This is a genomic window from Nesterenkonia sandarakina, assembly GCF_003003175.1.
Classification (GTDB): domain Bacteria; phylum Actinomycetota; class Actinomycetes; order Actinomycetales; family Micrococcaceae; genus Nesterenkonia; species Nesterenkonia sandarakina_A.
On record NZ_PVTY01000010.1, the window covers coordinates 57,672 to 113,799 of the forward strand.

Annotated in this window: 51 protein-coding genes and 1 pseudogene (2 of these 52 only partly in view); 37 read left to right on the forward strand and 15 right to left on the reverse strand. The window is 69.5% G+C overall.

Annotated features, from left to right (window positions below; all coding sequences use genetic code 11):
• Together BCL67_RS09665 and BCL67_RS09670 are read left to right on the forward strand one after the other, a co-directional pair.
• Positions 1-749, forward strand: partial view of a GMC family oxidoreductase gene (locus BCL67_RS09665; protein ID WP_106123239.1) — the 3' portion only. Its footprint begins 871 nt before the window's first position; 749 of the gene's 1,620 nt are visible here — the last part of the coding sequence; the start codon falls outside the window, past its left edge; the stop codon is at positions 747-749.
• Positions 749-1,297 carry a flavin reductase family protein gene (locus BCL67_RS09670; RefSeq protein WP_106123240.1) on the forward strand — a complete coding sequence of 183 codons (549 nt, stop codon included), beginning with the start codon at positions 749-751 and terminating at the stop codon, positions 1,295-1,297. Before BCL67_RS09665 ends, BCL67_RS09670 begins: the two co-directional genes overlap by 1 nt.
• A 46-nt stretch (positions 1,298-1,343) precedes the next feature.
• Here the strand turns inward: BCL67_RS09670 and BCL67_RS09675 are convergent, their stop codons facing one another.
• The gene (locus tag BCL67_RS09675) at positions 1,344-2,237 is read right to left on the reverse strand and encodes an SGNH/GDSL hydrolase family protein (protein ID WP_374955640.1); all 894 of its coding nucleotides are present in this window, start codon (positions 2,235-2,237) and stop codon (positions 1,344-1,346) included.
• A gap of 110 nt (positions 2,238-2,347) precedes the next feature.
• Between BCL67_RS09675 and BCL67_RS09680 the strand changes: the two genes are divergently transcribed.
• On the forward strand, positions 2,348-3,007 hold the full coding sequence (locus tag BCL67_RS09680) for an alpha/beta hydrolase (RefSeq protein WP_106123242.1): 660 nt from the start codon (positions 2,348-2,350) through the stop codon (positions 3,005-3,007).
• On the opposite strand, the gene BCL67_RS09685 is transcribed toward BCL67_RS09680, so the two are convergent.
• The 4 genes from BCL67_RS09685 to BCL67_RS09700 all read right to left on the reverse strand — a co-directional run bounded on the left by BCL67_RS09685 (position 2,994) and on the right by BCL67_RS09700 (position 7,589).
• A complete protein-coding gene (locus BCL67_RS09685; RefSeq protein ID WP_258174936.1) occupies positions 2,994-4,169 on the reverse strand; it encodes a glycosyltransferase in 1,176 nt (391 codons plus the stop codon). The two genes, BCL67_RS09680 and BCL67_RS09685, sit on opposite strands and share 14 nt — an antisense overlap.
• Positions 4,166-6,106 (reverse strand): glycosyltransferase family 2 protein, encoded by a 1,941-nt coding sequence (locus BCL67_RS15635; protein ID WP_219886482.1) that lies wholly within the window; start codon positions 6,104-6,106, stop codon positions 4,166-4,168. Before BCL67_RS15635 ends, BCL67_RS09685 begins: the two co-directional genes overlap by 4 nt.
• Positions 6,106-7,188, reverse strand: a complete 1,083-nt coding sequence (locus BCL67_RS09695) for a glycosyltransferase family 4 protein (protein WP_258174937.1) — start codon at positions 7,186-7,188, stop codon at positions 6,106-6,108. Before BCL67_RS09695 ends, BCL67_RS15635 begins: the two co-directional genes overlap by 1 nt.
• A 155-nt stretch (positions 7,189-7,343) precedes the next feature.
• Complete coding sequence (locus BCL67_RS09700; protein ID WP_106123243.1) at positions 7,344-7,589, reverse strand: RNA-binding S4 domain-containing protein; 246 nt, start codon at positions 7,587-7,589, stop codon at positions 7,344-7,346.
• A 128-nt stretch (positions 7,590-7,717) separates the two neighbouring features.
• Between BCL67_RS09700 and BCL67_RS09705 the strand changes: the two genes are divergently transcribed.
• The 5 genes from BCL67_RS09705 to BCL67_RS09725 all read left to right on the forward strand — a co-directional run bounded on the left by BCL67_RS09705 (position 7,718) and on the right by BCL67_RS09725 (position 13,921).
• Positions 7,718-8,719, forward strand: a complete 1,002-nt coding sequence (locus tag BCL67_RS09705; RefSeq protein ID WP_106123244.1) for a DMT family transporter — start codon at positions 7,718-7,720, stop codon at positions 8,717-8,719.
• 103 nt (positions 8,720-8,822) lie between these two features.
• Positions 8,823-10,205, forward strand: coding sequence for a glycine--tRNA ligase (locus BCL67_RS09710; RefSeq protein ID WP_106123245.1), 1,383 nt, complete (start codon positions 8,823-8,825; stop codon positions 10,203-10,205).
• Positions 10,206-10,421: 216 nt separating this feature from the next.
• Positions 10,422-11,387 (forward strand): GNAT family N-acetyltransferase, encoded by a 966-nt coding sequence (locus BCL67_RS09715; protein WP_146131127.1) that lies wholly within the window; start codon positions 10,422-10,424, stop codon positions 11,385-11,387.
• A gap of 11 nt (positions 11,388-11,398) precedes the next feature.
• Positions 11,399-12,589, forward strand: a complete 1,191-nt coding sequence (gene dusB / locus BCL67_RS09720) for a tRNA dihydrouridine synthase DusB (protein ID WP_106123246.1) — start codon at positions 11,399-11,401, stop codon at positions 12,587-12,589.
• Positions 12,590-12,598: 9 nt separating this feature from the next.
• On the forward strand, positions 12,599-13,921 hold the full coding sequence (locus tag BCL67_RS09725; RefSeq protein WP_106123247.1) for a deoxyguanosinetriphosphate triphosphohydrolase: 1,323 nt from the start codon (positions 12,599-12,601) through the stop codon (positions 13,919-13,921).
• Positions 13,922-13,951: 30 nt separating this feature from the next.
• On the opposite strand, the gene BCL67_RS09730 is transcribed toward BCL67_RS09725, so the two are convergent.
• Positions 13,952-14,449, reverse strand: coding sequence for an aminoacyl-tRNA deacylase (locus BCL67_RS09730; RefSeq protein WP_106123248.1), 498 nt, complete (start codon positions 14,447-14,449; stop codon positions 13,952-13,954).
• 99 nt (positions 14,450-14,548) lie between these two features.
• Here BCL67_RS09730 and dnaG point away from each other — a divergent pair, with 99 nt between their 5' ends.
• The 5 genes from dnaG (at position 14,549) to BCL67_RS09755 (ending at position 23,655) form a co-directional block, all read left to right on the forward strand.
• On the forward strand, positions 14,549-16,498 hold the full coding sequence (gene dnaG, locus BCL67_RS09735; RefSeq protein WP_106123249.1) for a DNA primase: 1,950 nt from the start codon (positions 14,549-14,551) through the stop codon (positions 16,496-16,498).
• 223 nt (positions 16,499-16,721) lie between these two features.
• Positions 16,722-19,427, forward strand: a complete 2,706-nt coding sequence (locus tag BCL67_RS09740) for a phosphoenolpyruvate carboxylase (RefSeq protein WP_106123250.1) — start codon at positions 16,722-16,724, stop codon at positions 19,425-19,427.
• A gap of 45 nt (positions 19,428-19,472) precedes the next feature.
• A complete protein-coding gene (locus BCL67_RS09745; protein ID WP_106123251.1) occupies positions 19,473-21,671 on the forward strand; it encodes a prolyl oligopeptidase family serine peptidase in 2,199 nt (732 codons plus the stop codon).
• 167 nt (positions 21,672-21,838) lie between these two features.
• Entirely contained in the window at positions 21,839-22,828 is a 990-nt protein-coding gene (locus tag BCL67_RS09750) for an ATP-binding cassette domain-containing protein (protein ID WP_106123252.1), read from the forward strand.
• Complete coding sequence (locus tag BCL67_RS09755) at positions 22,825-23,655, forward strand: ABC transporter permease (protein WP_106123253.1); 831 nt, start codon at positions 22,825-22,827, stop codon at positions 23,653-23,655. The genes BCL67_RS09750 and BCL67_RS09755 overlap by 4 nt, the downstream gene beginning before the upstream one ends.
• 48 nt (positions 23,656-23,703) lie before the next feature.
• Here the strand turns inward: BCL67_RS09755 and BCL67_RS09760 are convergent, their stop codons facing one another.
• The gene (locus BCL67_RS09760; RefSeq protein WP_181255966.1) at positions 23,704-24,159 is read right to left on the reverse strand and encodes a DUF4870 domain-containing protein; all 456 of its coding nucleotides are present in this window, start codon (positions 24,157-24,159) and stop codon (positions 23,704-23,706) included.
• 104 nt (positions 24,160-24,263) lie between these two features.
• On the opposite strand from BCL67_RS09760, the gene BCL67_RS09765 reads away from it, so the two are divergent.
• The 3 genes from BCL67_RS09765 to BCL67_RS09775 all read left to right on the forward strand — a co-directional run bounded on the left by BCL67_RS09765 (position 24,264) and on the right by BCL67_RS09775 (position 25,844).
• Positions 24,264-25,082 (forward strand): SIR2 family NAD-dependent protein deacylase, encoded by an 819-nt coding sequence (locus tag BCL67_RS09765; protein WP_106123255.1) that lies wholly within the window; start codon positions 24,264-24,266, stop codon positions 25,080-25,082.
• A gap of 41 nt (positions 25,083-25,123) precedes the next feature.
• Positions 25,124-25,573: a DivIVA domain-containing protein gene (locus BCL67_RS09770; protein WP_219886483.1), complete on the forward strand. Its 450-nt coding sequence runs from the start codon at positions 25,124-25,126 to the stop codon at positions 25,571-25,573.
• Positions 25,574-25,673: 100 nt separating this feature from the next.
• A complete protein-coding gene (locus tag BCL67_RS09775) occupies positions 25,674-25,844 on the forward strand; it encodes a DUF3117 domain-containing protein (RefSeq protein WP_084479395.1) in 171 nt (56 codons plus the stop codon).
• Between the two features lie 127 nt (positions 25,845-25,971).
• Here the strand turns inward: BCL67_RS09775 and BCL67_RS09780 are convergent, their stop codons facing one another.
• Positions 25,972-26,622 carry an O-methyltransferase gene (locus tag BCL67_RS09780; RefSeq protein WP_106123256.1) on the reverse strand — a complete coding sequence of 217 codons (651 nt, stop codon included), beginning with the start codon at positions 26,620-26,622 and terminating at the stop codon, positions 25,972-25,974.
• Between the two features lie 271 nt (positions 26,623-26,893).
• On the opposite strand from BCL67_RS09780, the gene BCL67_RS09785 reads away from it, so the two are divergent.
• Together BCL67_RS09785 and BCL67_RS15485 are read left to right on the forward strand one after the other, a co-directional pair.
• Entirely contained in the window at positions 26,894-27,667 is a 774-nt protein-coding gene (locus BCL67_RS09785; protein ID WP_146131128.1) for a hypothetical protein, read from the forward strand.
• Positions 27,668-27,693: 26 nt separating this feature from the next.
• Complete coding sequence (locus BCL67_RS15485) at positions 27,694-28,308, forward strand: twin-arginine translocase TatA/TatE family subunit (protein WP_181255967.1); 615 nt, start codon at positions 27,694-27,696, stop codon at positions 28,306-28,308.
• A gap of 71 nt (positions 28,309-28,379) precedes the next feature.
• On the opposite strand, the gene BCL67_RS09795 is transcribed toward BCL67_RS15485, so the two are convergent.
• Positions 28,380-29,510, reverse strand: a complete 1,131-nt coding sequence (locus BCL67_RS09795; RefSeq protein ID WP_106123258.1) for an Mrp/NBP35 family ATP-binding protein — start codon at positions 29,508-29,510, stop codon at positions 28,380-28,382.
• A gap of 93 nt (positions 29,511-29,603) precedes the next feature.
• Here BCL67_RS09795 and BCL67_RS09800 point away from each other — a divergent pair, with 93 nt between their 5' ends.
• Positions 29,604-30,542, forward strand: coding sequence for a general stress protein (locus BCL67_RS09800; protein ID WP_146131129.1), 939 nt, complete (start codon positions 29,604-29,606; stop codon positions 30,540-30,542).
• Positions 30,543-30,708: 166 nt separating this feature from the next.
• Here the strand turns inward: BCL67_RS09800 and BCL67_RS09805 are convergent, their stop codons facing one another.
• Together BCL67_RS09805 and BCL67_RS09810 are read right to left on the reverse strand one after the other, a co-directional pair.
• Positions 30,709-30,984, reverse strand: a complete 276-nt coding sequence (locus BCL67_RS09805; RefSeq protein ID WP_106123260.1) for a GlsB/YeaQ/YmgE family stress response membrane protein — start codon at positions 30,982-30,984, stop codon at positions 30,709-30,711.
• 161 nt (positions 30,985-31,145) lie between these two features.
• Positions 31,146-32,768: an aminopeptidase P family protein gene (locus BCL67_RS09810; RefSeq protein WP_106123261.1), complete on the reverse strand. Its 1,623-nt coding sequence runs from the start codon at positions 32,766-32,768 to the stop codon at positions 31,146-31,148.
• An 83-nt stretch (positions 32,769-32,851) separates the two neighbouring features.
• Between BCL67_RS09810 and BCL67_RS09815 the strand changes: the two genes are divergently transcribed.
• The 9 genes from BCL67_RS09815 to BCL67_RS09855 all read left to right on the forward strand — a co-directional run bounded on the left by BCL67_RS09815 (position 32,852) and on the right by BCL67_RS09855 (position 40,599).
• Positions 32,852-33,703, forward strand: coding sequence for a PHP domain-containing protein (locus BCL67_RS09815; RefSeq protein WP_106123262.1), 852 nt, complete (start codon positions 32,852-32,854; stop codon positions 33,701-33,703).
• Positions 33,704-33,712: 9 nt separating this feature from the next.
• Positions 33,713-34,363 (forward strand): TetR/AcrR family transcriptional regulator, encoded by a 651-nt coding sequence (locus BCL67_RS09820; protein ID WP_106123263.1) that lies wholly within the window; start codon positions 33,713-33,715, stop codon positions 34,361-34,363.
• 107 nt (positions 34,364-34,470) lie between these two features.
• On the forward strand, positions 34,471-34,704 hold the full coding sequence (locus BCL67_RS09825; protein WP_106123264.1) for a DUF3107 domain-containing protein: 234 nt from the start codon (positions 34,471-34,473) through the stop codon (positions 34,702-34,704).
• Between the two features lie 11 nt (positions 34,705-34,715).
• Positions 34,716-36,491, forward strand: a complete 1,776-nt coding sequence (locus BCL67_RS09830; RefSeq protein WP_106123265.1) for a DEAD/DEAH box helicase — start codon at positions 34,716-34,718, stop codon at positions 36,489-36,491.
• A gap of 11 nt (positions 36,492-36,502) precedes the next feature.
• Positions 36,503-37,408 carry a DNA-methyltransferase gene (locus BCL67_RS09835; protein WP_106123266.1) on the forward strand — a complete coding sequence of 302 codons (906 nt, stop codon included), beginning with the start codon at positions 36,503-36,505 and terminating at the stop codon, positions 37,406-37,408.
• Entirely contained in the window at positions 37,405-38,238 is an 834-nt protein-coding gene (locus BCL67_RS09840) for an ABC transporter ATP-binding protein (RefSeq protein ID WP_106123267.1), read from the forward strand. Before BCL67_RS09835 ends, BCL67_RS09840 begins: the two co-directional genes overlap by 4 nt.
• The gene (locus BCL67_RS09845; protein ID WP_106123268.1) at positions 38,235-38,915 is read left to right on the forward strand and encodes an ABC transporter permease; all 681 of its coding nucleotides are present in this window, start codon (positions 38,235-38,237) and stop codon (positions 38,913-38,915) included. Before BCL67_RS09840 ends, BCL67_RS09845 begins: the two co-directional genes overlap by 4 nt.
• Positions 38,912-39,583 carry an ABC transporter permease gene (locus BCL67_RS09850; protein ID WP_106123269.1) on the forward strand — a complete coding sequence of 224 codons (672 nt, stop codon included), beginning with the start codon at positions 38,912-38,914 and terminating at the stop codon, positions 39,581-39,583. Before BCL67_RS09845 ends, BCL67_RS09850 begins: the two co-directional genes overlap by 4 nt.
• Before the next feature lie 110 nt (positions 39,584-39,693).
• Entirely contained in the window at positions 39,694-40,599 is a 906-nt protein-coding gene (locus tag BCL67_RS09855; protein ID WP_106123270.1) for an ABC transporter substrate-binding protein, read from the forward strand.
• A gap of 132 nt (positions 40,600-40,731) precedes the next feature.
• Here the strand turns inward: BCL67_RS09855 and BCL67_RS09860 are convergent, their stop codons facing one another.
• On the reverse strand, positions 40,732-42,195 hold the full coding sequence (locus BCL67_RS09860; protein WP_106123271.1) for a glutamyl-tRNA reductase: 1,464 nt from the start codon (positions 42,193-42,195) through the stop codon (positions 40,732-40,734).
• Between the two features lie 59 nt (positions 42,196-42,254).
• Here BCL67_RS09860 and hemE point away from each other — a divergent pair, with 59 nt between their 5' ends.
• The 5 genes from hemE (at position 42,255) to hemC (ending at position 48,394) form a co-directional block, all read left to right on the forward strand.
• Positions 42,255-43,475 (forward strand): uroporphyrinogen decarboxylase, encoded by a 1,221-nt coding sequence (hemE, locus tag BCL67_RS09865; protein WP_106123272.1) that lies wholly within the window; start codon positions 42,255-42,257, stop codon positions 43,473-43,475.
• An 11-nt stretch (positions 43,476-43,486) separates the two neighbouring features.
• Positions 43,487-45,190, forward strand: coding sequence for a protoporphyrinogen/coproporphyrinogen oxidase (locus BCL67_RS09870; RefSeq protein ID WP_106123273.1), 1,704 nt, complete (start codon positions 43,487-43,489; stop codon positions 45,188-45,190).
• Positions 45,191-45,311: 121 nt separating this feature from the next.
• Complete coding sequence (gene hemQ / locus BCL67_RS09875; RefSeq protein WP_374955641.1) at positions 45,312-46,034, forward strand: hydrogen peroxide-dependent heme synthase; 723 nt, start codon at positions 45,312-45,314, stop codon at positions 46,032-46,034.
• A complete protein-coding gene (locus tag BCL67_RS09880; protein WP_374955642.1) occupies positions 46,031-47,374 on the forward strand; it encodes a ferrochelatase in 1,344 nt (447 codons plus the stop codon). Before hemQ ends, BCL67_RS09880 begins: the two co-directional genes overlap by 4 nt.
• A complete protein-coding gene (gene hemC / locus BCL67_RS09885; RefSeq protein WP_106123275.1) occupies positions 47,375-48,394 on the forward strand; it encodes a hydroxymethylbilane synthase in 1,020 nt (339 codons plus the stop codon).
• 83 nt (positions 48,395-48,477) lie between these two features.
• Here the strand turns inward: hemC and BCL67_RS09890 are convergent, their stop codons facing one another.
• Positions 48,478-48,996, reverse strand: a complete 519-nt coding sequence (locus tag BCL67_RS09890) for a hypothetical protein (protein WP_106123276.1) — start codon at positions 48,994-48,996, stop codon at positions 48,478-48,480.
• A 40-nt stretch (positions 48,997-49,036) separates the two neighbouring features.
• On the opposite strand from BCL67_RS09890, the gene BCL67_RS09895 reads away from it, so the two are divergent.
• The 3 genes and pseudogenes from BCL67_RS09895 (at position 49,037) to hemL (ending at position 52,474) form a co-directional block, all read left to right on the forward strand.
• Positions 49,037-49,849 (forward strand): uroporphyrinogen-III synthase, encoded by an 813-nt coding sequence (locus BCL67_RS09895; protein ID WP_106123277.1) that lies wholly within the window; start codon positions 49,037-49,039, stop codon positions 49,847-49,849.
• Between the two features lie 100 nt (positions 49,850-49,949).
• Positions 49,950-50,924: pseudogene (gene hemB / locus BCL67_RS09900) on the forward strand (porphobilinogen synthase); the annotation flags it as partial.
• Positions 50,925-51,166: 242 nt separating this feature from the next.
• Positions 51,167-52,474: a glutamate-1-semialdehyde 2,1-aminomutase gene (gene hemL / locus BCL67_RS09905; protein WP_106123278.1), complete on the forward strand. Its 1,308-nt coding sequence runs from the start codon at positions 51,167-51,169 to the stop codon at positions 52,472-52,474.
• A gap of 86 nt (positions 52,475-52,560) precedes the next feature.
• Here the strand turns inward: hemL and BCL67_RS09910 are convergent, their stop codons facing one another.
• The gene (locus BCL67_RS09910) at positions 52,561-53,601 is read right to left on the reverse strand and encodes a zinc-binding dehydrogenase (RefSeq protein WP_106123279.1); all 1,041 of its coding nucleotides are present in this window, start codon (positions 53,599-53,601) and stop codon (positions 52,561-52,563) included.
• 172 nt (positions 53,602-53,773) lie between these two features.
• Positions 53,774-55,381: a choline-sulfatase gene (gene betC, locus BCL67_RS09915; protein ID WP_106123280.1), complete on the reverse strand. Its 1,608-nt coding sequence runs from the start codon at positions 55,379-55,381 to the stop codon at positions 53,774-53,776.
• Positions 55,382-55,534: 153 nt separating this feature from the next.
• Here betC and BCL67_RS09920 point away from each other — a divergent pair, with 153 nt between their 5' ends.
• Positions 55,535-56,128, forward strand: the 5' portion of a protein-coding gene (locus tag BCL67_RS09920; protein ID WP_181255968.1) for an SUMF1/EgtB/PvdO family nonheme iron enzyme. Its footprint extends 450 nt past the window's final position; the window shows 594 of its 1,044 coding nt (coding positions 1-594); the start codon lies at positions 55,535-55,537; the stop codon falls past the right edge of the window.

Here is a 56,128-nt window from a genome sequence, read left to right on the forward strand (position 1 = left end):
CGGGGATCGTTCCAAAAGTCGACCTACCCGGCGTAGGGGCCAACTTCCAAGATCATCCGCTGCTTCGGGGGATGAACTTTCGTATGAGGCAGCCGCTCGGCCCTGTCCGCGACAACGGCGGCGGCGCGATGCTGAACTGGCGTTCCTCTCAGGCTGACCATCGCCCCGATTTGCACGTTTTTGTCGTACAGGGCGTTCATGCGGGTCCAGAGGTGGTCCGTCGCTACGGAATCGATCCCTCCGACGAATCGATCTGCGCTATATCCCCGGGTCTGATGCGAAGTCGCAGCATAGGGAAGATCAAACTCCTCTCCGCAGACGGCAAGATGGACATCCAACCGAACTATCTGGAAGCGCCGGAGGACCTGTCGGCACTCGTAGAGGGAATCGATATGGTTCTGGATTTGGCCCAAACGCGTAGCTATCGGCGAATCCTCGACGGACCCCTGTCGCCAGGCGGCAAGCTCTCACGCCGAGAGGCAGAACAGTTCATCCGGATGTCCTGCGACACCTTCTTCCACTGCTGTGGAAGCGCTGCCATGGGCACGGACGATCGAGCGGTCGTAACCCCGGATCTGCAAGTGCGGGGAGTGGAGAATCTCTGGGTGGCGGACGCCTCCGTCATTCCCGTAATCCCCACCAGTAATATCCAGGCACCTGTCATTGCCGTAGCTGAGCGTGCTGCAGAGCTGATTCGAGGACGTCTTGGAAACACAGCCGACCGACCGAGCTTGGGGAGTTCTCTCTGATGTCCGCTTTTGGGACGCTCGTGGAGCCCGAGCACGCAGGCGCACTCGCGGGAACTTCGGCCGCTATTTTCGCGGCAGATCAGGCGCGCGACGTCTTCGCCTCCTATCCCTCCGGGGTCGCCGCGCTGTGCGCGCAGACCCCGCAGGGGCCTGTCGGGTTCGTGGTGACCTCCTTCAGCGCGGGGGTCTCCTACGATCCTCCGATGGTGGCCTTCTCGGCGCAGAACAGCTCACGGACCTGGACGGTGCTGCGCGGGGCCCGCAGCATCGGGGTCTCCGTGTTGGGGGACGCCCAGCAGCAGGCCTGCCTCCAGCTCGCCTCCAGAACCGGTGACCGGTTCGCGAATCTCCCGCACCGCGTCACCGATTCCGGTGCGGTGCTGCTGGAGGACTCGCCCCTGCGGCTGGACTGCGAGGTGCTCAGCGAGACCCCCGCCGGGGATCACCAGGTGGTGCTGCTGCAGGTCCATGGAGCCAAGGTGCAGGAGCACCTCTCCCCGATGGTCTACCGTTCCCGCGGCTTCCACCACATCATCGCCGCCGGCTGAGGTCGGCTCCGCAGACTTCTTCGGCCCCGCAGACCTCTGCGGAGCCTCAGTCCTCTGCGGAGCCGCCGCCCGGCGGCATCGATCCTCCGAAGAGCGGCTCGAAGTTGGGTCGCTTCGCGTGGATCCCATCCCCGGAGGACCGTCCACGCAGCCGCCGGACCACCCAGGGGAAGAGGTGGTGGCGGGCCCACACGGCGTCGTCGACGCGCGCCTCGCGCCAGGTGCGCACCGGCACCGGACTCGGCTCAGAGGGCTGCAGGTCGTGCTTGACGTTCATGGTGTCCAGCGCCATCCGAGCGATGGTGTGGTGGCCCAGGGCGGAGAAGTGCAGCCGATCCTCGTCCCACATCTCCGGGCGGGTCAGCTCGCGCAGGGACCACATGTCCGCGACCAGCGCGTCGTGCCGGGCCGCGATGGTGCGCACGTTCTCGTTGAAGATCGCCACCTTCCCGCGGATCGATCCGACCACCGGAGTCTCGCGGACGTCGGGGCCGTTGAACAGCACGATGGTCGCGCCGGTGGTGCTCAGGATCTGCACCATCGTGTCGAGGATCCGAGCGGTCTCATCGGGGTCCCCGCCGGGCCGGATGACATCGTTGCCGCCGGCGCACAGGGTGATCAGGTCCGGGCGCAGCTGCAGCGCCGGGGCGATCTGCTCGTCGCGGATCTGACCGATGAGCTTGCCGCGCACCGCCAGGTTGGCATAGGAGAACTTCGGCGATCCCTCGACGGCGGCGGCGCCGAGGGCGAGCTCCTCGGCCACTCGGTCGGCCCAGCCGCGGTGGTAGCCGGGTCTGGTCTCATCGGGGTCCCCGATGCCCTCGGTGAAGGAATCGCCCAGGGCCACATAGCGGGTCCACGGGTGCCGGGGGGTCAGCGGGTGCTCTCCCGCGTCGGAGGAGGTGTCAGGTGTCTCAAGAAGATCATCAGTATCGTTCACCCATATATTCTCTCCGACGACCCCCGCCGGATGCATCCCCCCTTGGGCTGATCCATGACCGGCTGATTAGAGTGGGGCAGGCACCCGTCCCGTCACGCAAAGGTCATTCCATGTCTGCATCCCCGCACGTCGCCTGGTCCCGCGAAGCGCAAGAGCGCGCCGGCACCCCGCTGGTGGTGCTGCTCCACGGCTACGGCTCCCACGAACAGGACCTGATGGGCCTGGTCCCCGGCCTGCCCGCAGACTTCACCTACGCCTCCGTGCGCGCCCCGGTGAAGATGGAGTTCGGCGGCTACACCTGGTTCGACCTCGACGTGGAGCGGCTCGCCTACTCCTCCTCGGCCGCCCGCGAGGCGGTGGAGGCGCTCTGGGAGTGGATCGCCTCGGTCAAGGACCAGCACAGCTCGGTGACCCTGCTCGGGTTCTCCATGGGGATGGCGATGGCCACCTCGCTGCTGCGCAGCCGCCCGGAGGCGTTCGCCGCCGTCGTCGGCCTCTCCGGCTTCGCCGTGGACCCGACCCGAGGCGAAGGACTCGAGGACTACTTCGACGACGAGGCGCTGGCCGCCGCGAAGGTTCCGTTCTTCTGGGGCCGCGACCAGGAAGATCCGATCATCCCGGCCGAGCACGTCGAGTACACCCACGGCTGGGCCACCAAGACCGTGAAGCTGACCAAGGTGCTCTACGCCGGGGCCGGACATGCTGTGGTGCCCCAGGAGATCAGCCATGTGGGGGAGTTCCTGACCCACACGGTGCTCAACTCCCGCTGAGCGCCCTGGCGTAGACCTCCGCGTGGGCGGCGGCGATCCGTTCCCGCTGCTCCCGGCGCCACCCCACGCGCGCCGCGGCGGTCGGCGTGAGCCACGGCTTCTCGACCGAGGTCACCGCCGGGACCGCTGACCCTGCCTGTTGTGACCCTGCCTGCGCTGCCGCGGCGTGCACCGCGCGGCGCAGGCTGGCGGCGTCGAGGCCTGAGTCCTGCCAGCGGTAGAGGAAGTCGGCCCCCTGGCTCCGGTAGCAGCCGACGTCCGGGGCGATCACGGTGGTCCCCAGGTCGTGCGCCGCCTCCATCCATCCGGAGTGGGTGCCGAAGCGGTAGGGAAGCAGCGAGGTGTGCAGGCCGGAGAGGTAGTCGAAGAGCTCGGCATCGGTGTAGAAGTCATGGACCCGCAGGTCGACCAGGTCCGGGTCCTGGTCCTGCAGCCAGCGCACCAGCTCGGCATCGTGGCGCAGCCCGGCGGCCTCGAAGACATCCCGGTGCAGATCCACCTGCAGCACCGAGCCCGGGATCTCGCGCAGCGCCGCGAGGGCGGCCTGCAGCACCTCCACGCCCACCATGTTGGCGCGCAGGCTCTTCAGATGGATCCCGAGTCGGAACTCCTCCGCCCTGCGCCGCGGGGTCTCGGCGTAATCGCTGATCAGGTCCAGATCGACCACATGCGGGTGCGGGATCACGTGGGCTTCGACGCCCCAGCGCTCGCGGATCTCCGCGGCGGCCTGCTCGCTGAGCGTGATGACCGCCCGGGCGCGGCTGAAGAGGACCTCGAGCTGGGAGTCGTGCAGGGTCGGGTCCTCGTGATGCGGATTCCACAGGTCATGCGCGGTGTAGATCAGCGGCCGGCCCCGGGCGTCGAGCGCGTCGAAGACCTCGTGCAGCTGCGTCGGAGTCTGCGCGTCGAAGCCGAAGTGGATGTGCATAAGGTCGAACTCGTGGGCCGCGATCCATGCGGGGTCCAGCATCGCCGGCGGCCACCACGGCGCACCGGTGGGCGTGTCGCTCCGGGCAGCCGGCGGATCCGGCAGCCGGAGCACCGCGGCCTCAGGTCTGCGCTCGCGCTGCACGTCCTCGACGGACGGGTGCTCGTGCCGTGGGTGGCCCAGATGGCGGATGTAGACGTGGGAGGCCGGCACCGAGGCCACCGTGATGCTCACGCCGCGACCCAGTGCTCGCCGTCGCGGTGCACCAGGCCCATCCGTTCGAACTCCTGCAGCCAGCCCTCCATGGGCCAGTGCCCCCACCGGTCCGCGAAGATCCGGCCGTTGCGCAGAATGTCCGTGAGGTGCTCCACCGGGGGCCGCGAGACCGGATGGTGCTGGTGGTAGGCGCGGGCTCCTCCCACCCAGGTCAGCTCGACTCCGCGGGCCCTGGCCCGCCAGGAGAAGTCGGTGTCCTCGGCGCCGTAGCCGGTGTAGGCCTCGTCGAATCCACCGATCTTCTCCCAGACCTCGCGGCGCACCGCAAAGGACAGCGACCAGAACAGCGCGTGCTCGCCGTGGGTCAGGATCTCCCCGGCTGCCGGGGCCGGACGTGCCGGATGCGGCGCGGCCCAGGCGGCCAGCTGAACGGCGGTGGCACTGTCCAGCGCCTCGCCGGGGAGCTCGGGCAGGTACGCGACCGGTCCGCAGAGCAGGTCCTCCGGTCGCAGCCGAGACGCTTCGATATAGGCGCTGATCAAGCCGGGGTCCGGGATGCAGTCCACATCGAGGAAGATCAGCAGGTCATCTGGTCCGGGCAGCTGTTCCAGGGCGCGCTGCGCCCCGAGGTTCCGGGCCGCGGCCAACGGCAGCCGGCCCGCGCTGCGCGGGATCTCCACCACCTGGGTGGGCAGGTCACCGGCGTCCCTGGTCGCTCCGGTGCTGACCGCCGGCTGCGTTCCTGGCTGCTCCGTCGCCAGCCGGGCACTGATCTCGGGGTCCTCCATGGCTGCCACCACATGCGTCACCGGGGCCGAGGTGCTGAGCGCCAGTCCGGCACGCTGACGGCGCAGGTGGGTCGCCCGACCGTGGACCGCGGTGACGACGACGGCGCGCGGCGGGTTCTCGGCGGGTGCCGCGGGCGCGGGCAGCATCGAGTGCAGCAGCTCCGCGAACCGTTCTGCTGCTCCGCCGTCGGACCAGCTGGCCCAGTCCTGGCCCTCGAGGTTCAGCGCCTGCGTCACGGCACGGTCCCAGCCGGCGTCGTCCTCGGGTGCGGGCGCTCGCAGCGCCGGCCAGGGGCCGCGCTCGAGGGCGTCGAGCATATGGGCCTGTTCCTGGTGCGGACGGTCCAGAGCGGTGACCAGCGCAGGGGTACGGCTGGCGGCGATCTCGGCGATGGAGTTCTGCCCGGCCGCGGTGAGCACCAGGTCGGCGCGCAGCAGCAGCGGCCACGGGTCGGCCTCCCAGGAGCCCTCCCCGCCCAAGACGCTGATCCTCGCCTGCGGCAGGGTTCGGCGCAGCTGGGCGATCGCCGCGGCGGTCACGGCACCGCCGCCGCCTCCGCTGAGCACCAGGACCTCGAGCTGCTGGTTGCCCGGCCCGGTCTGATGCGCGGCGGCACGTTCCGCTGAGTCGGCCCGGTTCTTCGGGGTGAAGCGGGAGAGTCCGCCCAGGGCGTGGACCTCTGCGGCGCCGGCGAGGATCCTGGTGGCCTCGGCGGGCCACATGCCCACCACCGCGGAGGAGATCTCGTAGCCCAGCCGATGCGCCGGATCGGTGCGGTCACCGGGCAGCGCCACGGTGACCACGGGGATCCCATGGAGCCGGGCGAGCAGCGCGATCTCCACCGAGACGTCGGCGACCAGCAGCTGCGGCGCGGCGTGATCGATCCAGGCCGAGAGCTGCGCGCTGCGCCGACGCAGTCCCGGGTGGCGCAGCGGAGCCCAGTGCAGGGCTCCGGACGCGGTGGGTTCGCGGAACTCGCCGTCGTCCGGCCCAGCCGTGTCATCGCGGTCCAGCTGGACCCAGTCGGCGCCGACCGGCCAGTCGGGCGGTTCCGGGAGCGAGGAGATCCCGGTGATCTGCAGGCCTCGGGCCGCCGCGGCCTGGGCTACCGCGGTGGCGCGGTGCAGATGGCCGCGACCCTGATGGTGGATGTACCAGCCGATCATCAGGCTGAGGCGCTCGGCTGGGAGGTGGGTTGCATGGCCATCCGGGCGTAGAGCTGCTCGTACTCATCGACCATCCGCTCCAGCGAGAGCGATCCTTCGGCGCGCTGGCGGACGGCGCCGCGATCACAGTCTGCGGCGCGGGTGATCGCCTCCGCCAAGGCGGCCACGGAGCCGTCTGCGGCGAGGGCGCCGGAGGAGTCTGTGACGATCTCCACCAGCCCGCCGCGCGGGAAGGCCGCCACCGGGGTCCCGCAGGACATGGCCTCGGCGGCCACCAGGCCGTAGGGCTCATCCCATTGGGAGCTGACCACGGCCACCGCGGAGGAGCCGACGAGCTCGACGAGCTCGGTGTGCCGCAGGTGTCCCACATAGACCGCGTCATCGCCGAGCCGGGGCGCGACCTGTGCTTCGAAGTAGCTGCGGTCCATGATGGGACCCGCCAGGGTGATGCTGCGACCGGCGGCGCGCGCGGCGTCGATGGCCAGATGCGGTGCCTTCTCCGGCACCAGGCGTCCGGTCCAGACGCACTCGTTGCCACCGGGCCCCGGGTGCCACACATCGGTGTCCACACCGTTGGGGATCACGCTGGAGGTGACCGAGCTCGCCCAGGCCTTGGCCGTGGCAGAGCTCACCGCGGTGAACACCGCAGACGGGGCGGCGTAGTTCGTCGCCGACTCCAGCCAGGGGGTCGGGGGAGTGTGCAGCGTGGTGAGCACCGGCATCGGCACCAGCGAGGAGAGCGCCACCGGAAGGTGATGCAGCGAATTGTTGTGGATCACGTCGAAGTCCTTGGACTCCGCGAGATGCAGCATCAGGCCCAGGTAGGCGTGGTGCTGCTGCATCCAGTCCACCGGCATCGCGCCGACGTCGGAGCGGGCGGCGGCGCTGAGCTCCAGACGCTCGGGCAGGAGCATCTGGGCCCCCAATGCCGGGTCGCTGCCGCCTGCGGCGAACAGCGTCACGGAATGGCCCCGGCTGATGAGCTTCTTGGCCACCGTGTGTGTAAAAGCCTCAAGCCCCCCGGCGAAGGGTTCCCGAATCGGGAACTGGCTCGAAGCGATGATGCATATGCGCAACCGCACCCCTAGTTCACAGGGCGAGACGCAGCCCCCCGGCGCCGGTCATCGAGACCGGCAGGCACCTCGCAGAAGAATGTCATGTGAGGCCCGGCACACCGCGTGCAGCCGGCCCTTAGAGGCACTGTACACGCGGTTTCGGGAAGGCGGATTCAGCCCTGTCAGCCTGCCACGGGCATGAGTCGCGCGGCGGGCAGACCGAAGGGCTCGCCGTGGAACTCCACGAGCTGTCCACGCTTGATCTGCGCGCCGCGGCGGGTCTCCACCTCGCCGTCGACGGTGACCCCGGAGGAATCGATCACCTCACGGGCGACCGCCCCGTTCTCGACCACTCCGGCCAGCTTCAGCAGCTGCCCGAGGCGGATGGACTCGTCGCGGATCGGGACTTCAGACACTTCTTGGCTCATGGGCCAAGTCTGTCATGCCCGCCTGGCGCTCTGTCCGGGCTTGGGAGCTCGACCGGCGCGACGGCAGGCCCGGTCAGACACGTCGGGTCCGGTCAAGGGTGGGGGAGGGGTCTGGATAAGGTGAGCCCATGAGTTCTGCCGAGCCCGCAGCGGGCCCCCGCTCCCCGCTGGTCTGGGTCTTCCTGCTTCTGCTGATGCTCGCCTCGGGGGCGGCGATCCCCGCCCAGGGCCGGGTCAACGCCGCGCTGACCAGCGAGATCGGTGACCCGGTCCTCGCGGCGACGATCAGCTTCAGCGTGGGCAGCATCATCTTGCTGCTGGTGACCTTCGGCACCGGCCGGGGCCGGCGGGCCATCGCGCGGGTGGCTCCGGCGGTGCGCGAAGGGCGGATCCGCTGGTGGTATTTCCTGGCCGGCTGCGTGGGCGCCTACTTCGTGCTCACCCAGACGCTGACCATCGGGCTCATCGGCGTCGCCGTGTTCACCGTGGCCGTGGTCACCGGACAGACCCTCGGCGGCCTGCTCTGGGATCGGATCGGGCTGGGGCCCGCCGGGCGGATGCGGCTGAACCCGTTCCGCGTCGGCGGTGCGGTGCTGACCGTGCTGGCCGTGCTGTGGGCGGTCTCCCCGCAGCTCACCGCCTCCGGCCAGGGTCCCGCCTGGCTTGCCCTGGTGCTGCTTCCGCTCTCGGGCGGCTTCCTGCAGGCGGCCCAGCAGGCCATCAACGGCCGCCATTCCGCGGCATATCGGTCCCCGGCGCCGGGGACGCTGTTCAACTTCCTCGCCGGCACGCTGTTCCTGCTGCTGGTCTGGGCGGGCAAGGCGCTGGTCACCGGGGTGGAGCCGGCACTGTCACTGACCCGGTGGCACTACCTGGGCGGACCGCTGGGGATCATCTTCATCGCCCTGGGCGCCCTGCTGGTCACCCGGGTCGGCGTGCTGATCGCCGCGATGGGCATGATCGCCGGGCAGCTGCTGGGCTCGCTGCTGCTCGATGTCCTGCTCCCCACCCCCGGGTCGCTGGTCACCACTGCGACGGTGCTGGGCACCGGGCTGACCCTGATCGCGGTGATCCTCGCCTCGCTGCCCGATATGCTGCGCGGACGCCCCGGGCGCAGGACCGGGGCCTGAGCTCCGGGTCCGGAACTCGACCCGCATTCGGGCCGGGTGCGTGCGCGCGATAAGCTGACGCAATCTGTGTTCATCCCCGTTCTACCTGAGGTGTATCTGCCACATGGCCAAAGAGACCGCACTCGACAAAGTCATCTCCCTGGCGAAGCGCCGCGGCTTCGTGTTCCAGTCGGGAGAGATCTACGGCGGCACGCGCTCTGCCTGGGACTACGGACCGCTGGGCACCGAGCTCAAGGAGAACATCAAGGCCGAGTGGTGGCAGACCTTCATCCGCGGCCGCGGTGACATGGTCGGTCTGGACTCCGCGATCATCCTGCCGCAGGCCGTCTGGCACGCCTCGGGCCACGTCAAGACGTTCTCCGACCCGCTGGTCGAGTCGCTGCACACCCACCGCCGCTACCGCGCCGATCACCTGATCGAGGCCTATGAGGCCAAGCACGGTCACCCGCCGGAGAACGGCCTCGCCGACATCCGCGACCCCGAGACCGGCCAGCCCGGCAGGTGGACCGAGCCGCAGCAGTTCTCCGGCCTGATGAAGACCTTCCTCGGCCCGGTGGATGACCAGGAGGGACTGCACTACATGCGTCCCGAGACCGCCCAGGGCATCTTCGTGAACTTCAACAACGTGGTGACCTCGGCCCGGAAGAAGCCGCCCTTCGGCATCGGCCAGATCGGCAAGGCCTTCCGCAACGAGATCACCCCCGGCAACTTCATCTTCCGCACCCGCGAGTTCGAGCAGATGGAGATCGAGTACTTCACCCACCCGGATGAGGCCGACGAGTGGTTCAAGCACTGGGTCGACGCCTGCTACAACTGGTTCACCGACCTGGGCCTGAACCCGGAGAACCTGCGCAAGTTCGACGTTCCCGAAGATGATCGCGCGCACTACTCGGCCGGCACCATCGACCTGGAGTACCGCTTCGACTTCCAGGGCTCGGCCTGGGGTGAGCTCATGGGCGTCGCGAACCGCACCGACTATGACTTGAACTCCCACACCGAGGCCTCCGGTGCGAAGCTGCAGTACTTCGACCAGGCCAGCGGCACCCGTTACACCCCCTACGTGATCGAGCCGTCCTTCGGCCTGACCCGCGCGATGATGGCCTTCCTGGTCGACGCCTACACCGAGGACGAAGCCCCGAACACCAAGGGCGGCGTGGACACCCGCACCGTGCTCAAGCTGCACCCGAAGCTGGCCCCGGTGAAGGCCGCGGTGCTGCCGCTCTCGAAGAAGCCCGAGCTCGCCGGAGTCTCCCAGGACCTGGCCCAGCAGCTGCGCCAGCACTGGAACATCGATTTCGATGACTCCGGCGCCATCGGCCGCCGCTACCGGCGCCAGGATGAGATCGGCACCCCGTTCTGCATCACGGTGGACTTCGACACCTTGGAGGACCAGGCGGTCACCATCCGCGACCGTGACGAGATGACCCAGGAGCGGGTCTCGCTGGACAAGGTCCAGTCCTACCTCGCGGTGAAGCTGCTCGGCTGAGCCGACGGGGCGCTGACGGTGGGCTGACGCGGCGCTGATCTGATCCAGGCGGCCGCCCGCGAGGCGTCGGGTCCGCTCAGCCCTCGGCTGAACGGCCCGGCGCTGAACAGCGGGTATCGCGCGCCGGTGTGGGTGAGCTTTGTCCGGGCGCAGGTGCGGGACTACCATTGCTTGTTTGGTCTGAACGACACTTACTGCCTCGTCTAAGGAAATGTGATGAGTATTGAGCACGACGCCGCGGCTCGCTCAGCGAACCCGGCCCGGCTGACTCTGGACTCCGGTCTCACCGTGCGCCCCTGGGCCGACGGCGATGACCTGAAGCTGCTCCAGGTCTGGGGAGACCCGGAGAACTCGATGCACCACCAGGACCGCAGCCTGCTGCGGCCCTCCTCCAACGAGCCCTGGTCCCGCTGCATCGTGGCCGAGGACGCGGGCCTGCCCGTGGCGGCCGCCACGATCTTCCGCTCCTCGCTGCACCCGGACCGGCTCTCCTTCTACGCCGAGGTCGCCCCGGATCACCGTCGCCGCGGCGTCGCCGCGCAGATGCTGCAGATCCTCGAGGCCGAGGTCCCCAACTGCGCGGTGCAGTCGCTGAAGGCCCGGGTGGCGAAGCGTTCCGCCGCCCAGTGCTTCCTCAAGGACAACGGCTTCACCAAGATCCAGGCCTCCCGTCAGGTGGTCGTCCAGCCGGGCGCCATCTCGCTGCCGGACCTGGACAGCGCCGGCCTGGATCTCGAAGACCTCGCCACCGGATCGGTGGAGCTCACCCAGCTGGTCGCGGACTTCTACAACACCGTGCACAGCTGGGATCGCGCCGAGATGACCATCGGCAAGGCCCAGCAGATGCTGCTCGGCCCGGAGACCGGAGCCTCGGGCGCCGTGGTGCTGCGCGACACCAGCGACGGCGGAGACAACAGCATCCTGGCCTTCGCCATCAGCTACACCTCTGAGCGCACCGACGAGCCCGCCGACGTGCTGCTGGGCTGGAACACCGCGTTGGAGGACGCCGACGCCGAGACCGCCTGCCGGGCGATGCTCGCGCTGCTCTCCGCGCACTTCCCGGTCAAGGTCGAGGTCGACGACGCCATGGTGCCGCTGAAGACCGTCACCGACGAGCTCATCGCGGCCGGTGAGGCCGAGTACGACTTCGAGGCGCTCATCTACGCCAAAGACGCAGCCTGAGCGGGGAGCCGATGACCGTCGAGACCGTCGCCTCCAGCGCGCCGCAGACCACCGCGCTGCTGCCGCCGCTGACCCTGGGGCCGATCACGGTGAAGACCCCGGTGGTGCTGGCCCCGATGGCCGGGATCACCAACACCGCCTTCCGTCGGCTCTGCCGCGACTACGGCGGCGGGCTCTTCGTCAACGAGATGGTCACCGCCCGCGCCCTGGTGGAGCGCCGGCCCGAATCGCTGCGGATCATCAAGCATGAGCCCGACGAGGTGCCCCGCTCGGTGCAGCTGTACTCGGTGGACCCGGTCACCACCGGCCACGCGGTGCGGATGCTGGTCGAGGAGGGGCGGGCCGATCACATCGACATGAACTTCGGCTGCCCGGTCCCGAAGGTCACCCGCAAGGGCGGCGGCTCCGCCCTGCCCTGGAAGATCCGGCTCTTCGAATCCATCGTCGCCACCGCGGTGCGCGAGGCCGCCAAGGCGAACATCCCGGTGACCGTGAAGATGCGCAAGGGCATCGACGAGGACCACCTGACCTTCATCGAGGCCGGCAAGGTCGCCCGGGACTCCGGCGTGGCCGCGGTCGCGCTGCATGGGCGCACCGCCCGGCAGCACTACTCGGGTCAGGCGGACTGGTCCGCGATCGCCGCGCTGCGCGAGTCCCTCCCTGACATCCCGGTGCTGGGCAACGGAGACATCTGGTCGGCGGAGGATGCTGTCGCGATGGTCGAGCAGACCGGGGTGGACGGCGTCGTCGTCGGCCGCGGCTGCCAGGGCCGGCCCTGGCTCTTCGGTGACCTCCAGGCCGCCTTCGAAGGGCGCGAGGAGCGGCACCGCCCTGATCTGCCGATGGTCTCCTCCACCCTGCTGCGCCACGCGCAGATGCTGATCCCGTACTTCGACGGTGACGAGCGCAAGGCCATGCAGGACATCCGCAAGCATGTGGCCTGGTACTTCAAGGGTTACGCGGTCGGCTCGCACCTGCGCACCCAGCTGGTCGCGGTGGAGTCCATGGCCCAGCTCGAGGACCTGCTCGGCCAGCTGGACCAGTCCCTGGGCTACCCCGGGGTCGACGCCGAGGGCCCGCGCGGCCGTGCCGGCTCACCCAAGAAGGTGCACCTGCCGCAGGACTGGCTGGAGTCCCAGGAGCTCAACGAGGCGCAGCGGGAGATGATCCAGGCCGCCGAGGTCGACACCTCCGGCGGATAGGGTTGGAGCATGAGTGCGCAGAACGTGGAGCGAGTAGAGGGCGGATACGCCGCCCTGCGTCCGGGCTACACCGAGGCCGACGAGGCCCGCTGGGTGCCCGAACACGGCAAGTCCGTCTACCGGTCCAGCTTCGAGCGTGACCGGGCCCGGCTGCTGCACTCCTCGGCGCTGCGCCGGCTCGGCGCCAAGACCCAGGTGGTCTCGCCCGATGTCGACGACTTCTCCCGCACCCGGCTGACCCACTCGCTGGAGGTGGCCCAGGTGGGCCGGGACCTCGGCCGGCTGCTGGGCTGCGACCCCGACGTCGTCGACGCCGCCTGCCTCTCCCACGACCTCGGGCACCCGCCCTTCGGGCACAACGGGGAGACCGTGCTCAACGCGCTGGCCGCTCCCTACGGCGGGTTCGAGGGCAACGCGCAGACGCTGCGGCTGCTGACCCGGCTGGAGACCAAGCGCTTCCATCCCGACGGCCGCTCCGCCGGGCTGAACCTGACCCGCGCCTCCCTCGACGCCGCGGTGAAATACCCCTGGCGCGCCGAGCAGGCCCCGACGCTGCCCGACGGCAGCCGCAGTGCGAAGTTCGGCGCCTATGAGGACGACGTCGAGGTCTTCGACTGGATCCGCGAGGGCGTGGCGGGACGACGAAAGTCCATGGAGGCCCAGGTGATGGACGCCGCCGATGACATCGCCTATTCGGTGCATGACATCGAGGACGGCGTGGTCAACGGGCGGTTCCAGCTGAAGTTCCTCGCCGATCCGCTGCAGCGCCGCCGCGTGGTCCAGACCACCCGTGACTGGTACCTGCCCGAGACCGACCCGGCCCGGATCGAGGCCGCGCTGGAGCGGCTCTCCACGGCCGATTCCTGGGTGGGGGAGTCCGACGGCTCGCGCCGGGCGCTGGCCGCGCTGAAGAACATGACCAGCGAGCTCATCGGCCGGTTCTCCCATGCGATCTTCACCGCCACCCGCGAGGTCTACGGGGACCGGCCGCTGGTCCGCCACGAGGCCGACCTGGTGGTCCCGGATGAGACGCTGGAGGAGGTCTCGCTGATGAAGGGCATCGCGGCGACCTACATCATGGCCTCCCGCGAGCAGAAGCCGGTCTACGCCCGGCAGCGCGAGGTGATCGAAGGCCTGCACGGGCTGCTCACCGAGACCGGCGACCAGTTCCTGGAGCCGCCCTTCCAGGCGGACTTCTACGCCGCCGCCGACGAGGCCGCCCGGCAGCGCGCGATCATCGACCAGATCGCCTCGCTCACCGACGGCGCGGCGCTCGAGTGGTACGCCACCCTGGTCCACGGGCGCCCGGTCTTCAACCGCCTCTTCGCCTGACCCCCGTTCCCTTCGCGTTGAGGGGCGGAACTATTTCCCGATGTCGCCGACGACGACGTCGAAGGCCGCGAACAGCTCGTCCGCCTCCACGAAGAGATTCAGGTCGGGTTCACCGGCCCCCATGGCGATCCGCCCGGAGATCGACTCATCGGCGTAGACCGGCCACATCTTCCCCTCGGGGGTGCGCGCGCCGAAGGGCGTGATCGTGCCCGGGTGATACCCGGTGGCCGCCACGGCCTCCTCCGGTGCGGTCATCGACATCTTCTTCATCCCGGCCAGTCGGCGCAGCTTCGCCCAGTCGACCTGCTTGTCCCCGGGGATCAGCGCGACCACATAGCTGTGCTCCGTGGAGGACTGGGTCAGCTTGGCCTTCGCGACCAGGGTCTTGACGATCTCCCGCGGTTCCACGCCGAGATTCTCAGCCGCCTCCTCCAGGGATGAGGCCGGTCCGCGCTGGACGAATTCAAGGGTCACCGCGCGGGAATCGGCGTCGGCCTGTACCCGCTCACGTCCGGAAAGCTCAGTCATGCTCCCCAGCCTAACGAGACTTCAGCCCCGCCGCGGCGCCGCTCCACAGTCAGCGGCAGCGCACCGTCAGCATTTGGCCCCGCCGAGTAGATTAGAGGCATGGCCGGACTGATCAAACGCGAAGACATCGACGCCGTCCGTGAGCGCGCAGACCTTCGCGAGGTCGTCGAGCAGTATGTGACGCTCAAGGGCGCCGGGATCGGTTCGTGGAAGGGCCTGTGCCCCTTCCACGACGAACGCTCGCCGAGCTTCCACATCCGCCCCGGGGTCGGGACCTTCCACTGCTTCGGCTGCGGAGAATCCGGTGACGTGATCGCGTTCCTGATGGGCATGGACCACACCAGCTTCCAGGAGACCGTGGAGAAGCTCGCCGGTCGACTGGGCATCGAGCTGCGCTACGAAGACGGCGGCAAGGGTCCCGACAAGGCCGAGATCGGGCGCCGCCAGCGGCTGCTGGACGCGCACAAGATCGCCGATGAGTTCTTCCAGGCCGCGCTGCAGAGCCCCGAGGCGCAGACCGCCCGCGAGATGCTCACCGGGCGCGGCTTCACCCGCGAGCACGCCGCCCAGTTCTCCGTGGGCTATGCCCCCAAGGGCTGGGACAACCTGCTCAAGCACCTGCGCTCCAAGGGCTTCAGCGACGAGGAGCTCACCGAGACCGGGATGTTCTCCTCCGGCGGGCGCGGGATCTACGATCGGTTCCGCGGCCGGCTGATGTGGCCGATCCGGAACATGACCGGCAACACCGTGGGCTTCGGCGGCCGTCACCTCTACGAGGATGACAAGGGCCCGAAATACCTGAACTCGCCCGAGACCGCGATCTACAAGAAGTCGCAGGTGCTCTACGGGATCGAACACGCCAAGCGCCACGTCGCCAAGCAGCGCCAGCTGGTCGTCGTCGAGGGCTACACCGACGTGATGGCCTGCCACGTGGCCGGGGTGGAGACCGCGGTCGCGACCTGCGGCACCGCCTTCGGCGAGGGCCACATCCGGATCGCGCGCCGGCTGATCTCCGACGAGGGCGGCGCCGGAGAAGTGATCTTCACCTTCGACGGCGATGCGGCCGGTCAGCAGGCGGCGCTGAAGGCGTTCAAGGAGGACCACATGTTCCTCGCCAAGACCTTCATCGCCGTGGGCCCCGAGGGCATGGACCCCTGTGACATCCGCCAGCACCGCGGCGACGACGCGGTCCGTGAGCTGATCAACTCCAAGACCCCGCTCTTCGAGTTCGCGATCCGGGCGAAGCTGCGCGAATTCGACCTCAACACCATCGAGGGTCGGGTCGGCGCGCTGCGCGCGACCGCCCCGATCGTGGGTGCGATCAAGGACCCGGCCATGCGCCCGGCCTACACCCGTGAGCTGGCCGGCTGGCTGGGAGCCGAGATGGACGACGTGACCCGGGCGGTGGCCTACGCGCAGAAGCACCAGCCCTCGCCGCATCTGGAGGCCGAGAAGGCCTCGGCGAACAGCCAGAACCAGTCGAATCAGCGTCAGGGAAATCAGCGCAACGGCACCCCGAACCAGGGTGAGCCGGCGGGGGAGCAGCTGCGCCGCAGCGCCCCGGGCTATCCGCGCCCCGACACCCGCGACCCGGCCGTGCTGATGGAGCGTCAGGCGCTGGAGGTGATCCTGCAGCACCCCACCCATCTCACCGCGGAGCAGTGGGAGGAGATCTTCACGGTCCGCTTCACCGCCCCGGTGCACCAGGCCATCCACGACGGCGTGCGGATCGCCGCCGCCTCGGCCTCCGACCCGCGCAACTGGGTCCAGGCGGTGCGCGACGAGGTGCCGGAGCCGATCAAGTCCTTCGTCTCCGAGCTCGCGGTCACCTCGCTGCCGACCAACAGCGACGAGCATCTGGAGAAATACTGCCAGTCCATCCTCAACCGGCTGGTCGAGCTCAAGATCACGCATCAGAAGGCCAACCTGCTGGGTCGGCTCCAGCGCATGGACGCCTCGCACAATCCCGAGGAGCACCAGGCGCTGAATCGCGAGCTGATGGAGCTGGAGCGTCGTCGTCGGTCGCTGCGAGAAGCCGAATGGGGCTGACCCGGCGGCACCTCTCCGTCCAGCCCGATGACAGCCGACTTCGAGGCGGCCACCAGGCTTGATAACGTGTTGCCCCAGACACAGTGAGCGCAGCCATGTCGGGGCGCCGCAGTCGTTGAAGCGCAGGCGTCAGTGACGTTCATGCCTCAGTGACGTTCAGCAGCAGGACAAGTTCATCAGCGTGACGATGGGGTCACGTGAAGCATCCGAGAAGGAGATTCACATGCCCCAGGAAACACCCGCCCCCGCGCAGGCGAGCTCGCCGGCCACCGGCAGCGTCACCCGCGTCCAGGCCACCCATGAGGTGCCCGAGGCCATGCGCCGCGACGTCGGACTGCTCGGCGGCCTGCTCGGCCAGGTGCTACAGGAGTACGGCTCCGAGGGGCTGCTCGCCGACGTCGAGGCGCTGCGCGAACTCACCATCGCCGCACTCGACGACACCAGCGGCGAGACCCTGGAACGCGCCGAGGAGCTGGTCTCCTCCTTCTCCGCAGAACGGGCCAAAGAGGTCGCCCGTGCGTTCACCTCCTACTTCCTGCTGGCGAACCTCGCCGAGGAGCAGCACCGCGTGCGCACCCTGCGCACCCGCGACGGTGAACTCCCGCTCGCCCAGCAGCAGCCCTCCGACTCGGTGGCCGCGGCCTTCACCCACCTCGCCGCCGAGGTCGGAGAGCGCGAGGCCGAGCGCCGGCTCAAGGAGCTGCGCTTCCACCCGGTGCTCACCGCCCACCCCACCGAGGCCCGCCGCAACGCGATCACCGCCTCGGTCCGCCGCATCGGCGCGCTCCTGGACGTGCGCGACGACCCACGGGTCGGACCCACCGAACTCGCCAAGAACCGCCGCGAGCTCCTCGAGGAGATCGACAACATGTGGCGCACCGCGCAGCTGCGCGTCTCCAGCCCCTCGCCGCTGGACGAGGTGCGCACCGCGCTGGGGATCTTCGACTCCTCCTTCTCCTCGGTGTTCACCCAGGCCTACCGCCGGATGGACGACTGGCTCCAGGGCGAGGCCTCCGGCGCGCAGGCGCCCAAGGCCCCGGCCTTCATCCGCCTCGGCTCCTGGATCGCCGGAGACCGAGACGGCAACCCCAACGTCACCGCCACGATCACCCGCAAGGCCGTCGCCCAGGCGGCCGACCGGGTCCTGGCAGACCACGAGGAACGCGCCCGCCGCACCGGCATGTCGCTGACCCTCGACGACCGCTACGCCCCGCCGAGCAGCAAGCTCGACGCGCTGTGGAATCGGCAGCGCCAGCTCTCCGAGGAGCTCGCCGAGCAGGCCTCCCAGCATTCCCCGGGGGAGCCGCACCGCCAGGTGCTGCTCGCGATCACCGGCCGGATCCAGGCCACCCGGGAGCGCAACGCCGATCTGGCCTACGCGGTGCCCGAGGAGCTGATCAATGACCTGCGCGTGGTCCAGGACTCGCTCGTCGAAGCCGGCGCGAACCGGGCCGCCTATGGCGACCTGCAGGAGCTGATCTGGCAGGTCCAGACCTTCGGCTTCCATCTCGCCGAGCTCGAGGTCCGCCAGCACTCCAAGGTGCACGCCCAGACCCTGGCCTGGCTGAAGGACCCCGCCTCGGTGGAGAAGATGGCGGTGCCCGGGGACGAGGTGCTGGAGACCTTCCGCGCGATCGCCTCGGTGCAGCAGCGCTACGGCGTCGACGCCGCCCGGCGCTACATCGTGTCCTTCACCCAGTCCGCGCAGAACCTCGCCGACGTCTACACCCTCGCCGAGAAGGCCCTCGGAGGCCCCGAGAACGCCCCGGTGCTCGACGTCATCCCGCTGTTCGAGACCTACGAGGACCTGCGCAACGCCCCGCAGATCCTCGAGGAGATGCTGAGCAACCCGGCCGTGCAGGCCCGCCTCGAGCAGACCGGCCGGCGCATGGAGGTCATGCTGGGCTACTCGGACTCCGCCAAGGACGTCGGTCCGGTCTCCGCCACCCTCGCCCTGTACGAGGCGCAGGAGAAGATCTCCGCCTGGGGCATCAAGCACGACATCACGCTCACCCAGTTCCACGGTCGCGGCGGCGCGCTGGGCCGCGGCGGCGGACCCGCGAACCGCGCGATCCTCGCGCAGCCCCCGCACTCGGTGGACCTGCGCTTCAAGGTCACCGAGCAGGGAGAGGTCATCTCCGCCCGCTACGGCAACCCGGAGATCGCGCTGCGCCACATCGAGCAGGTCGCCGCCGCCACGCTGATGGCCTCGGCGCCCTCGACCGAGCGGCGCAACGCCGAAGCGGCCCAGCGCTACGCCGGGCTCGCCGAGAAGATGGACGCCGTCTCCCGGGAGCGATTCCATGGACTGGTCAACGCCGAGGGCTTCGCCCCATGGTTCGCCGAGGTCACCCCGCAGGACGAGGTCGGGCTGCTCGCCATCGGCTCCCGTCCGGCCAAGCGCGGGCTCTCGGTGGAATCCCTGGAGGACCTGCGCGCGATCCCCTGGAACTTCGCCTGGGGCCAGGCGCGGATCAACCTCACCGGCTGGTACGGCCTGGGCAGCGCCCTGGAATCGGTGCAGGACCTGGAGCAGCTGCGCCAGGCCTACGCGGAATGGCCGCTGTTCCGTGCCCTGATCGACAACATCGAGATGTCCCTGGCCAAGACCGACCGGCGCATCGCCGAGCGCTACCTGGCGCTGGGCGACCGCGAGGACCTGACCGCGGTGGTGCTCGAAGAGTTCGACCTCACCTCCAAATGGGTGCTCGCCATCACCGACCAGCAGCGGCTGCTCGAGAAGCATCAGGTCCTGGGCCGGGCGGTGCAGCTGCGCAACCCCTACGTGGACGCGCTCTCGCTGATCCAGCTGCGCGCCCTGCGCGTGCTGCGCTCCGGCAAGCTCGCCGACGAGGAGATCGATGATCCGCGCAACCTGCTGCTGATCACGCTCAAGGGCGTGGCCGCCGGTCTGCAGAACACCGGCTGACCCGCCGCCGGGTCGCGGCGGGACACAGGTGGCTAGGATTGAGGGATGACAGTCCCCTCGGCGAACCCCCTGATCAACCCCGACCTCGACCCGTCCCAGGCGGACCCGCATCTCTGGCTCGAGGAGGTCACCGGAGACCGCGCCCTGGACTGGGTGCGCCAGCGCAATGCCCGCGCCGAGGAGCGGATCCAGGACGCTGAATTCGACCCGCTGCGCACCGAGCTGCGTGAGATCCTCGACGCGTCCGATCGGATCCCCGGCGTCACCAAGCGCGGCGAGCACCTGTACAACTTCTGGACCGACGAGGCTCACCCGCAGGGCCTCTGGCGGCGCACCACCGAGGAGTCCTACCGCAGCGAGACCCCCGAGTGGGAGATCCTGCTGGATCTCGACGCGCTCAGCGCCGAGGAGGGCGTCACCTGGGTCTGGCACGGCGCCGAGGTGCTGCGCCCGCACGGCACCTCGGGGCCCGGGACCGCGGCCGACGACGCCGGGCGGCCCAGCCCGTGGCGCCACACGCTGATCTCGCTCTCCCCGGGCGGCTCCGACGCCGATGTCACCCGCGAGTTCGACCTGGTGACCCGGCGCTTCGTCCCCGAGTCCGAGGGCGGGTTCCACCGCCCGCAGGGCAAGGGCGGGCTGAGCTGGATCGACACCGACACCGTCTACCTCACCCACGACGACGGCGTCGACGCCGTCACCAGCTCCGGCTACCCGCGGGTGGCCCGCCGCTGGCACCGCGGCACTCCGCTCACGGAGGCCCAGGAGGTGCTCAGCGTCGAGGCCGACCACATGACCGCCGTCGCCGGCTACGACCGCACCCCCGGCTTCGAGCGGCACCTCGGGGTGCGGCTGCTGGGCTTCTACGACCGTGAGACCTACCTGATCGACCCGGCCGCGCAGGACGCGATGACGCTGATCGAGGTGCCCACCGACGTCTCTGTGGGCTTCCACCGCGATCTGATCCTGCTGCGCCCGCGCACCGACTTCACCCATCACGGGGTGGAGTACCGCGGAGGCAGCCTGATCGTCGGCGACGCCGAGCGGTTCATCGCCGGGGAGCCCGCGCTGCGGGTGCTCTTCGAACCCACCGAGTCAGCGGCCCTGCTGGGCGTGACGGTCACCCGGGAGACCATCCTGGTGACGATCCTGGACGACGTGATCCACCGGGTCGAGGCGCATTGGCGCGAGGCCGGCCAGTGGCGGGCCAGCGCAGTCTTCGGTGAGCTGAACGGTTCCCTGGGCGTCGCGGCCGTGGACGAGGAGGAATCGGAGGAGGTCTGGGTCACCAGCAATGACTGGATCACCCCCACCAGCCTCTACCGCGGCGATCTCGCCGGGCTGCGGAGCGGCCAGCCGCCGTCGTTGGAGCTGATCAAGCAGGCCCCCGAACGCTTCGAGGCCGATGGACTTGCCTCGGCGCAGAGCTTCGCCACCAGCGCCGACGGCACCCGGATCCCGTATTTCCTGATCGGCCGGGCCGACGCCGTGCAGGCGGTGGAGACCGCGAACGCTGCGACGGTCCCGGGCGCCACGCAGATCACCGGACCCGAGCCGCACCCGACGATCCTCTACGGCTATGGCGGATTCCAGATCTCGCAGACCCCGAGCTACCTCGGACTCGCCGGCAAGGCCTGGCTGGAGGCCGGGGGAGTCTTCGCCGTGGCCAACATCCGCGGCGGCGGCGAGTACGGGCCCGGCTGGCACCATGCCGCGCTGAAGGAGAACCGGCACCGCGCCTACGAGGACTTCGCCGCGGTCGCCCGAGATCTGGTGAGCACCGGGGTGACCACCGTGGAGAAGCTCGCCTGCCGCGGCGGCTCCAACGGCGGACTGCTCACCGGGAACATGCTCACGCAGTACCCCGAGCTCTTCGGCGCCGTGGTCATCCAGGTGCCGCTGCTGGACATGCGCCGCTTCGCCCAGCTGCTCGCCGGTGCCTCCTGGCGCGCGGAATACGGCGACCCGGAGACCGCGGACTGGGAGTTCATCCAGAGCTTCTCGCCATATCACCTGGTGACCGCGGGTGTGGACTACCCTCCGGTGCTGCTGACCACCTCCACCCGCGATGACCGGGTCCACCCCGGACACGCCCGGAAGATGACCGCCGCCCTGGAGGAGCTCGGCGCCGACGTCACCTACTGGGAGAACACCGAGGGCGGCCACGGCGGCGCGGCGAACCCGGAGCAGCAGGCACGGATGAATGCACTCATCTACCGCTGGCTCTGGCAGCAGCTGGGCTGAGAGGGGTTCCCTCCCGGCCGCTGCGGACTAGACTGGAGCGGATCGATCCGACCCCGGCGCGCTGGAACGCGGGCCGGGGGAGACGATGAAGTGATCGATCAGAGACGCTTGACCAGGACTGATCGAGCAGAGACCAACAGCACCAATTCCAGGGGGGATCGCTGCGCATGACTGTGCCAGCCATTGAAACGCGCGGGCTGGTCAAACGGTTCGGCAACACGGCCGCGGTGGACGGCATCGACCTGCAGATCGCCCAGGGCGGCATCTACGGCGTCCTGGGCCCCAACGGTGCCGGGAAGACGACGGCGATCCGGATGCTGGCCACGCTGCTGCGCCCCGACGCGGGCGAGGCCCGGGTGCTGGGGCATGATGTGTTCACCGAGCCCAAGGCCATTCGCGAGAAGATCGCCCTGACCGGCCAGTTCGCCTCGCTGGACGAGGACCTGACCGGGATCGAGAACCTGATGCTGCTGGGCCGGCTGCTCGGCTACAACTCCCGTGAGGCCAAGGTCCGCGGCATGACCCTGCTGGACGCCTTCGGTCTCACCGACGCCGCCGGCCGCCAGGTCAAGAAGTACTCCGGGGGCATGCGCAGACGCCTCGACATCGCCGGCTCACTCATCGTGACCCCGCAGCTGATGTTCCTGGACGAGCCCACCACCGGCATCGATCCGCGCAGCCGCAACCAGGTCTGGGACATCATCCGGACCCTGGTCGAGGGTGGCACCACGATCCTGCTGACCACCCAGCACCTGGAGGAGGCCGATCAGCTCGCCGACCGGATCGCCGTCATCGACACCGGCAAGGTGATCGCCGAGGGGACCCCCGGGCAGCTCAAGGCCCAGGTCGGCACCGGCGCGCTGAAGGTGCGGGTGGCCGAGGCGACCCGCCGTGAGGAGGCCGCCGAGATCCTCGGCCGCACCCTGCTGGCCGAGGTCATCCGCGAATCAGACCCGGCGGCGCTGACCGTGCGACTCGAGGACGAGTCGCGTGCCGCGTCGGCACTGATCGCGCTGCAGGACTCCGCCATCGCGGTGGAGACCTTCGCGCTGGGCCAGCCCAGCCTGGACGAGGTGTTCCTCGCCCTGACCGGCCACAAGACAGTTCACGAAGCGCCTGACGGGGAGACCGCAGACGCACAGGAGGAGGCGGCGTGACCACCACGGCGCAGGATCAGAACCAGCGGATCAGGAGCGTCCTGGTCCCCGCAGACCAGCGACCCGCACCGGCAGGCGCGATCAGCGCGTCGCTGACCTATGGATGGCGCGCGCTGCTGAAGATCAAACACATCCCCGAGCAGCTCTTCGACGTCACCGTCTTCCCGATCATGATGACCGTGATGTTCACCTACATCTTCGGCGGGGCGATCGCCGGATCGGTGGACGGCTACGTGCAGTGGCTGATCCCCGGGATCTTCGTGCAGACCATGATCATGATCACGATGTACACCGGCCTGACCCTGAACCGGGACATCTCCAAGGGCGTCTTCGACCGTTTCCGCTCGCTCCCCACCTGGCGTCCGGCGCAGCTGGTCGGTGCGCTGCTCGGGGACCAGATCCGCTACGTCCTGGCGGGCACCATCATCCTCGGCGTGGGCTTCGTGATGGGCTTCCGGCCCGAGGGCGGCATGGCCGGAGTGCTGATGGCCTTCGTGCTGCTGCTGCTCTTCAGCTTCAGCCTCTCCTGGGTCTGGACGGTGATCTCGCTGCTGGTGCGCACCGAGCAGGCCGCAATGGGCATCTCGATGTTCATCATGATGCCGCTGACCTTCGCCTCGAACATCTTCGTGGACCCCGAGACCATGCCCAGCTGGCTGCAGGGCGCGGTCGAGGTCAACCCGGTGTCCGTGGTGGTGACCGCCATCCGTGAGCTGATGGCGGGCGTCGGTCAGTTCTCCAGCGTCACCCTGGTGCTGGTCTACTGCGCGGTGCTGGTCGGGGTCTTCGGTCCGCTCTCGATGTACTTCTACAACCGCAAGAGCTGAGCCGGCAGCAGCTGACCCTGGCGGACCGCTCGAATCAGCTGCCTCAGCTCACTTGATGAACCGGATGGTCAGCGGATAGCGATACGGGCGGCGGTTGTAGGCGGCGACGGCGGCCAGGATGCTGAACACGACCGAGAGCACCCAGGCGAGGAACAGGATCAGGAAGCCGATCAGGATGATCGTCGTGGCCGCGCCGACGAGGTAGGCGATGAACAGCGTGATCTGGAAGTTCAGCGCCTCCTTGCCGTGATCATCGAGCATCCGGCTGCGCTGGCGGAACACCAGCCACAGCACCAGCGGCACCAGCCAGGACAGGAAGACGCCGCCCAGGTGCATCGCCACCCCCCAGCCCTGCTCCTCACCGGCGCTCACCGGCACAGCGGGCCGGTCGGCCGGCTGACCGGCGGTGTTGTAGCCGCCGCCCGGCGGCAGCTTGCGCCACTGCCCGTCGGAGCCCTGCTGCCATTCACCATCTGCACCCGAGGGGTGGGCGGGCTGTGTCATCGTTCCTCCGAGGTCTGCGGTGGGCAGGGACATGGGCTTCGCCGGGAACGCTCACGTGAGGGCCAGCGTAGTCTCCGCGCGCCGCGATCGATACGGTGGAGGACATGTCTGATCAGTCCGGTTCACCGTCCATCCCAGAAGACGTCCTCAGCCTGGCCCGCGGCGCACAGCACGTCGCGGTCTTCAGCGGCGCCGGAATCTCGGCCGAGTCCGGGGTGCCGACCTTCCGGGAGGTCCCGACCGGACTGTGGGAGCGGTTCTCCGCCCAGGACCTGGCCACTCCGGAGGCCTTCGAGAGCGACCCTGCCCTGGTGCACACCTGGTACCGATGGCGCGCCGCGCTGATCCAGCGCGTCGCCCCGAACCGGGGTCACCAGGCGCTGGCCGAGTGGCAGCGGCAGCTCACCGGCAGCGGGGGCAGCCTGAGCATCGCCACCCAGAACGTCGATGACCTGCATGAACGGGCCGGCGCCGAGGTCCTCGCCCATCTGCACGGCAGCAGCACCGCCTACCGCTGCGCCGAGTGCGAGGCCCCCGTCGAGCTGCCCGCACCCCGGTACGACTCCGACGCCGCTCCCGCAGAGCCGTCCGATCCGCCGCTGTGCCAGGTCTGTGAGGAAGGGCTGATCCGGCCGGGAGTGGTCTGGTTCGGCGAACCCCTGCCGATGGAGCCGTTCGAGGCCGCAGCGGACGCGATACGCGCGGCGGACCTGATCCTGGTCGTGGGGACCTCGGGTCTGGTTCAGCCGGCGGCCTCGCTGCCGCTGCTCGGCATGGAGCGCGGGACCCCACTGATCGAGATCAATCCCGAGCCCACGGAGCTCAGCGACGCGATGCATCATCGGCTGCGCGGCCCGGCCGGAGAGCTGCTGCCGGCTCTCGTGCAGGCGGTCACAGAGTCCACCCGGGACCGGCGGTCGTGACCCGCCCGGCCGGCGGGCTGCACGAGGGATAGGCTGAGTCCATGCTCTGGCTATACCTAATCGCCGTGGTGCTGCTCGGAACGGCGGTCGCCGCCCTGCTCGGACGCTGGGAGGGTGCAGCGGTGCCCCAGGAGGAATCCGATATGCGCGAGTCCGAGGTTGATGATCTGCTCCGTCGCAGAGCCGATCAGCCGATCAGAGCGGCCGACCTCCAGGAGGTCCGCCTGGACTCAGCGGTGCGCGGCTACCGGATGGATCAGGTAGACCGACTCCTCGACGCGCTCGCCGCGCAGCTGGAGACGCCTCCACACGACAGGCCACAGGAGATCGAGAGCGCCGCGATGCCCTCGATCGACCCTCCGGAAGACAGGTTTCTGACGTTCGCAGAACCTGACCTTGATCCTGCGCATCCTGCTTCTGACGGGCCTGACCAGGATCTAAGCCCGCCAGGTCAGGACCATTCGAGGCTCGGATATCCACGAGTGGAGTGACATTCCTCGCAGATGCGAGATAATGGAACCAGTTCAGGTGCTGGATCTTTGCATCAGACATGGACAAGCACGTTAGAGAACTTCGGAAGGGATGCACTCGATGGCTGCAATGAAACCGCGCACTGGCGACGGTCCGATGGAGGTCACTCAGGAGGGCCGCAGCCTGATCATGCGGGTGCCTATCGACGGAGGGGGCCGGCTGGTGTTGGAGATCAACAACGAAGAGGCCCAGGCGCTCAAGCAGTGCCTCATCAAGGCCGTCGGAGAATGATCCTCGGTTCAGGCCGGTTGCGCACAGCGCGACCGGCCTGAACCGTATCTGCCTGATCCACCCGGTGCCCTTGGGCCGGCACCCGGTCTTCCTCGAAGCACCGGCATCGACAGCAGACCGCCGCGGCTCAGCGCCGGACAGCGACCAACAGTCCCGAACCTGTCCCGAGCATCGCCGTGCGCAGGCGATCGTCCTCGAGGACCCGGCGCTCCAGCTCCCGCATCTGCTGAGTGGAGTCGTCTCGCACCGCCGGGCGTGCGAGCCGGTCATGGTCCAGAGCATCGTTGATGATCAGCAGACCTGACGGGCGCAGAAGCCTGATGCCCTGCTCGGCATACTCCACCGCGTGTGCCGCCTCCGCGTCGACGAACACCAGGTCATAGCCGCCGGTGGTCAGCCGCGCCAGCACCTGCTCAGCCCGTCCCGTGATCAGCCGTGTGCGAGCCGAGGCCAGCCTGGCGTCGCGGAAGGTCTCTCGCGCCGCGTGGATATGGTCTGCCTCGTAGTCGATGCTGGTCAGGACCGCGTCCGGCGTCGCACCGCGGAGCAGCGCCAACGAGGAGACGCCGACCCCGGTCCCCACCTCGACCAGGGCATGTGCCCGGGCGCTGGCCGCGAGCACGGTCAGCAACGAGGCCACCCCCTGGCTCACTGGCTGCACCCCGAGGTTCTCCGCGCGGCGACGCGCCTGCACCAGTGCGGGCTCCTCCTCGGCGTGCTGCTCCGCGTAGGCCCAGCTTGAATGCTTGACCGAGTGCTGGGAATGCTGGTTTTTCATGGGACCTTCTCTGCGTGAACGAATGACCGGGCAACCGGGGCGCGTGCACCGGTGGGATCGCCGCACCTCGGAGCGCCGGACGGTCGTCCCAAAAGCGAATATTGTCCAAATTTTCAGCTTTTGCCCAGTTCTACCCCTCATGATAGTCAGGATGATCAGGCACGATCGCAGCACTCGATCCGCCTCCGGTGCTAATCGCGGTGAGTCTCACCACGGATGGCAGCGAGGAGCGGTCGCCCACCAAGCCACGCGGCCGCGCGCCGGGTGGCTGGTGGCATTGACCCTGCTGGTCCTCGCGATGCTGGGAGTCCTCGTCTTCGTCGCGGCCTGGGTCGTCGGGGGACGCGCACTGCCTCAGATCAACTCGGTCCAGTCGCTGCTGCCCCAGGGCTCACAGTCCAGCACGCAGGAAGAGGAGCGCTTCGCCGATGACGGCGCGGCAAGCACCCCGCTGACCAGCACCGACCTGAACCTGATCCCCATCGACGCCTCCGACGCCACTCTGCCCGGCGCCCCGGAGAGCACCGAGATCCAGCAGATCCCCCTGGACAGCCTGAACGCCCTCAAGAGCCTGGGCTGGTCCGTCCCGCATCTCGCGGGCTTCGGTCTGGCCACCGAGTACGCCGAGACCGGAGTGGTCGACGGGGTCCGCACGGTCCAGGTGCGACTCACCGACGGTGAGCATCGGCTCGACATCTCCGAGACCCGCCCGGAGGAGTCCGGGGTCGAGCTGGCGGCATTGGAATCGAAGCTCGACGATGTCGTGGACACCTCTGCGGCCGTGCGGGAGACCCTCGCGCTGCGCACCGGTGATGACTGCCAGCTCTACGTCTCCGAGGAGTCCCAGGAATGGACCGCCGCCATGGAGAGCTCGCGGGTGCAGTACGTGGTCACCTCCGATCTGCCCGCAGAGACCGCTGAGCAGATCTCGAACTGGGTGATGGCCACCGACCGCTCACGGGTGCAGGTGCTGCCGATCGTCCCCTCCGGCTCCGAGCGGCTCGAACGCGGCTTCGAAGAGCTGCTCGCCTGGCTCACCGACTGAGTCGACGCTGACGGTAGGGTTGAGCTGTGCCTGGAATCAACGCCTACGAGTTCGTGATCCTGGTCGTTCTCGCGCTCGTCATCCTCGGCCCGGAACGACTTCCGCAGTACGCCCGGAATCTGGCCCGCTGGGCACGGCAGGCCAGGGACCTGGCCGAGGACGCCAAAGGCCGGTTCAAGGACGAGACGGGCACCGACTTCGACGACGTCGACTGGAAGCGCTATGACCCCCGGCAGTACGACCCGCGCCGGATCATCCGCGACGCGCTGAGCAACGAATACGGCGATGACTTCCGCGAGACCCGGTCAGCGGTGACCGGAACCCTGGACTCCGCCCGCGCCGCGACGGATCCGCGTGAACTCTTCCGCAGCAAGAAGGACACCGGCCCAGCCGGTGCGGCCCCGACCGGGGGAGTGTCGCCCTCCGCCGCCAAGCGCTCCACGGGTGCAGTCGCAGCCGGTATGGCCGGCGCCGGGGCAGCAAAGGGCTCCGCTGCCACAGGCTCAGAGCGCGGCCCGTCAGATCCAGCCACGAAGGATCGCCCCACGAAAGACGCCGGCACAGAGGATCCCAGCGTGAAGGATCCCGGCCGTCAGGTCGACGCCGGGCGCGCGGCGCCCTTCGACACCGAGGCCACCTGAGCCCTCCGCGGCACCGGACCGGCAGGCCCCAAGTGGAACTGCGCCCGCCCTCACGCCGGCCCTCGAGCCGATCAGACGGGGCTGATCGGCAGCTTCCGGCCGCTGATGCCGCGCCGCTGCACCGCCAAGCGGGAGGCGATCCCGCGCAGCGCGACTCCGGCCGGTGAGTCAGGAGCCGAGAGCACCACCGGCTCGCCGTCGTCGCCGGCCTCGCGCAGGTTCATGTCCAGCGGCACCGAGCCCAGCAGCGGGACCTCGGCCTCCAGCGATGCGCTGAGCCGGTCGGCGACCAGCTGGCCTCCGCCGGAGCCGAAGAGCTCGAAGCTGGAGCCGTCGGGCAGGGTCATCGGACCCATGTTCTCGATCACCCCGGCCACGCGCTGCTTGGTCTGCGAGCTCAGCGCGCCGGCCCGTTCGGCCACACTCGACGCCGCGACCTGCGGAGTGGTGACCACCAGCAGCTCGGAGCCGGGCAGCAGCTGCGCCACCGAGATCGCGATGTCACCCGTGCCGGGAGGCAGATCCAGCAGCAGCACGTCGAGATCACCGAAGTGCACGTCGGTGAGGAACTGCTCCACCGCTCGGTGCAGCATCGGGCCGCGCCAGGCCACCGCCTGGTTGCCCTCGACGAACATCCCGATCGAGATGGTCTTCACCCCGTAGGCCACCGGCGGCAGGATCATCTCATCGAGCCGGGTGGGCTTGTCGGTGATGCCCATCAGGTCCGGGACGCTGAAGCCATGGATGTCCGCGTCGACGATGCCGACCTTGAGTCCCTGCGCGGCCATCGCGCAGGCAAGGTTCACCGTCACCGAGGACTTGCCGACGCCGCCCTTGCCCGAGGCGACGGCGTAGACCCGCGTGAGGTTCTCCGGCTGGGCGAAGCGATTGACCTTCCCGGTCTCGCCGCCGCGCAGATGATCCTTGAGCTCGGCACGCTCCTCGGGAGTCATCACCCCCAGCTGGACCGAGGCGGTGGAGACCCCTTCAGCGCGCACGGCGGCGGCGGTGACGTCTTCGACGATCCGGCTGCGCATCGGGCAGGCGGCGATGGTCAGCTTGACCCCCACCTGGGCGGCGCCGGCGTCATCGACGCTGATCTCACCCACCATGCCGAGCTGGGTGATGGGCAGGCGCAGCTCCGGATCGATGACCTCGGCCAGGCGCTGGCGGATGCGTTCGGTGATGGAGGGATCAGACACCGCCCCAGTCTACGAGTCCGGGCCGGCCATGACGTCGCTGGTCTGCGGAGGGCTCCGCCACAGGTGTGGACCTGAGATGATGGAGGAATGTCGATGAATGCTGGGACCAGTGCAGGCGGAATGTTCACCGGAGGGCTGCCGAAGGGCGAACTGCTCGGACGCTACCGCTCCTACGAGGACGCGCAGAAGGTGGTGGACCATCTCACCGCGGCCGAGGACTTCGACGTGAAGGCCCTGACCATCGTGGGCAACGACCTGCGCTCGGTGGAGCACATCCGCACCCGGCTGACCTACCCGCGCGTCGCCCTCGGTGGGGCCGCACAGGGCGCCATGTTCGGTGCCTTCATCGGCCTGATCCTCTACCTGTTCAGCCCCGAGGCCAGCATCTATAACTTCGCCTTCTCGGTGGTGCTGGGCATGGCGATCTGGATGATCATCGGAGTCATCGGCTTCGGCATGCGCAAGGGCAAGCGCGAGTACGCCTCCTCCTCCCAGCTGGTGGCGACCACCTTCGACGTGGTCTGCGAGTTCTCCTCGGCCCACCGGGCGCGCCAGCTGGTCCCCGGGGCGCAGGTGATGAGCCTCAACGCCTACAACGACCCGACCTCGCAGTCCTCGGCGCGGCTCATGCCCGCCCAGCCTGCCTCCGCCCAGTCCGGGTCAGCCAGGCCGGGGTCAGCGCCGGCCCAGCCCGTGCAGGGACAGCCGAACTCAGGACAGCAGGGGGCGGGAGAACAGGGCTCGGGGCAGCCGAACTCGGGTCAGCACAGCGTCGGCCAGGAGACGACGACGGCGCCCGAAGCCGCTCCCGATCGGTTCGTGGCCGGGTACAACGATCTTCCCGATGGTCGTCCACGCTACGGCGTGCGCGTCCCGTCAGCCCAGACTCCGGCCGAAGCCGGCGCGGAGGGTGGCGCAGAAGGTCCTGTCAGCCAGCCCGCCGGGGATCCAGCCGCGGAGCCGACCCGCACACCTGACCAGGACTCACCCGCGCCTTCTGACAGCACCGACGACCCACCGCGCAGCTCCTGACCGTCCATCAATCTGAGGTCAGCAGCTGAGCCTCCGGCAGACCTTCCGGCACACACAGAAGCGCCCCGTCCATCCGATGCTCCAGTGGAGCTCGGACGGGCGAGGCGCTTCTGTGGTTCAGTACGGTGTCGGTTCAATCAAGAACAGTGTTCCGCGCTGAAGTGGTTCAGACGGTCTTGCGACCGCGGCGACCGGTGATGGCCTGCCAGATGAAGGCAACCAGGACGCCGCCGCCGATGGCGAAGAGCCAGGTGGCGAGATCGAAGAACGAGTCGTTGACGTTGATGCCGAAGACTGCCGAGGCGATGAAGCCGCCGAGCAGTGCGCCGAGCACACCGGTGACCAGTGCAGCGATCCAGCCGCCGGCCTGCTTGCCGGGCAGGATGAGGCGAGCGATGGCGCCGGCGATGAGGCCCAGGACGAGCCAAGCAATGATTCCCATGATGTTCCTCCAGTGTTTTTCTGAACCTGTCAGGTTCGACTGATTCCAGCCTAACGTCTCGAATGCAGGATCTAGCATTCTTTTGTGTCTGACAGAGATCGCCTACATCACAGTTCTGTTACCGCCGTAGCGCAGTTCTTCCCAGGTCAGGACCAGGGTTTTCAGTCATTCCAGACCTGCTGCATCCACCGTTCAATGTCCTGCGCGGTGCGGGGGAGTGCCGCGGAGAGATTCTCTGCACCGTCGGGCGTGACGAGCACGTCATCTTCGATCCGGATTCCGATCCCACGGAACTCTGCAGGCACGGCGAGATCCTCATTCTTGAAATACAGTCCAGGCTCGATGGTGAAGACCATTCCGGGTTCCAGGACCCCGTCGAGGTAGAGCTCGCGCTTGGCCTGGGCGCAGTCGTGGACGTCCAGACCGAGGTGGTGGCTGGTGCCGTGCGGCATCCACCGGCGGTGATGCTGTCCGGTCTCCGCCAGGGCCTCCTCGAGGCTGACCGGAAGCAGTCCCCAGTCATCGAGGTGCTCGGCGAGGACCGTGACCGCGGCGGCGTGGATCTCCCGGAACCGGATCCCGGGCCGGACCACCGCGAAGGCGGCATCGGCGGCGGCAAGGACCGCGTCGTAGATCCTGCGCTGTGTCGGAGAGAATTCGCCGTTGACGGGCAAGGTGCGGGTGATATCGGCGGTGTAGAGCGAGTCCGCCTCCACGCCGGCATCGAGCAGCAGAAGGTCTCCGCGGCGCACCGCACCGTGGTTACGGATCCAGTGCAGCACGGTGGCGTTGTTTCCGGCGGCGGCGATCGTGTCGTAGCCGAGATCGTTGCCCTCCAGTCGGGCGCGAGCGAAGAACGCGCCCTCGACGATCCGCTCGCCGCGGGCATGGTCGGCCGCGCGCGGCAGGGCTGCGATGACATCGTGGAAGCCGGCGATCGTGGCGTCGACCGAGACGCGCATCTGCGCGACCTCCCACTCGTCCTTGACCAGGCGCAGCTCCGAGAGTGCTTCGGCCAGCTCGCCGTCGAAGGCATCCGAGGTCTCCAGGTCCACGGTGGTGTTGATCCGCGAGGTGTCCACCAGGGCGTCCACGTCCATGTCGACCTCGCGCAGGAGCCGGATCCTGGTGCCGCCGAACTCGACCGGGCCGGCGTTCTTGGTCACGGCGACCTCCAGCGCCCCGGAGTCCGCGGTGCGAAGCCCGAGCCGCTGGGCGAATTCCTCGAGTCCGGGCCGGGGCCCGATCCAGAACTCGCCGTGCCGGGCGTCGGCGTAGAACTCCTGGGTGTCGCGGCCGGCCATCGGCTTGAAGTAGAGCGTGACCTCATGTCCTGAACCGTGATCACCGGTGCCCTCGTCCACGGGCTCGAAGACCAGCACGGCACCTGGCTCGTGGTCGACGCCGAGTCCGGAGAGGTGGGCGAAGGCCGAGTGGGGGCGGAACCGGTAGTCGGTGTCATTCGAGCGCACCTTGTGCGGTCCCGCGGGGATCACCAGCCGCTCGCCCGGGAACTGCGCCGAGACCGCGCTGCGCCTCGCCGACGCGTGGTCGGCGACCTCATCGCGCTCGTGCTGCACCGGCTCGGCCGGGGCCCAGCTGGAGGCCATGAACTCCTTGAACGCCTCAGAGGTGGGCCGCTGTGAGCGGTTGTTCACCCGGTCGCTGAGCTCCTGCGCCTGATCGGGTGCCTGCGCGGGGGTGAATCCCGCTGAGGAGGACGGCGAGACGACGTCGAACTCATCCTGCTTCTCTGAACTGGTCATGTTCTCTGAACTGGTCATGGCCCCAGTCTAGGTGGGCGACCCTGCCGGGGCGGGTCTGCTGAAGGCGGTTCTGCCGGGGGCTGGCCGGTAGGCTGAGGGGCATGAGCGTGGACCTGCACACCCATTCGAACGTCTCCGACGGCACCGAATCTCCTGCCGCGGTGATCGCGGCTGCGGCCGCCGCCGGACTGCAGGGGCTCGCGCTGACCGACCATGACACCACCTCCGGATGGGACGAGGCGATCGCGGCCGCTCTCGAGCACCGGATCGCCCTGCTGCCCGGCATGGAGATCACCACGCTGACCGAGAACGGGATCAGCGTCCACCTGCTCAGCTACCTCCACGACCCGCTGCACCCCGGACTCTCGGCCGCCGTCGCAAAGGCCCGGGATGGTCGGCTGCACCGAGCACGGCGGATCGCGGACCGGCTCTCGGTGGACTTCCCGCTGACCTGGGAGACCGTGGAACAGCATGTCAGCGCCGGGGCCACCGTCGGGCGTCCGCACCTGGCCGACGCGCTCGTGGGCATCGGCGCGGTCGCTGATCGGCAGGAGGCCTTCGACCACCTGCTGCACTCGGCCTCTCCCTACTACGTCGGCCAGGACAACATGCACCCGGCGACGGCGATCCGGCTGGTCCGCGAGGCGGGGGGAGTCCCGGTGCTGGCCCACGGCATGGCCTCCGCCCGCGGGCGCACGGTCAGCGTCGAGCAGCTCGAGGAGATGGTCGCCGCAGGCCTCGCCGGGGTGGAGGTCTACCACCGGGACAATGCCGAGTCGGGCCGCGAGGTGCTCCGCGAGCTGGCCGCCCGTCATGACCTGCTGGTCACCGGCTCCTCGGACTATCACGGCACCGGTAAGGACAACCTCATCGGGGAGAACACCACCCCCTGGGAGACGGTGGAGGCGCTGTGCGCGCAGGCCACCGGGATCGCGCCGATCCGGCCTGAATAGACTGTCCCCATGAGTCAGAGCACCAGAGACCCGGCCGGCGTCGTGCGAGCCAAGCGGCTGCCGCGGGAACAGCGCCGCACCCAGCTGCTGGAGTGCGCGCTGCAGGTCTTCGTGGCCAAGGGGTATCACGGCGCCTCGATGGATGACATCGCCGAGATCGCCCAGGTCTCCAAGCCGGTGCTCTATCAGCACTTCCCCGGCAAGCACGAGCTCTTCCTCGGGCTGCTCGACACCCACCTGGGGGCGCTGGAGCACGAGCTCACCCAGGCGCTGTCCCTGGCGGAGGACAACAAGGACCGGGTGCAGGCCACCATGGGGGCCTTCTACGAGTTCATCTCCCGCAAGGACGAGGCCTACCGGCTGGTCTTCACCTCCGGCATGGACAACGACGACGAGGTCGAAGACCGGCTGGAACGCTTCCACGACGACATGGCCGCCGCGATCGCCGAGGTCATCGCCGACGACACCGGCCAGCCGATGGCCGAGGCCACGATGCTCGGCCACGGACTCATCGGGATGGCGCTCTCGGCGGCCCGGCACTGGAGCCGGCTCTCCGAGCGCCCGGACCGGGAGGTCTCCGCGCAGCTGACCGCTCGTTTGGCTTGGCGCGGAATCTCGGGCTTCCCGAAGGAGTCTGAAAGCACGGACAGCACAAGGTAGGTAGACTCGAGGCAGGTAAACCCGCCCGCTTCTTCGCATCCGCCCGCCCGACGGGCACCTGCGGAACTCTTCGAAGTGGGCGCAGCCCATAGATTCAAGGAGTTGGCATGGAAGTACGTATCGGCATTCAGCACGTCTCTCGCGAGATCGTCATCGAGACCGACGCCAAGCCCGAGGATATCGAGCAGGCCGTGGCCACCGCCATCGAAGGTGCGCAGCCGCTGCTCAGCCTGGAAGATCGCCGCGGCAAGAAGATCGTCGTGCCCGTCGCGTCCATCGGCTACGTGGAGATCGGCTCCGACACCAAACAGACTGTGGGCTTCGCAGCCGCAGTCGCCTAATGAAAGTACCTATGACTGAACAGACCACCGAGCCCTCAGCCGCCGAGACGGACACCACGCTCGCCGCCGCTGATCCTGAGCTCGTCGAGGCCGTCGAAGCCTCCAGCCTCACCTTCGCAGACTTCAACGTGCGCCCCGAGATCGTCGAGGCCCTCGCCGCCAAGGGGATCACCACCCCCTTCCCGATCCAGGCCGAGACCCTGCCGATCGCGCTGGGCGGCTACGACATCATCGGCCAGGCCAAGACCGGCACCGGCAAGACCCTGGGCTTCGGCATCCCCGCCATCCAGCGTGTGACCAGCCCCGACGACGCCGGCTATGACGACCTTCCGGCCCCCGGAGCGCCCCAGGCGCTCATCGTGGCACCCACCCGCGAGCTCGCCGTGCAGGTGGCCTCCGACATCAAGGTCGCCGCCGCCCGTCGCGGGATCCGCGTGGCCACCATCTACGGCGGCCGTGCCTATGAGCCGCAGATCGAAGAGCTGGACCGCGGCGTCGAGATCGTCGTCGGCACCCCCGGCCGGCTGATCGACCTGCACCGGCAGCGCCACCTGAAGCTGAAGAACGTCAACATCGTGGTCCTCGACGAGGCCGACGAGATGCTCGACCTCGGCTTCCTCCCCGACGTGGAGACGCTGCTCTCCGCCGTCCCGGAGGTCGGTCGTCAGACCATGCTCTTCTCCGCGACGATGCCCGGCCCCGTGGTCGCCATGGCGCGCCGCTACATGTCCAAGCCGACGCACATCTCCGCTGCTGATCCGCTGGACGAGGGCATCACCAAGAAGGACATCCGGCAGCTGGTCTACCGGGCGCACCACCTGGACAAGGACGAGGTCATCGCCCGTCTGCTCCAGGCCGAGGGCCGCGGTCGCACCATCGTGTTCACCCGGACCAAGCGCCAGGCCGACCGGCTCTCCGCCGAGCTGCAGTCCCGCGGCTTCGCCGCCGGCGCCATCCACGGCGACCTCGGCCAGGGCGCCCGCGAGCAGGCCCTGCGCGCCTTCCGCAACGAGAAGATCGACGTGCTCGTCGCCACCGACGTCGCCGCCCGCGGCATCGACGTCACCGACATCACCCACGTCATCAACCTCACCGCCCCCGATGACGAGAAGGCCTATCTCCATCGCGTGGGCCGCACCGGTCGTGCCGGCAAGACCGGCATCGCCGTGACCTTCGTCGACTGGGAGGACATGCCGAAGTGGAAGCTCATCGACAAGGCCCTCGGCCTGGGCATCCCGGAACCCATCGAGACCTACTCCTCCTCACCGCACCTCTACGAGGACCTCGACATCCCCAAGGGCACCAAGGGACGCCTGCCGCGGCATAAGCGCTCCAAGGCCGGCCTGGACGCCGAGGAGCTCGAGGACCTGGGCGGACCCGAGAAGCGCAAGTCCAGCGGCGGACGCGGCGACCGGGACTCCGGTCGCGGCGGACGCGGCGGCGACCGCGAGGGTGGGCGTGGTGGTCGCTCCGGCGATCGCGACTCCTCACGCGGCGGACGCTCCGGCGGCCGGGACTCCGGCCGCGGACGCACCCGCACCGACGACTCAAGCCGGGACTCCTCCCAGGAGTCCGCACCCGCAGCCGAGGGCTCAGCCGCCCCGCGCAGCCGCAGCCGTCGCCGCACCCGCGGCGGCGAGGACACCGGCTCCGCCGGCCAGGCCCAGCAGGGTCAGCCTGCCGAGTCTGCTGCGCCGTCTGAGGGTTCAGAGTCCGCCACGCAGCCCAGGCGGCGTCGTCGTCGTCGCGGCGGCTCCGGCGGCGAGAACGCCCCCAGCGAGAGCTGAACGGCACCGATGTGAGTGCCGGGGAGAGTGCTGCGGCGCGCAGCCGCAGCTTCGACCCCGACGGTGGTTCGCAGGTGCTCGAGGGCGAGAACCTCGAGCTCCTGCCGAACCTGCCCGACGGCGCGTTCACGGTGATCTACCTGGACCCGCCGTTCAACACCGGGCGGGCCCAGCGGGCCACCAAGACCACCAACACCCGGCGACCTGACGGTGAGGGCAACCGGTCGGGATTCCGTGGACGCAGCTATGACACGGTCCGCCGCGCACTCGCTGAATACGACGACTCCTTCACCGACTACTGGGAGTTCCTCGAGCCCCGGCTCCTGCATGCCTGGCGGCTGCTCGCCGATGAGGGCACCCTCTACCTGCACCTGGACTACCGCGAGGTGCACTACGCGAAGGTCCTCTGCGACGCGATCTTCGGGCGCGAGTGCTTCCTCAACGAGATCATCTGGGCCTACGACTACGGCGGGCGCACCAAGAAGCGCTGGCCCACCAAACACGACACGATCCTGGTCTACGTGAAGAACCCCCGCGGCTACATCTTCAACGCCGAGGCCGTGGACCGCGAGCCGTATATGGCGCCCGGGCTGGTCACCGCCGAGAAGGTCGCGCGCGGGAAGCTGCCCACCGATGTCTGGTGGCACACCATCGTCTCGCCCACGGGCCGGGAGAAGACCGGGTACCCCACGCAGAAACCGGTGGGACTGGTCCGCCGAATGGTCCAGGCCTCCTCGAACCCGGGGGACTGGGTGCTCGACTTCTTCGCCGGCTCCGGCACCCTCGGCGCGGTCGCCGTGGAGACCGGTCGGCGCTTCATCTGCATCGATTCCTCCCCGCAGGCCCTGGATGTGATGCAGAATCGTCTGGGCGAGCACGCGCAGGTCCACCGACAGGCATTGATGGAGGCGTCATGATCGAATTTCGGCAGGTCAACAAGACCTACCCGGACGGCACCGCCGCGGTCCAGGACTTCAGCCTCACCGTGCCCTCGCACACCACCACCGTGCTGCTGGGCTCCTCCGGCTGCGGGAAGACCACCCTGCTGCGGATGGTCAACCGGATGGTGGACCCCAGCTCCGGCGCCGTGCTCATCGACGACGAAGACGTGGCCGACGTCGAACCGGTCGCCCTGCGCCGCCGCATCGGCTACGTCATGCAGCACTCCGGACTTCTCCCGCACCGCCGGGTCATCGACAACATCGCCACCGTGCCCCGGCTCAACGGTGCCTCCCGGGCCGACGCCCGGGCCCGCGGCTACGAGCTGATGGAGATCGTCGGACTCGACGCCTCCCTGGGCGTGCGCTATCCCGGGCAGCTCTCCGGCGGCCAGCAGCAGCGCGTCGGCGTGGCCCGCGGACTCGCCGCCGATCCGAACATCCTGCTCATGGACGAGCCCTTCGGCGCCGTGGACCCGCTGGTCCGCGTTGAGCTGCAGCGCGAGCTCTCCCGGGTCCAGGCCGAGCTGAAGAAGACCATCATCTTCGTCACCCACGACATCGACGAGGCGCTGACCCTGGGGGATCAGATCGTGGTGCTCAAGGCCGGCGGTGAGATCGCCGCCGCGGGCACGCCTGCCGAGCTGGTACAGAACCAGCAGGACGAGTTCGTCTCGCGCTTCCTCGGCCTGGACTCGGGCCGACGGTCGCTGACCGCTGCCACGGCCGACGACGGCGGCTGGCTGATCTCCGACGCTCAGGGCCGACCCCTGGGCGTGGTCGACTCCCAGCCGGTCCAGCGCCCATGACCTGGGTCCTGGAGAACCTCCCCCGGATCGGGGAGCTCACGCTCGCGCACCTCGCGCTGAGCCTGCCGGCGGTGGTCATCGCCTTCGTGCTCTCGATCCCGTTGGCCTGGGGCGCGAACCGGGTCCGGGTGCTGCGTGAACCGGTGCTCACCGGCACCGGGCTGCTCTACGCGGTGCCCTCGCTGCCGCTGTTCATCCTGCTGCCCGCGCTGATCGGCACCTCGGTGCGCGACCCGCTCAACGTGGTCATCGCGCTCTCGATCTTCGGCCTGGCCCTCATGGTGCGCTCTGCCGCGGAGGCCCTGGACGCGGTGACCGCCGACGTGCGCACCTCCGCCACCGCCATCGGATTCTCCGGGGTCGGGCGCTTCTTCACCGTGGAGCTTCCGCTGGCCGGTCCCGCCCTGCTCGCCGGGGTACGGGTGGTCTGCGTAAGCTCGATCAGCCTGGTCTCGGTCAGTGCGGTGCTCGGGGTCAGCTCGCTGGGCTCGCTGTTCACCGACGGGTTCGCCCGCAACATCATCGGCTCCATCGTGGCCGGGATCGTGATGACGGTGGTGCTCGCGCTGATCTGCGATCTGCTGCTGGTCCTGGCCGGGCGGATGCTGATGCCCTGGCAGCAGACGAGCCGGCGTCGTCGTCCGCTGCCGACCCGGGCCCGGGAGGTCGCAGCATGACCAACATCCTCGAGGCGCTGAACTGGCTGTTCACCGCCGAAGCCTGGGCCGGACCCGGCGGGCTCTGGGTGCGCTCTCTGGAGCACCTGGGCTACACGCTGCTCGCACTCGGGATCTCGGCGGCGATCGCGCTGCCCCTGGGCCTGGCGATCGGGCACACGCACAAGGGCCGCGGCATCGCGATCCTGGCCACCGGCGCCGCCCGTGCGCTGCCCACGCTGGGCCTGCTGACCCTGGTCGCGCTGTTCACCGGGATCGGACTCACCGCCCCGATGGTGGCGCTGGTGATCCTCGCCGCGCCCTCGGTGCTGGCCGGCGCCTATGCCGGGGTGGAATCGGTCAATCAGGCCACCGTGGACGCCGCGCGCGCCCAGGGGATGAGCGGCTGGCAGGTCCTCACCCGAGTAGAGATCCCGCTGGGGCTGCCGCTGATCCTGAGCGGACTGCGGCTCGCCGCGCTGCAGATCATCGCCACCGCCACGCTCGCGGCCTATGTCGGCGCCGGCGGGCTCGGACGTCAGCTGTTCCTGGGGCTGCAGACCTATGACTACGCCGTGATGCTCGGCGCCTCCCTGGTGGTGATCCTGCTCGCGATCCTGGTGGACGCCACGTTCGGGATCACCCAGCGGCTGCTGCGTCGGGTCCCGGGATTGGCCGGCGCGGGATGAATGTGACTGCGCACTGACCATACTCCGCCGCTGGTGTGGAGTTTCTGCGAAGATTTCTCTCAGGACAAGTTGCCGCCAAAGTGGGAGCTGCCAAGAGAAAGAGGACGACCATGAAGAGCACCGGACTGTGGGTCACGGGAACGATCGCCGCTCTGGCACTGACCGGCTGCGGCGGCGGAGACCCGCTCGCCGACGAAGCTGAGTCAGATGCCGAGCAGGGCGGGGCCCTGGTGATCGGATCCCAGCAGTACTACTCCAACACCATCATCGCCGAGCTCTACGCCCAGGCGCTGGAGGCCGAGGACATCGAGGTCGAGCGGGAGTTCGACATCGGCCAGCGCGAGGTCTACGTCTCGGAGATCGAAGCCGGAGCGATCGACATCTTCCCCGAGTACGCGGGCAACTTCCTGCAGTACTACGACGAGGAGGCCGAGGCCGCCAGCCTGGAGGAGATCACCGCCGCACTGGGGGAGACGCTGCCCGAGGGGCTGCGCGTGCTCGAGCCCGCTGAGGCCACCGACCAGGACAGCTTCGTGGTCACGTCGGAGCTCGCGGAGGAGAACGACCTCACCGAGGTCTCCGACCTCGCCGGCATCGAGGATCTGCGCATCGCGGCGAACTCCGAGTTCGAGACCCGGCCCTACGGCCCCGAGGGCCTCCAGGACGTGTACGGCGTGGAGATCAGTGTGGTCACGGTCCAGGACTCCGGCGGCCCGCTGACCGTGGACGCGCTGCTCAGCGGAGACGTGGAGGTCGCCGACATCTACAGCGCCGATCCGATCATCGAAGCCGAGGACCTGGTGGTGCTCGAGGACCCCGAGGAGCTGGTGCTCCCGCAGAACGTGATCCCGGTGGTCTCGGAGCGCGTCGATGAGGCCTCCGCAGCGGTGCTCGACGAGGTCAACGCCGCGCTGACCAGCGAAGAGCTGATCTCGCTGAACAGCCAGAGCGTCGATGAGCAGGCCGACGCCGCCGATGTGGCCGCCGACTGGCTCAGCGAGCAGGGCCTGAACTGATCTGAACTGATCCCACCCGCCGAGCGGATCCCCGCCCGCGCGTGAAAAATCGTAGACCTGTGGCGAATCGTAGAGCTCTAGGCCTACGACAAACCCACAGGTCTACGATTTTTTGCCCCCACAGGGGACGGATCAGCTGGCGCGGCGGATGTGCAGATCGCGCACGGCGTCGATGCGCTCGATCTCGAACTCACCGGGCCGGTGGTGCTGGCAGAACCCGCCGGCGGGCACCTTCGTGAGGTAGCTGGCCATCTGGGCGAGCTCGCCGGCGGAGAACTCCTCGGCCCGGCGGCGCTTGGCGGGCTTGGCGCGAGCGGGCTCTTCGCGCACCGGCACCTCGATGCCATGCAGGTCCTGCAGCGCGCGCACATAGTCCTCGGTGCGCCCCTCTGCGGCCATCTCGCGGGCCCGCACGGTGGGGGTGTGCAGCATCTTGCGCACGATCCGGCGCATCGCGAACTCCACCTCTTCGGTGGCTCCGGTGCAGCCGTGCTGCTTGCGGATCTTGGTCATCTCTTCGTCCAGCAGCGCCTGGGTGTGCCGACGCAGCGCCACGATCGCATCATCGGCGGTGCGCTCACGCCGCTCGGTCAGGTACGACTCCACCGCGGAGCGGACGACGTCGCGCGCCTCCTGCACCGAATCCTCGGTCTCGCCGGGGGCGGCCATCTTCACCGACTCCAGCGTGATCAGGTCCACGCCGTCGAGCTCGGCCACATCGGGGTCGAAGTCATGGGAGAGTGCGAGGTCGATGACGGTCAGCGGCTTCTCCCGCGGGGCGTCCCCGGAGAGGCCGGCCAGGTTCTGGACCTCGTTGGCGGTGATCCGACGGTTGCCGCCGGAGCAGCCGATGATCACATCGGCGTCGCGGAACGCGGCGGGAAGCTCCTGCATCTGCAGCGCGCGGGCCCCGCCGGCGCGCTCGGCCACGAAGTCCTCGGCGCGGCCGGAGCCGGAGAAGACCCCGATATCGTTGACCCCGCGCTCGACCAGCTGGGCCAGGGAGGTCCCGGAGTAGGCGCCGGTGCCGATCAGCACGACCTTGGCGCCGGGGTAGAAGGCGGCGCCGTCGCCGCGCATGTCACCGGCGATGTCCAGGGCCACCGAGACGATGGAGCGGCCGCGGGAGCCCAGCGCGGTGCGGGTGCCGACATCCTTGGCGGTCCGCGACGCGGTCTCGAAGAGCTTGGTCAGGTTTCCGGAGATTGTGCCGGCATGCTGGGCGTCGGCCAGGGATTTGCGCACCTGGCCGGCGATCTCGCGCTCACCGATGACCGCGGAGTCCAGGCCGGCGCCGACCTCGAAGAGGTGAGAGACGGCGTCGTCTTCGACCAGGGTGCGGAAGGAGCGTCCGACCAGCTCGCGGTCCAGGCCTGAGGTCTCGGCCACGACGTCGAGCAGCTGCTCACGCGTGGACTGCACGTCGTCATGGGAGGAGCCGGCGGACTCGGCGTAGATCTCCATGCGGTTGCACGTCGCCAGCGTCACGGCAGGCATGTGCACGGATCCGGCCAGTTCGGCCGCTCCTGAGCTGAGAGTGCCCACCGTCTCGAGGTCAAGCTCCGAGTGGGTGGCAACGAGAGAAATGAGTACCACGACGTCATCGATTCTACAGCGGGTCGAAGTGTGCCGCCGAAAAGTGGAGAATGTGGCATATGACTTCTGGATCTTTCGCCGGCATGGCCGCGTCCTCTCCGGCCACCGGCTCCGTCACCGCGATCCCGCGCGCAGCCGTACGTTCTCAGGGTTCCACCGCGCAGCTGCCCAAGGACCACCCGCTGCTCACCGGGCTCACCGCCGACTCCGCGCTGCTGAATCAGTATCGCGGCGGGCGTAACAGTGCGGGGGAGATCACACGCCCGCACCGCCGCCCGGTGTGGTTCATGCGCCAGGCCGGCCGCTCGCTGCCCGAGTACCGCGCGCTGCGCGAAGGCACCACCATGCTGGACTCCTGCCTGGATCCCGCGCTGGCCTCGGAGATCACGCTGCAGCCGGTGCGCCGGCACGACGTCGACGCCGCGATCTTCTTCTCCGACATCGTCATCCCGCTGCGCCTGGCCGGGATCGACGTCGAGATCCAACCTGGTGTCGGCCCGGTGCTGGGCCACCCGGTGCGCACTCGCGCCGACGTCGAAGCCCTGCCCACGCTCGACGACGCCGCCTTCGCGCCGATCACCGAAGCGGTCAGGCGCACCGTGGCCGAGCTCGGCTCGACCCCGCTGATCGGTTTCGCCGGCGCCCCGTTCACCCTGGCCGCCTACATGGTGGAGGGCAAGCCCTCCCGGGACCACCTGGGCCCGCGCACCATGATGCACGCCGACCCCGACACCTGGAACGCCCTCGCCGCCTGGGCCGCGGAGGTCTCCGGCCGGTTCATGCGCGCCCAGCTGATGGCCGGCGCCTCCGCCGCGCAGCTCTTCGACTCCTGGGCCGGCTCACTGGGCCGCGAGGACTACGCCCGCCACGTGCTGCGCCACTCCGCTGAGGCCTTCACCCACGTCAAGGACCTCGGCGGCACCACGCCTGAGGGTCACCGGGTCACCGCGCCGCTGATCCACTTCGGCACCGGCACCGGGGAGATCTTGGACCTGCTGCGTGCGGCAGGCGCCGACGTCGTCGGGGTGGACTACCGGCTGAACCTCGCCGAGGCCACCCGTCGGGTCGGCGCGGAGACCCCGCTGCAGGGCAACATCGACCCGGCGCTGCTGCCTGCCGACTGGCCGGTCCTGGAGAAGCACGTGCGCTCGATCATCGCGGCAGGCTCCGGCGCCGCAGGCCACGTGCTCAACCTCGGCCATGGGGTGCCTCCGGAGACCGACCCCGAGGTGCTCACCCGCGTGGTCAGCCTGATCCACGAGATCGGCTACGAGGACTGAGCTGCGCCTGAATGGACGCCCAGATCAACCCCCCGTCGAGTGAGCCCGCCACCGCGTCAGCCGCCGTCGCATCCCTCGGGGATGCTGCCGCCGGTGATGCCGCGGAGGAGCCGGCGCGCGCGCCGCGGGTCGCCGTGGTCGGCGGGGGCATCGCCGGGCTGATCGCGGCCTGGGACCTGGCGCGCGCCGGGGCCGCCGTGCAGATCTTCGAGGCCGGGGACCGGCTGGGTGGCGCCATCGGTGCCCACGTCATGGGCGGTGTCGCCTACGACGCCGGCGCCGAGGCCTTCGCGACCCGCTCACCGGTGGTGCCGAAGCTGCTCCAGGAGCTCGGCCTCAACGAGCAGGTGGTGTCCCCGCAGCACAATGCGGCCTGGCTGCAGCTGCCCGATCTGGCCGCTCCGCTTCCGGCCACCGGGATCCTCGGCATCCCCGCCGATCCCATGGCCCCCGACGTGGTGGCCATCCTCGGTGCGGCCGAGGCGCGCCGCGCCGCCGAGGACCTCACCACCTCCATGCAGAGCTGGGCGGAGGCCGCCGAGACCCGGGCCGGGCAGATCACCCTCGGCGAGGTGGTCCGGGACCGGATGGGCCAGGCCGTGCTGGACCGGCTGGTCACCCCGATCGTCTCCGGCGTCCATTCCGCAGACCCCGATGACCTCGACATGAACAACGCCGCCCCCGGGCTCTTCGACGCGATGCTGCGCGAGGGCTCGCTGGCCCGCGCGGTCGCGCTGGTGAAGTCCAAGGCTCCTCCCGGATCGGCGGTGAACTCGCTCTACGGCGGACTCAACCGGCTGGTCGGCGCGCTCGAGGAGGAGCTGCTCCGGCTCGGCGCGGAGATCCGACTGAACACCCCCGTCACCGACCTGGCGGCGCTCGCTGCCGGGACCGGCCCAGGCGCCGACCAGGGAACCGGCCTGGGGACCGGCCCGGAGGTCGGTCAGGGCGCCGACCGACCGGACCATGTGATCCTCGCCCTCGATGCGCCCAGCGCGGTGCAGCTGGTCTCCGGGCTCGTGGACCTCGACGGGCTGGACCTGACCGGACTGACCCCGGCAGGTGTGCAGGTCACCGGAGCCCAGGCCGAGAGCTCGACGACCACTGCGACCCAGACCGCCGGCGCGCCGGACGCGGGCCGCGGCGTCGCCCTGGTCTCGATGATCTTGGACGCGCCCGAGCTCGATGAGCACCCGCGCGGCACCGGGGTGCTGGTCGCCCCGCAGGTCGACGCCATCGCCGCGAAGGCCATGACCCACATCAGCTCCAAATGGGAATGGGCGGACACCGCCGTGACCCACGCGCACGGGCCGGGCCACCATGTGGTGCGGCTGTCCTACGGCCGCGTCGGGCAGACGCACCAGGACGCGCTCGGCGCGGAGTCCAGCGACGAACAGCTGCTCGCCGCGGCCACCGCCGATGTCGGGGCGCTCTTCGGGCTGCCGATCGAGCCGGAGCAGATCCTCGAGACCAGCGTGATCCGTTGGCGCAAGGCGCTGCCGCAGACCTCCGCCGGTCACGCCGAAAGGATCGCCGCGCTGCGCGAGCGCCTGGCCCAGACCTCCGAGACGGATGCGGCGGGAGCTGGAGCCGACGCCGGGGAAGCCCGTCCCGGGATCCACCTGATCGGTGCCTGGTTCGCCGGCACCGGGCTCGCTCGGGTGGTGCCTGACGCGCGCGCCGCCGCGGCGACGATCCTGAGTGCTCGATCCTGAGAATCCGCCCCTGAGCCGTCGGTCACTTTTTTCGACGTCATGTAGAAAACCGTGGAAGACCGGGCGATAAGCTGGACGCGGGACATCGTCACCTCGGGTCCCGCACGGACGATCAATGCTGATGGAGGCATCTGTGAGCTACGGCAGCAACGCCCAGCGCACGCCCGAAGAGGTCAACACCTCGGGCAAGGACTGGTTCACCCTCTACACCGTCTTCGCGCGGACCGGATCCGCCCCGCAGGGCGCCGATGTGGAGGTGGAGTTCGATGAGCTCGCCGGCGCGTTCGCCGATCAAGAGGTCACCTTCCGCGGCACCTACGACGTCTCCGCCATGCGCGACGAGGCCGACATCCTGACCTGGGTCACCGGCCCCTCCGCCGAAGACCTGCAGGCAGCGGTGCGCCGCATCCGCCGCACCGCGATGTTCTCCCAGACCCGGATCGCCTTCTCCGCGATGGGCGTGCACCGCACCGCCGAGTTCGCCCGCAGCCATGTCCCGGCCTACGCGCTCGGCGTGCCCCCGGAGGACTGGCTGGTCATCTACCCGTTCAACCGCTCCTATGACTGGTACCTGCTGGATCCGGCCAAGCGCGGCAAGATGCTGCGTGAGCACGGCATGCTCGGCCAGGAGTTCCCCTCGGTGCTGGCCAACACCACCTCGGCGTTCGCGCTGAACGACTGGGAGTGGCTGCTCGCGCTGGAAGCCCCGAAGCTCACCGACCTGGTCGACATGATGCGCAAGCTCCGCGAGTCCGAGACCCGCTATCACGTGCGTGACGAGATTCCCTTCTACACCGGACGCCGCCTGAAGGCCGCGTCGGAGATCGCTGAGGTCCTGCTGTGACGATCACCCCCGAGAACCGCGAATCCGCCGAGAACAGCGAGTCGGCCGAGCCTCACCAGAACACCCGGCCGGTCCACCCGACCGAGACCTCCGATCACCCCACCGAGGCGCAGGCCGACTCGGCCGTGGCGGAGTCCTCGCAGGCCACCCCCACCCCGGGCACCGAGAACAAGACCGAGGGCGCGGAGGCACCCGCCCCGCTGCCGGTGGACTACGCCGAGGGCACCACCACCGACGAGCCCAGCAACTACGACGCCATCCTGCTGGCCTCCTTCGGCGGCCCCGAGGGCCAGGACGACGTGATCCCGTTCCTGCGCAACGTGACCACCGGCCGCGGCATCCCGGATGAGCGGCTCGAAGAGGTCGCCACCCACTACCGCGCCAACGGCGGCATCAGCCCGATCAACCAGCAGAACCGGGACCTCAAGGGCGCCCTGGAGGCCGAGGTCGCGGCCCGGCAGCTGAACATCCCGATCTACTGGGGCAACCGCAACTGGAACCCCTTCTTCACCGAGACATTCCGCGAGATGCACGCCGCCGGACACCGCCGGATCCTGGCGCTGGTCACCTCCGCGTACAACGGCTACTCCTCCTGCGGGCAGTACCGCGAGGACTTCTCGCTGACCCTGGACGAGACCGGTCTCCGCGAGGAGATGAGCGTGGTCAAGGTCCGCCAGTTCTTCATGGACAAGGCGTTCATCGACCCGTTCAAGGACGCCCTGGCCGCCGGCATCGCCGACGTCCGCGCCCAGCTGGAGCAGGCCGGCAAGCCGGACGCGCAGCCGAAGATCGTCTTCGTCACCCACTCCATCCCCAGCCGCAACGCCGAGGCCATGGGCCCGGACCGGGTGATCGAGGAATACGGCACCGACGTCTACTCGGCCGAGCACCTCGCCGTCGCCCGCCACCTGATGGCCAGCGTGCCCGAGGCCGCAGGACTGGAGCACTCGCTGACCTTCCAGTCCCGCTCCGGCAGCCCAAAGACCCCGTGGCTGGAGCCCGACATCAACGACGCCATCACCGAGGACGCCGAAGCCGGCGTCGCCGGTGTGGTGGTGATGCCGATCGGCTTCGTCTCCGACCACATGGAGGTGCTCTGGGACCTCGACACCGAGGCCAAGGACACCGCCGCGGAGCTCGGCCTGGCCTACCACCGCGCCGCCACCCCCGGCATCCAGGAGAAGTTCGTTTCCGGCCTGGTCGACGTGCTCAGCGAATACCTCAAGGGAGTCAACGGCGAACCCGTCGGCTTCGGCGAGCAGGTCGTGCCCGGTCAGTGGTCAGGCATCTGCGGACCCTGCAACTGCACCCGCTTCCGCAAAGACGTCGCAAGGAGCTAGATGCCCACCTTCACAGTAGGCACCCGCGGGAGCAAGCTCGCACTGACCCAGACGACGACGGCGGCCGAGGCGCTCGCCTCCCACGCCGACGCCGGGTACGAGCTGATCACGGTCAAGACCGAGGGCGACATCCTCACCGGACCGCTCGCGCAGATGGGCGGCACCGGGGTCTTCGCCTCTGCGCTGCGCCAGGCGCTCTTCGACAAGACCTGCGACGTCGCGGTGCACTCGCTCAAGGACCTTCCGGCCAAGGATCTCGAGGGTCTCGCGATCGCTTCGGTGCCGACTCGGGAGGACGTGCGCGACGCGCTGTGCTCCGCCGACGACGTGCCGCTGGCCCAGCTGCCTCCGGGCGCGAAGGTCGGCACCGGTTCCCCGCGGCGGGCCGCGCAGCTGCGCGCCGCCCGGCCCGATCTGGAGATCGTGGACATCCGCGGCAACGTCGGCACCCGGCTGGCCCGGGTCCGCGGCCACGGGTCTGCCGCCGAGGCCTCGCCGCAGGCCCCGAACGCGGCCCGGGGCGACCTGGACGCCGTGGTGCTCGCCGGTGCGGGACTCAAGCGGCTCGGCCTGGAACACCACATCGCTGAGCTGATCCCCACCGAGGTGATGCTGCCGGCCCCCGGGCAGGGAGCCCTGGCCGTGGAGGTCCGTGCCGAAGACGCCGAGCCCACCGCGCCGCTGGGCATGGCGCTGGCGCTCTATGACGACATCCCTGCTCGACTGGAGACCTCTGCGGAGCGGGGACTGCTCGCCCGGCTCAACGCCGGCTGCTCCGCCCCGATCGGCGGGCTCGCCCGTTATGACGACAACCCCGACGGCGGCGCCACCCTGCGCCTGGATTCGGTCATCTGCGCGCCCGACGGCACCAAGGTGCAGCGCGCCGGTGCTGAGATCTCCATCGAGGCCGGTGCGGATCGCCGGGTCTCTGTCGACCGGGCGATCCAGCTGGGCACCCACGTCGCCGAGCAGCTGCTCGCCGAGGACTTCGGGCTGCTCAAGCACGTCGTCGACTCCTGAGGCTGGCCCCGGCAATCTTGCCAGGGCTGGATCCCTCATCCGACCCGTGCCTCGGAATCGATGCCTTGCCTCCGCGCGATGCCTCAGCCGTCGACCCAGTTCTCCACCCGCTCTGTGAACTCCACGAAATACTCCAGCCGGCGCAGCTCATCGGCGCTCACCTGCACCCCGGTCACCCGTGCCGAGCGGGCCAGCTCCTCCCACGGATGGTCCTCCACCGGAGGGCTGCCATCAGGCAGGTCCTCCGGAAGCACACAGTTGAGCACATCCTGCCGCAGGGACTCCCACGACGGACGCTCCGAGTGGGACGGCGTCTCAACCGTCACCCCGTCGGTCCAGTGCACCGGGGAGAGGGTGAAGCCGCGGTCATCCAGGTGGACCTTCTGGCCGTCGTCGAGGACGCAGTGTTCGAAGATGCTGATGCCCAGTCCGGGGTTGCCGTCGGTCGGCTCCTGCGTGAAGTCACAGAGCGCCCCGATCGCAACCACGCGTTCGCCCCCGGTCAGCGAGGGTCTCCCGGTGAACGGTGACACTGCGGCAGCGGCCAGCTCTCCCAGAGCCGCGTAGTGGCCTTCCCCGGGCGTTGAGTCATGCGCATCCATACGCGCATTCTGCCCCCGCCGCACTCGGTAGGCTAGGCCCATGCGCATTGCTCTGACCCGAGACCCCGCACAGGCGGGCCCGCTGGAGGCGGGGCTGCGCGCAGCTGGACTCGACGTCCAGTTCCTCCCGGTCACCGAGCAGCGACTCCCCGCCGACACCACCGAGCTGACCTCCGCGCTCGAGCGGCTCTCGGGTGGGGACTTCGCCTGGGTGCTGTTCACCAGCGCCAACACCGTCCGGGCCCTGGTGAAGCTGGGCTGGGACGGGTCCCTCCCGGCGCAGACCCGCGTCGGCGTCGTCGGTCCCGGCACTGCCCGGGCGCTGCACCGGCTGACCGGCATCAGCGACCCGTGGATGCCCTCCGGGGAGAAGAGCGCCGCCGGGATGATCCAGGAGATTCCCGAGCCGGCCCCGGAGGAGAGCACCGCACTGCTGCTGCCTCAGTCGGCCCAGGCACGGGCAGAGCTGCGTGAGGGCCTGACCGCCATCGGCTGGCAGGTCAGCCCGGTCAGCGCCTATGAGACCGACTGCCTGGTGGTCGACGGCGCACTCGCCGCCGGCGACCCGGAGCGGCGACTGCTCCCGCTGCCGGCCCGCGAGGACCTCCTCGACCTCGACCGGCTCGCCGCCGACCTGCGCCGCGACCGGCTCACCCACGTCGACCCCACGGTCCTGCTGGTCACCAGCTCCTCGGCCGCCGACGGACTCGCGGACCTCGGCCTCCCGGAGCGGGTCCGGCTGCTGGCCATCGGTCGGCCCACCGCGAGGACCCTCTCCCGCCGCGGCATCCCCGCCGCCAGTGTTCTCTCTGAGCCGAGCGCCGACGCTGTGATGGCCGCCCTGGGTCGCTGAGAACTAGACTGACCGGCGGCGACACGCTCACAGCTGGCCTGATGACGAGGCTCAGCTGCAGCGCACCGACCGCCATCCCCCTGAGCACCAGGAGTCGCACGTGAGTTTCCCCGAACAGCGCCCCCGCCGGCTGCGCCGCAGCCCCGCCATGCGCCGGATGGTGGCCGAGACCCGGCTGCACCCGGCCGACCTGATCCTGCCGGTCTTCGTCCGCGAAGGCCTCACCGCCCCGGCCCCGATCAGCTCCATGCCCGGCGTCGTGCAGCACACTGAGGCCTCGCTGCTCACGGCCGCCGAAGAGGCCCGCGACCTCGGCCTCGCCGGGATCATGCTCTTCGGCATCCCCGCCACCCGCGACGCCCAGGGCAGCGCCGGCCTGGATCCCGACGGCATCCTCAACCGCTCGATCCGCGCCGTGAAGGACCGGGTCGGTGATGACCTGGTCGTGATGAGCGACCTGTGCCTGGACGAGTTCACCGACCACGGGCACTGCGGACTGGTCGACGAGACCGGCGAGGTGGACAACGACGCCACCTTGGAGGTCTACGCCGAGATGGGCGTCGCCCAGGCCGCGGCGGGCGCCGACGTCGTCGCCCCCTCCGGCATGATGGACGGCCAGGTCGCGGTGATCCGCCAGGCCCTGGACGAGGCCGGACACCAGCACGTGCCGATCCTCGCCTACGCCGCGAAGTACGCCTCCGGCTTCTACGGCCCGTTCCGCGAGGCCGTGGACTCCCAGCTGACCGGTGACCGCAAGCAGTACCAGATGGACGCCCCGAACCGCACCGAGGCGCTGCGCGAGGTGGAGCTCGACCTCGCCGAGGGCGCGGACATGGTGATGGTCAAGCCGGCCAGCGCCTACCTCGACATCCTCTCCGACACCGCCGCGATCAGCGACGTCCCGGTCTCGGCCTACCAGGTCTCCGGTGAGTACGCCATGATCGAGGCCGCCGCCGCGAACGGGTGGATCAACCGGCGCACCGTGATCACCGAATCGCTGATCGCGATCCGCCGCGCCGGAGCCACCAATGTGCTGACCTACTACGCCGCCGAGGTGGCCGGATGGCTGCGCGAGGAGCTTGCCGGACCACGGAGCACCAGCGCCCCGGCGGCCCCGGTCCCGACCAGCAGTCCCTCCGCGCCGAGCGCCTCGACCCCGGTCCACCCGCGGGTCGAACCGCACACCACGGCAGCCCCGGTGGAGGCCAGCGCACCGGGCGAGACCGCACCACCGACCAGGACCGACGGCGAATCCACCGACGAACCCCGCACCGACGCCGGCTTCCCGCCGGTCAGCTGAAAGGACCCTGCCCCGCGATGACCACGAACCAGGAACTCTTCGACACCGCCCGCGAGCTCATGCCCGGGGGAGTGAACTCCCCGGTCCGCGCCTTCGGCTCGGTGGGAGGCACCCCGACGTTCATGGTCGCCGCCGACGGGCCCTACCTCACCGACGCCGAGGGCACGCAGTACGTGGACCTGGTCGGCTCCTGGGGGCCGGCGCTGCTGGGACATAAGCACCCCGCGGTGATCAAGGCCGTGCACGACGCCGTGGACGCCGGACTCGGCTTCGGCACCTCCCACCCGTCCGAGGCGCGGCTGGCTGAGCTGGTCCGCGGCCGGGTCCCCGGCGGGCAGATGATCCGGATGGTCTCCACCGGTACCGAAGCCACCATGACCGCGATCCGGCTGGCCCGCGGGGTCACCGATCGCAACATCGTGGTGAAGTTCGCCGGCTGCTATCACGGCCACTCCGACGGGCTGCTCGCCGCCGCCGGCTCCGGAGTCGCCACCCTGGGACTGCCCGGATCCGCCGGAGTCACCGAGGCGCAGGCCTCAGAGACCATCGTGGTGGAGTACAACGACCGCGCCGCGCTGGAAGCGGTCTTCGCCGAGCACGGCGAGCGGATCGCCGCGGTGATCACCGAAGCCACCCCCGCCAACATGGGTGTGGTGGTCCCGGAAGAGGGCTTCAACGCGTTCATCAGGGAGATCACCCAGCGCCACGGGGCGCTGATGATCTTCGACGAGGTGATGACCGGATTCCGGATCACCGAGGCCGGCTACTGGGGCGCCTCGGGACGGGTCGAAGGCTGGGAGCCGGACCTGTTCACCTTCGGCAAGGTCATCGGCGGCGGACTGCCCACCGCCGCGCTCGCGGGCCGCCGGGAGATCATGGAACACCTCGCGCCCACCGGGCCGGTCTACCACGCGGGCACGCTCTCGGGGAACCCGGTCGCGATGGCCGCCGGGGTCGCCACCCTGGAGCACGCCACCGCCGGGGTCTACGCACATGTCGATGAGAAGGCGCAGATCGTGGCCGATGCGCTCACCGCAGCGCTGGACGCGGCCGGTGTGGACCACACGCTGCAGAAGGTCGGCTCGTTGTTCTCGGTCGCCTTCGGCACCTCGGCCACCGGGGTGCACAACTACGCGCACGCCCAGGCCCAGGAGACCTTCCGCTACGGACCGTTCTTCCACGCGATGCTCGACGCCGGGGTCTACCTGCCGCCGAGCGTCTTCGAGGCGTGGTTCCTGTCCTCCGCGCACGACGACGCCGCCATCGGCCGCATCCTGGATGCGCTGCCCGGCGCCGCGAAGGCCGCCGCGCAGGCCGCCGCCTGAGGGTTCAGTCCTGAGAATTCGGGTCGGAAGATGCGGGCTTGAGGACTCGGCCCTGAGGCGTCAGTTCCGGACGCCTCAGCAGCTGATCACGCGATCCTGGGGTTGATCATCGTCATCCCCGGGGTCGCGGAGCGCTGCATCTCCGGCAGCAGGACGGCCGCCTCCTGCAGCCCGACCACGCGTTCGATCAGGTCCTGCGGGCGCAGCACATCGCTCGCGATCAGAGCCAGCATCCCGGGATAGTCGGCGGCGGCCATGCCGTGGCTGCCCAGCAGGTCCAGCTCCCAGGCGATCGCGCGGGCCATCGGGACCTGGGAGAGTCCGGTCTCGGTGGGCAGCAGCCCGATCTGCACATGCCGGCCGCGCCGGCGCAGGCTCAGGACCGCGGCCGCGCAGGTCTGTTCACTGCCCACGGCGTCCACCGAGACATCGCTGCCCTCCCCGGTGATCTCACCGACCGCTGCGGGCACGTCGCGCCCGTCGGCGAGGATCACGTGATCGGCGCCGAGCTGCTGTGCGGCGACCAGCGCCTCGGGGCTGCGGTCCACGGCGATGACCTGGGCGCCGAGCGCCTTGGCGATCATCACCGCGCTCAGTCCCACCCCGCCGGCGCCCACCACGGTGACCCATTCCCCGGCGCGCAGACCGGCCCGTGCGGTCAGCGCCCGGTAGGCGGTGGCGAAGCGGCAGCCGAGCGCGGCCGCCGCCTCGAAGGAGACCGCCTCCGGGATGGCGACCAGGTTCGTGTCGGCGGCGTGCAGCGCGACGCGCTCGGCGAAGGATCCGGCGTGGGTGAACCCGGGCTGCTGCTGGTTCGGGCAGACCTGCGCGTTGCCCGAGCGGCACCAGTCGCAGGTCCCACAGCCGCAGACGAAGGGCACCGTCACCCGCTCACCCACCGAGAAGTGCTGCACCGCGGGGTCCACCGCGGCGATGATGCCGGCGAGCTCATGACCGGGCACGTGGGGGAGGGTGAGCTCCTCGTGCCCGGCCCAGGCATGCCAGTCGCTGCCGCACAGTCCGGTGGCGTGGACCTCCACGATGACCCCGCCCGGCGGTGGGGTGGGTTCGGGCACCTCCCGGACGTCCAGGGGCCCTGCGATCTCGTCCATCACCATTGCGCGCATGCAGATGGATCTTACCTGCGGTCCCGGTGCGCGCAGGTGCCGGCATCGATTGGGCAGTTTGCGGTGGAATAAGCCGGTGTCCCAGTCGTCATTCCACCGCGAACTGCCCAATCGATGAGCCGCTCAGCTCAGTCAGCTCAACTCAGCGGAGTCCAGTTCAGCGGAACCCAGCTCAGCGGGCGCCGTCGCGGATCGTGCCGTACTCCAGGGCGCTCCAGAAGTCCCCGCGCACATAGCGCTGCTCGGGCTCCGTGTTGTGGTCGAAGGCCCGCTTCCGTCCCATGTTCAGCGCCTCGGCGACGAGCCTGCGCTGATCCTGGCTCTCCAGGATCCCGGCCTCCAGGGCCGCCATGTCGTAGCGGGAGTCCAGCTCGGCGCGCAGCCGGGCGACCGTGCTCGCCAGGTGGTCCTCGCGGGCGGCATTGTGCAGCTCGTGCGGGTCCGCGGCGAGGTCGAAGAGCTGATCCACGTCGCCGGGGCAGACCACGTACTTGTACTGACCGCTGATGATGGTCAGCTGCGGCCGGTAGGTGCCCTCGGCGAGGTATTCGATGATCACCGGGCGATCCTTGGGTCCGATGCCACCGGTCTGCTCGCGCCGGGCGATCTCGAACACCGAATCACCGGCGGACTTCGGCATCGGGGCTCCGGCGAGGTCCACCAGCGTGGGCATCAGGTCCAGCAGCGAGACCGGGGTCTGGTGTCGGCCCCTGGGCACCAGGTGCTCCGGCCCGTAGGCGATCAGCGGCACCCGCGAGGAGCGCTCATAGGGGGACATCTTGTACCAGAGCCCCCGTTCGCCGAGCATGTCGCCGTGGTCCGCGGTTACCAGGATCACGGTGTTCTCGCTGAGCCCCAGGGTGTCGAGGCGCTCGCGGATCCGGCCCACGTGGTCATCGATGTAGCTGACCGCCGCGTAGTAGGCGCGCCGGGCGTTGCGGACCTGGTCTCGGTCCGGGTGGCGCTTGTCGAAGCCGCTCATCGCGCGCAGCCGGTGGCTGTGCGGGTCCTCCGCGATGTCGGGCACCTCGGGATGGGCCGGGTCGGGGATCTCGACGTCGGCGAACCGGTCCCAGTGCTCCTGCGGCGGCTCATAGGGGTCATGTGGGTGGATGAAGCTGCTCACCATCAGGAACGGCTGGGCGTCCTCGCCGGTAGCAGCGGCCGCCTGGTTCGCGCGGACCCGGTCGTTGAGGTGGCGCAGGGTGCGGAAGCCGACCTCGTCGTCGAAGTCCTGCTGGACCGAGGCCTTGGAGACCCCGGCGGTGAACACGGCGTCGGCGTCGTGATACCACTGCAGCTTCTGCTCCAGCGGCAGCGTCCAGTCCGGGACCATGTCCAGATCGGCTGGGTAGACGTCGGTGGTGAGGCGTTCTTCGAACCCGTGGTGCTGGTCCGCGCCGACGAAGTGCATCCGGCCCACCAGAGCGGTGTGATATCCGGCATGGCGCAGCCGGTGCGCGAAGGTCGGCACCGAGGAGGGGAAGTCGTCCCCGTTGTCGAAGCAGCCCAGCTCCGAGGGCATCACGCCGGTCATCATGGACGCGCGGGAGGGCGCGCACAGCGGGGAGTTGCAGTAGGCGCGGTCGAACACGGCGCCCTCCTCGGCGAGGGAATCCATGTGCGGAGTCTTCGCCGCGGCGTCGCCGTAGGCACCCAGTGACTGGGCGGCCATCTGATCAGCCTGGATGACGACGATGTTCGGGGGTGAGACGCTGGAGGGGTGCTCGGGCGGGGACACGGTTCCGGTGTGGTGTGAGATGTTCTGGTCGTCAGACATAGTGTGTCCCTCCTTCGTGATGAGCACTGAAATGGGTGTCCTGCGCGCAGGAGTGCAAGCGGCGCGCTCTGCCAGGCTACAGGTCATCTTCCGCGCCATTCCGGGGCGAACGCTGGCCTGGAGCGATCATCAGGAGACAGACAGGGGAGCAGAATGACCGACGCGAAGCACCGTCCCGCACCCGCATCCTGTTGCAGTCCGGGACGCCCGAACGACGTCCCCAGCACCAGCCCGACGACGACGCCGCCCGCCGCTCACGCCTCAGCCGGGAAGGCCGCGCTGGTGTCCCAGCTGGCCGCCACCGCCGCGTCCCAGCTCTCCATGATCGGATTCTCCGCAGCCGATTTCCGCATGGGCAGCGAGGATCCACAGGCCTACCCGGACGACGGCGAGGGTCCCGTCCGGCCCGCCCGCGTCGAGGCGTTTGCGATCAGCCCCACCACGGTGACCGTGGCCCAGTTCGCCCGCTTCGTGCAGGCCACCGGTCACCGTACCGACGCCGAACGACATGGGGATTCGCTGGTCTTCCAGGGACTGCTCACACCTGAGCTGCGCGAGGCGGCTCCGGCTCCGGAGCCCTCCACTCCCTGGTGGCGGCAGATCCCGGGTGCCGCCTGGTTCGCGCCCGAGGGTCCTGGATCCACCGCCCTGGGGCGCGAGGATCACCCGGTGACGCAGGTGTCCCAGCGCGACGCCCAGGCGTACGCGGACTGGGTCGACGCCCGGCTGCCGAGCGAGACCGAATGG

What these genes read in the sequence shown, in the direction of transcription:
- hemE (WP_106123272.1), top strand. Translation starts at nt 42,255, where the DNA reads ATGACTTCTGGATCTTTCGCCGGCATGGCCGCGTCCTCTCCGGCCACC.
- BCL67_RS09705 (WP_106123244.1), top strand. Translation starts at nt 7,718, where the DNA reads ATGAGTTCTGCCGAGCCCGCAGCGGGCCCCCGCTCCCCGCTGGTCTGG.
- BCL67_RS09840 (WP_106123267.1), top strand. Translation starts at nt 37,405, where the DNA reads ATGATCGAATTTCGGCAGGTCAACAAGACCTACCCGGACGGCACCGCC.
- dusB (WP_106123246.1), top strand. Translation starts at nt 11,399, where the DNA reads ATGACCGTCGAGACCGTCGCCTCCAGCGCGCCGCAGACCACCGCGCTG.
- BCL67_RS09770 (WP_219886483.1), top strand. Translation starts at nt 25,124, where the DNA reads ATGCTCTGGCTATACCTAATCGCCGTGGTGCTGCTCGGAACGGCGGTC.
- BCL67_RS09890 (WP_106123276.1), bottom strand. Translation starts at nt 48,996, where the DNA reads ATGGATGCGCATGACTCAACGCCCGGGGAAGGCCACTACGCGGCTCTG.
- BCL67_RS09815 (WP_106123262.1), top strand. Translation starts at nt 32,852, where the DNA reads ATGAGCGTGGACCTGCACACCCATTCGAACGTCTCCGACGGCACCGAA.
- BCL67_RS09810 (WP_106123261.1), bottom strand. Translation starts at nt 32,768, where the DNA reads ATGACCAGTTCAGAGAACATGACCAGTTCAGAGAAGCAGGATGAGTTC.
- BCL67_RS09780 (WP_106123256.1), bottom strand. Translation starts at nt 26,622, where the DNA reads ATGAAAAACCAGCATTCCCAGCACTCGGTCAAGCATTCAAGCTGGGCC.
- BCL67_RS09700 (WP_106123243.1), bottom strand. Translation starts at nt 7,589, where the DNA reads ATGAGCCAAGAAGTGTCTGAAGTCCCGATCCGCGACGAGTCCATCCGC.
- BCL67_RS09895 (WP_106123277.1), top strand. Translation starts at nt 49,037, where the DNA reads ATGCGCATTGCTCTGACCCGAGACCCCGCACAGGCGGGCCCGCTGGAG.
- BCL67_RS09910 (WP_106123279.1), bottom strand. Translation starts at nt 53,601, where the DNA reads ATGCGCGCAATGGTGATGGACGAGATCGCAGGGCCCCTGGACGTCCGG.
- BCL67_RS15635 (WP_219886482.1), bottom strand. Translation starts at nt 6,106, where the DNA reads ATGATCGGCTGGTACATCCACCATCAGGGTCGCGGCCATCTGCACCGC.
- BCL67_RS09855 (WP_106123270.1), top strand. Translation starts at nt 39,694, where the DNA reads ATGAAGAGCACCGGACTGTGGGTCACGGGAACGATCGCCGCTCTGGCA.
- BCL67_RS09775 (WP_084479395.1), top strand. Translation starts at nt 25,674, where the DNA reads ATGGCTGCAATGAAACCGCGCACTGGCGACGGTCCGATGGAGGTCACT.
- hemQ (WP_374955641.1), top strand. Translation starts at nt 45,312, where the DNA reads ATGGAGGCATCTGTGAGCTACGGCAGCAACGCCCAGCGCACGCCCGAA.
- BCL67_RS09725 (WP_106123247.1), top strand. Translation starts at nt 12,599, where the DNA reads ATGAGTGCGCAGAACGTGGAGCGAGTAGAGGGCGGATACGCCGCCCTG.
- BCL67_RS09760 (WP_181255966.1), bottom strand. Translation starts at nt 24,159, where the DNA reads ATGACACAGCCCGCCCACCCCTCGGGTGCAGATGGTGAATGGCAGCAG.
- hemC (WP_106123275.1), top strand. Translation starts at nt 47,375, where the DNA reads ATGCCCACCTTCACAGTAGGCACCCGCGGGAGCAAGCTCGCACTGACC.
- BCL67_RS09820 (WP_106123263.1), top strand. Translation starts at nt 33,713, where the DNA reads ATGAGTCAGAGCACCAGAGACCCGGCCGGCGTCGTGCGAGCCAAGCGG.
- BCL67_RS09730 (WP_106123248.1), bottom strand. Translation starts at nt 14,449, where the DNA reads ATGACTGAGCTTTCCGGACGTGAGCGGGTACAGGCCGACGCCGATTCC.
- betC (WP_106123280.1), bottom strand. Translation starts at nt 55,381, where the DNA reads ATGTCTGACGACCAGAACATCTCACACCACACCGGAACCGTGTCCCCG.
- BCL67_RS09715 (WP_146131127.1), top strand. Translation starts at nt 10,422, where the DNA reads ATGAGTATTGAGCACGACGCCGCGGCTCGCTCAGCGAACCCGGCCCGG.
- BCL67_RS09765 (WP_106123255.1), top strand. Translation starts at nt 24,264, where the DNA reads ATGTCTGATCAGTCCGGTTCACCGTCCATCCCAGAAGACGTCCTCAGC.
- BCL67_RS09745 (WP_106123251.1), top strand. Translation starts at nt 19,473, where the DNA reads ATGACAGTCCCCTCGGCGAACCCCCTGATCAACCCCGACCTCGACCCG.
- BCL67_RS09670 (WP_106123240.1), top strand. Translation starts at nt 749, where the DNA reads ATGTCCGCTTTTGGGACGCTCGTGGAGCCCGAGCACGCAGGCGCACTC.
- BCL67_RS09710 (WP_106123245.1), top strand. Translation starts at nt 8,823, where the DNA reads ATGGCCAAAGAGACCGCACTCGACAAAGTCATCTCCCTGGCGAAGCGC.
- dnaG (WP_106123249.1), top strand. Translation starts at nt 14,549, where the DNA reads ATGGCCGGACTGATCAAACGCGAAGACATCGACGCCGTCCGTGAGCGC.
- BCL67_RS09845 (WP_106123268.1), top strand. Translation starts at nt 38,235, where the DNA reads ATGACCTGGGTCCTGGAGAACCTCCCCCGGATCGGGGAGCTCACGCTC.
- BCL67_RS09870 (WP_106123273.1), top strand. Translation starts at nt 43,487, where the DNA reads ATGGACGCCCAGATCAACCCCCCGTCGAGTGAGCCCGCCACCGCGTCA.
- BCL67_RS09800 (WP_146131129.1), top strand. Translation starts at nt 29,604, where the DNA reads ATGAATGCTGGGACCAGTGCAGGCGGAATGTTCACCGGAGGGCTGCCG.
- BCL67_RS09850 (WP_106123269.1), top strand. Translation starts at nt 38,912, where the DNA reads ATGACCAACATCCTCGAGGCGCTGAACTGGCTGTTCACCGCCGAAGCC.
- BCL67_RS09830 (WP_106123265.1), top strand. Translation starts at nt 34,716, where the DNA reads ATGACTGAACAGACCACCGAGCCCTCAGCCGCCGAGACGGACACCACG.
- BCL67_RS09805 (WP_106123260.1), bottom strand. Translation starts at nt 30,984, where the DNA reads ATGGGAATCATTGCTTGGCTCGTCCTGGGCCTCATCGCCGGCGCCATC.
- BCL67_RS09740 (WP_106123250.1), top strand. Translation starts at nt 16,722, where the DNA reads ATGCCCCAGGAAACACCCGCCCCCGCGCAGGCGAGCTCGCCGGCCACC.
- hemL (WP_106123278.1), top strand. Translation starts at nt 51,167, where the DNA reads ATGACCACGAACCAGGAACTCTTCGACACCGCCCGCGAGCTCATGCCC.
- BCL67_RS09750 (WP_106123252.1), top strand. Translation starts at nt 21,839, where the DNA reads ATGACTGTGCCAGCCATTGAAACGCGCGGGCTGGTCAAACGGTTCGGC.
- BCL67_RS09825 (WP_106123264.1), top strand. Translation starts at nt 34,471, where the DNA reads ATGGAAGTACGTATCGGCATTCAGCACGTCTCTCGCGAGATCGTCATC.
- BCL67_RS09680 (WP_106123242.1), top strand. Translation starts at nt 2,348, where the DNA reads ATGTCTGCATCCCCGCACGTCGCCTGGTCCCGCGAAGCGCAAGAGCGC.